The sequence below is a fragment of the Pseudomonas sp. 1121_17 genome (genome assembly GCF_052850745.1).
Window position 1 is genome coordinate 393,302 of sequence record NZ_VXCX01000003.1, and the last position, 56,901, is coordinate 450,202.

Below are 56,901 nucleotides of genomic sequence, written 5' to 3' on the forward strand. Positions count from 1 at the left end.
CGCTGAAGACCTGCTCCAGGAAACCTACCTGCGGGTAACCCGCGCCCTGGGCGAACGGCCGGTCGAACACCTTGAGCCGTTCGTGTTCCAGACTGCCCGCAACCTGGCCCTGGATCACCTGCGCGCCCGCCGCGTACAAGCGCGCACGCTGGTCGAGGATGTGCCCGAGCAGATCCTGCACAACGTCGCCGCCCCCACCAGCAGCAGCGAGGACGCCGCCCACGCCGAGCAGTTGCTCAAGCACCTGAGTGTCAGCCTTGGCCAACTGAGCACGCGCCAGCAGCGCATCTTCATCCTCAGCCGCCTGCACGGCGCCAGCTACCTGGAGATTGCCGAGCAGTTGCAGGTTTCGGCGAGCACCGTGCAGAAGGAACTGAAACTGATCATGGCCATCTGCATGGGTGTGGCCGAGCGGCTCAAGTAAGCCGACCGCTGGCCCGCCAGGATCGGTAAAGCGCTTGCCTTGGCCCGTTGCAGCCCCGATCATTCGGCAAAATCCCCCAAGCAAGGACCCTTCGTGACCGACAGCCCCAGCCCCCGCCCGACACCTGCCGGGCCCGATGCCCGCGCGCGTGCCATGGACGAGGCACTGGACTGGCTGCTGCGCCTGCAATCCGCCAGCGCAGCAGACACCGCAGCCTTCGAGGCCTGGCTGAGCGCTGCGCCGGAAAACGCCGAGGCCTATGTCGAGGCCGAAGCAGTCTGGAACGGCGCGCCCCTGCGCCAGGCCGCCGGGCAGATGCATCAGGCCCAGCGCAAAACCCCAGCGGCTCGCCTGCGCCGGCACTGGAAGCCGCTGGCCAGCGCAGCCGTGCTGCTGGTCGGCCTGTTGACCTTCGGCAACCTGCCGGTGCGGCTGCAGGCCGATCACCTGACCGTGGTCGGCGAGCGCCAGCGGCTGCAGCTGGACGACGGCACCAAGGTCCTGCTCAACACCGACTCGGCGTTTGCCAGCGATGTGCGCGACGGCCAGCCAGTGGCCCGCCTGCTACAAGGCGAGGCGTACTTTCAGGTACGCCGTGCCGGTGAGCAGGCGCTTGAGGTGCAGGCCGGGCCGATACGTGCGCAGGTCCGCGACACCGACTTTGCCGTGCGCTACCTGGATGGCCAGGCGCAGGTCCGCGTGCAGCGCGGCGATGTCGACCTGCACGCCGCCAGTGATCAGCACATTCGCCTGCGCGCCGGCGACAGCATCAGCGTTGGCCCGCAGGGTTTTGGCCAGCCCAGCCGCCCCGATATGCGCCAGGATCTGGCCTGGGTCGAGGGCCGCCTGGTGTTCGAGAACTGCCCGCTGAGCGAAGTATTGGCCGAGGTGCGCCGTTACTATCCGGGCTGGATCATCAGCCGCAACGGCGCGCTCGAGCAGGTTGCCGTGACCGGTAACTACCGCCTCGACCAACCGCTGGAAACCTTGCGCGCGCTGGCCCAGATCACCTCAGCCAGGCTGCATGAATACCCGGCGCTGGTGATCCTCAACTGAATCGCTGACTGCCGCCTTAATTATTTTTACGCGATCGCTACCCACAACACGTCTCGTTATAGCCAATGCAACTGATTCTTGTTTTTAAACAAGAACAAGCATCACCTATAATAGTCCGCGCGTCTGGGAGCGCTTTCGATGTCCACAGCTCAACTCCGCCCGTCACCCCGCCGCCTGGGGCAGCTGTCTCTGCTGACCTTGGCCCTGATCGCCAGTGGCGCCGTCAGCCTGCCGGCCCTGGCCGCAGAGCCGGCCCAGGCCAACAGCCCGCGCATGGGCGATTACCGCTTCAGCATTAGCCAACAGCCACTGGTTGCGGCCATCAACGCCTTCAGCCAGGTTACCGGCTGGCAGGTCGGCTTCAGCGCCGAGGTCGCCGAGGGTATCTCATCGCCCGGCGTCCAGGGCTCGCTGCCAGCCGAGCCTGCGCTGCAGCGTTTGCTGCAAGGAACCGGGCTGAGCTACCGCAAGATCGGTAACGGCAACGTGGTGCTTGAACGCCAGTCGGCCAGCAGTGTGATTGCCCTGCAGCAACTGACCGTCAGCGCCACCCGCAGCGCCCAGGATGTCAGCCAGGTGCCGAGCACCGTCACTGTGCAGACCCGCGAGCAGCTGGATCGACAGAACGTCAACGATACCCAGCAATTGGTGCGTTACGAGCCGGGTGTTTCGGTTGGCGGCACCGGCCAGCGCAGCGGCCTCAACGGATACAACATCCGCGGCATCGACGGTGAACGGATACTGACCCAGATCGACGGAGTGTCGATCCCCGACAGTTTCTTCTACGGCCCCTACGCGCAGACCCAACGCAACTATGTCGACCCGGAAATCGTCAAGCGCGTAGAGATACTGCGTGGCCCGGCTTCGGTGCTGTACGGCAGCAACGCCATCGGTGGCGCGGTCAGCTACTTCACCCTCGACGCGGACGACATCATCAAACCGGGCAAGGACATCGGCGCACGCTTGAAGACCGGTTACAGCTCGGCTGACGAAAGCTGGCTGACCTCGGCCACCATCGCCGGCCGCCAGGGCGATGTCGATGGCCTGCTGCACCTGAGCCAGCGTAACGGCCATGAGACCGAGTCCTATGGCGAGCACAACGGCACCGGGCTCGATCGCACCGCGGCCAACCCGGAAGACGTGCGCACCACCAACGTGCTGGCCAAGGCCGGCTGGAACTACGCCGACGATGCGCGGCTGGGCGTTACCTACGAAACCTACAAGGATGATCGCGATCAGAACATCCTCAGCGCCGTAGGCGGGCCGTTCATACCAGGCTTTGGCGCGATGAATTCATACCGCGCGCGCCAGGGCAATGACACGGTCACTCGCGAGCGGTTTGGCATCAACCATGAATTCGGCCTCGACAGCCTGTTCGCCGACCGCGCCAAGTGGAGCCTGAACTACCAGATCGCCAAGACCGATCAGCGTACCGAAGAGCTGTATGTCGCCTCGGGTCGCCAGGTAGCACGTGACCGCAAGACCACTTACAAGGACCGTCAATGGGTATTCGACGGGCAGTTGGACAAGTCCTTCAGCATCGGCCAGACCGACCATCTGCTGACCTACGGCACCACCCTCAAGCATGAAGAAGTCACCGGTACGCGCAGCGGCAGCGGCACCTGCCTGAACGTCGGCGGCAGCTGCACAGCGGTAGGCCAGGACAGCGCCCGCGATGGCCAGGCGCTGGTCAGCGACTTCCCGGACCCGACCGTCGACACTTACAGCCTGTTCGCCCAGGACGAGATTCGCTGGAACAGCTGGACCTTCCTGCCTGGCGCGCGCTACGACTACACGCGCATGCGACCGGAGATGACCGACGCCTTCCTGCGTGGCATTCAGGGCACCGGCGTTGCTCCGACTGCGGTCGACGACTCGGACAAGAAGTGGCATCGCCTGTCGCCCAAGCTTGGCGTAACCTACGCCTTTGACGACAACTACACCTGGTACGGCCAGTACGCCGAAGGCTTCCGCACGCCGACGGCCAAGTCGAGGTACGGGCGCTTCGACAACCCGATTGTGGGCTACCGGGTAGAGGGCAATCCGGGCCTGGAGCCGGAAAAAAGCAAGAGCTATGAAACCGGCCTGCGCGGCAACTTTGCCGCGGGTAACTTCGATGTCGCGGTGTTCTACAACAAGTACCGGGATTTCATCAACGAAGACGCCGTGCAGTCGGCCAACCTCGGCACCACCTTCCAGGCCAGCAACATCAAGCACGCCACCATCAAGGGCGCCGAGTTCAAAGGCCGCTTGAACCTCGATCACTTTGGCGCACCGCAGGGCCTGTATGGCCAGACCTCGATTGCCTATGCCAACGGTCGCAACGATGACAATGGCCAGCCGATCAACAGCGTCAACCCGCTGACCGGCGTGTTTGGTCTCGGTTATGACCAGGCCGACTATGGCGCCCTGCTCAGCTGGACTTTGGTCAAACGCAAGACCCGGGTCGACGACAGCGCCTTCTTCGCTCCGGACGGCGCCAGCACCCAGTTCCGCAGCCCGGGCTACGGCGTGCTCGACTTGAGCGGTTTCTACAAGGTCACCGACGACGTCACCGTCAACGCCGGCGTGTACAACCTGACCAACAAGAAGTACTGGCAGTGGGATTCGGTGCGTGGCTACGACGGCCAGGGCGAAGCGGCGGTGACCCAGCCAGCCAACCTCGACCGCCTGACCATGCCCGGGCGCAATTTCGCCGTGAACGTGATCTGGGATATCTGACCTGCGCATTACCTGCTTACGCGGTCCCCTGTAGCGGCTTTGCCGGGGCGCCGGACCGGTCGGAAAGGGCTGCGTAGCGGCCCCAGGATTTGTGCAGCACCGCAGAATTGCTGGGCCCGCTTTGCGGGCCTTTCGCGACACGAGGCCGCTCCTACATCGACCTGCGCTGCCAGGACTATTGAGCATGAATTTTTACTGTGTTCAGCCCGCTTGTTCGTCTCGTAACTAGACCGCCCATTTTCCAAGGACCCACCATGACCAACGCTGCCAACGCCGAGCGCCCGCAGCTGCGCTCGCAACGCCTGAATCAGGCGACCAACGCTCCACACACCGAGCTCGACGCACTGGTCAAAGCCCACGCGCCGTTTGCCAACCGTGACAACTTTGCCCGCTTCGTGGTTGCCCAGTACCTGTTTCAGTCCGAGCTGCAGGGGCTGTACAACGATCCGCAGCTGACCCTCATCGTGCCCGACCTGGCCGCCCGCTGCCGCGCCGATCAGGCTCGCATGGACCTCGTCGACCTCAATGCTGAAGTGCCGGCACCCGTGGCTGGCGCGTTGCAGGCGCCGAGCCTAGGCGAGGCACTAGGCTGGATCTTCGTCTCCGAAGGATCCAAACTGGGCGCCGCTTTTTTGATCAAGCGTGCAGTGGCACTGGAGCTGTCCGACAGCTTTGGCGCACGTCACCTGGGTGAGCCGGCCGGTGGCCGCGCCGAAGGCTGGAAACAGTTCACGCGCATCCTCGATGGCCTGGAGCTGTCCGCTGAAGAAGACGCAGCCGCCGAGCGTGCTGCAGTCGCCGCCTTCGAGCGCTTCACCGAGTTGCTCAAGCATGCCTACGCGGCACAAGTCGCGCCGGCCTGATACGCTTTAGCCGGTCACCGCGGTGGTGACCGGCCGTTTTTGCAGTGAGACCATGACCCAACTTGCCCGCTCGAAACTGACCCGCCTGCTGTACGCGATCCTGGCTTATGTGAGCCTGGGTATCGGCTTGGTGGCGATTGTCATTCCGGGCCTGCCGACCACCGAGTTCATTCTGCTTGCAGCCTGGGCCGCGACGCGCAGCTCGCCGCGCCTGAGCGCCTGGCTGGAGAACCATCGGCTGTTCGGGCCGATCCTGCACAACTGGCGCAACGGCCGGGTGATCCAGCGCCGGGCGAAAATCAGCGCCACCGTGAGCATGCTGATTTGCGCCTGCCTGATGCTGACCTTTCTCGAGCACCGTTGGCCGGTGTTTCTGGCCATCGCCGGCATGAGCCTGGGCAACCTGTGGATCTGGTCACGCCCGGAGCGCGTTCAGCCCGCAGCCTCCAACTGCAATGCCGGCTGAGCTAGAGCGTCAACAACCCCGCGTACAGCGCATACGCGGCCACGCCTGCACCTGCCAGCACCGCAGCGAAAATCAGCTTTTCCCAGCCGGTGAAGAGCGCCTGGCCCTGCTCGTGCTTGGCCCTTGCAAACAGAATCACCCCTGGCGCATATAGCAACGCCGACAGCAGCAGGTACTTGAGCCCGCCGGCGTACAACAGCCAGATCGCGTAGACCAGCGCCAGGCCGGCCACCATCAGGTCCTTGCGGCGCAGCCCGGCTTGCTCGGCATAGCCTTCACCGCGCAGCGCCAGCAGCACAGCATAGGCCGCCGACCACAGGTACGGCACCAGAATCATCGACGACGCCAGATAGATCAGGCTGGTGTAGGTACCTGCCGAAAACAGCGTGATCAGCAAAAAGCCCTGGATCATGCAGTTGGTCAGCCACAGCGCGTTGGCCGGCACGTGATTGGCGTTCTCGACGGTGAGAAAACGCGGCATGGTCTTGTCCTTGGCCGTGGCGTAGAGGATCTCTGCACACAACAGCGCCCACGACAGCAGCGCGCCCAGCAGTGACACCGCCAGGCCCAGGCTGATCAGCAGCGCGCCCCATGGGCCGACGATATGCTCCAGCACCGCTGCCAGCGAGGGGTTCTGCAACCCCGCCAGCTGCGGCTGGGTCATCACCCCAAGCGACAGCACGTTGACCAGCACCAGCAAGGCGAGCACGCCGAGAAAGCCGATCACAGTCGCCTTGCCCACGTCTGAACGGCGCTGGGCCCGCGCCGAGTACACGCTCGCGCCCTCGATGCCGATAAAGACGAACACGGTCACCAGCATCATGTTGCGGACCTGCTCCATTACGCTGCCGAACTGCGGGTTGCTCGCGCCCCAGAGGTCGCGGGTGAAGACTTCGGCACGAAACGCCACGGCGGCAATCACGATAAAAATCAGCAGTGGCACTACCTTGGCCACGGTAGTGATCAGGTTGATGAACGCGGCTTCCTTGATCCCACGCAGCACCACAAAGTGCACGCACCAGAGCAACACCGAGGCGCAGCCGATCGCCACCGGCGTATTGCCCTCGCCGAACATTGGAAAATAAAACCCCAGGGTGCTGAACAGCAGTACGAAGTAGCCGACGTTGCCTAGCCAGGCGCTGATCCAGTAGCCCCACGCCGAAGAGAAACCCATGTAGTCGCCAAAGCCGGCCTTGGCGTAGGCATACACCCCCGAGTCGAGTTCGGGTTTGCGGTTGGCCAGGGTCTGGAACACGAACGCCAGCGCCAGCATGCCTACGGCGGTGATGCCCCAGCCGATCAACACAGCGCCGGCGTCGGCGCGGGCGGCCATGTTCTGCGGCAGCGAAAAGATCCCGCCACCAATCATCGAACCCACTACCAGCGCAATCAATGCACCGAGTCGCAGTTTATTTCCAGGCTCGCTCATTGGGCGCCCACCGTTGGTTGATGTCATCTGCACGCAACAATTTTGAGTCCATATAAATAGCGCTGCATATGCGCTGTCGCCATTAAACGCTATAGCACTAATAGCAACACTGTCTATAGGCGATCCTGTGCGCCAATGGGAGGCTGCCGGGCAACTATAGCCTGCTGCAGTAATAATTTTTATTTACGCTGAAAATTTGCCTATCCGGTAAAAGCGGCTAGTTTGAAACATCGCAGGCAGAACAGAGTGTTTACTCTACATTGACATGGAGTTGCCGGTGCAAAGGCCTGCAGCAGAGCGGTCGGCACACTCCAGGAGACACGTTTGGCCTTGGCCTCACGTTGCCATGAACTGATCTACATCAGCGAATGCCGGCGGCGTCAGGTTTACCATGACGTCAACTTTCTCCTGGTACGGAGTCGTTAAATGTCTGATTCTCCCGAAAAACTTAAACTCGGCGCACTGGTCGCACTTGTGGTCGGCTCGATGATTGGTGGCGGGATCTTTTCGCTGCCGCAAAACATGGCCGCCAGTGCCGGTGTTGGCGCGGTATTGATTGGCTGGGCAATTACCGCAGTAGGCATGTTGACCCTGGCGTTCGTATTCCAGACCCTGGCCAATCGCAAGCCCGATCTGGACGGTGGGGTATATGCCTACGCCAAGGCTGGATTTGGTGACTACATGGGCTTTTCCTCAGCCTGGGGTTACTGGATCAGTGCCTGGCTGGGCAACGTCGGTTACTTCGTGCTGTTGTTCAGCACGCTCGGTTATTTCTTCCCGGTATTTGGCGAAGGCAACACGCCGGCGGCGGTGATCGGCGCCTCGATCCTGCTCTGGGCCGTGCATTTTCTGGTGCTGCGCGGGATCAAGGAAGCCGCCTTCATCAACCTGGTGACGACCATCGCCAAGGTGGTGCCGCTGGCCTTGTTCGCGCTGATCTGCCTGTTCGCGTTCAAGCTCGACGTGATCACCGCCGACATCTGGGCGGTCGGCTCGCCGGACCTGGGCAGCGTGATGAACCAGGTGCGCAACATGATGCTGGTCACCGTGTGGGTGTTCATCGGCATCGAGGGCGCGAGCATCTTCTCCTCGCGTGCAGAAAAACGCGCCGACGTCGGCAAGGCCACGGTAATCGGCTTTATCACCGTGCTGCTGTTCCTGGTGCTGATCAACGTGCTGTCGATGGGCGTGATGACCCAACCGGAACTGGCCAAGCTGCAGAACCCGTCGATGGCGGCAGTGCTTGAGCATGTGGTCGGCCACTGGGGCGCGGTGCTGATCAGCGTCGGCCTGATCATCTCGCTGCTCGGGGCGTTGCTGTCGTGGGTGCTGCTGTGCGCCGAGATCATGTTCGCGGCGGCCAAGGACCACACCATGCCGGAGTTTCTCCGCCGCGAAAACGCCAACCATGTCCCGACCAACGCCCTTTGGCTGACCAACGCGATGGTGCAGGTGTTCCTGATCATCACCCTGTTCTCGGCCAGCACCTACCTGTCGCTGATCTACCTCGCCACCTCGATGATCCTGGTGCCCTACCTATGGTCGGCGGCCTACGGCTTTCTCATGGCGCTGCGCGGCGAAACCTACGAACAAGCACCCGGTGAGCGGCGCAAGGACCTGTTGATCGGCGCTATCGCCCTGATCTACGCGATCTGGCTGCTGTATGCCGGTGGCATGAAGTACCTGCTGCTGTCGGCGCTGCTGTATGCGCCTGGGGCGATCCTGTTCGCCAAGGCCAAGCGTGAACTGGGGCAACCGATCTTCACCAGCATGGAGAAGCTGATCTTCGCGGCGGTAGTCGTCGGCGCGCTGGTGGCGGCCTACGGCCTGTATGACGGTTTCCTGACCCTTTAATCACCGAATCTGCATTATGGAGGCAATCACCATGTCCACCGAAAACCTCAAGTACGGCGTGCATTCCGAAGCCGGCAAACTGCGCAAAGTGATGGTCTGCTCCCCAGGCCTGGCGCACCAGCGGCTGACCCCAAGCAACTGCGACGACCTGCTGTTCGACGATGTGATCTGGGTCAATCAGGCCAAGCGCGACCACTTCGACTTCGTTACCAAGATGCGCGAGCGCGGCATCGAAGTGCTGGAAATGCACAACCTGCTGACCGAGACCGTGCAGGTCCCTGAAGCCCTGAAGTGGATCCTCGACCGCAAGATCACCGCCGATACCGTCGGCCTGGGTCTGACCAACGAAGTGCGCAGCTGGCTCGAAGGCATGGAGCCACGCCGTCTGGCTGAGTTTCTGATTGGCGGCGTGGCCGGCGAAGACCTGCCTGAAAGCGAAGGCGCCAGCGTGATCAAGATGTACCGCGACTACCTCGGTCACTCCAGCTTCCTCCTCGACCCGCTGCCCAACACCCAGTTCACCCGCGACACCACCTGCTGGATCTACGGCGGCGTCACGCTGAACCCGATGTATTGGCCAGCGCGCCGTCAGGAAACCCTGCTGACCACCGCCATCTACAAGTTCCACCCACAGTTCACCAGCGCCGACTTCGAAATCTGGTACGGCGACCCTGACCAGGACCATGGCAAGTCCACCCTGGAAGGCGGCGACGTCATGCCGATCGGCAACGGCGTGGTCTTGATCGGCATGGGTGAGCGCACTTCGCGCCAGGCCATCGGCCAACTGGCGCAGTCGCTGTTCGCCAAGGGCGCGGTAGAAAAAGTAGTGGTCGCCGGCCTGCCAAAATCTCGCGCGGCGATGCACCTGGACACCGTGTTCAGCTTCTGCGACCGCGACCTGGTCACGGTCTTCCCGGAAGTAGTCAAAGAGATTGTGCCGTTCGTGATCCGTCAGGACAGCAGCAAGCCGTATGGCCTGGACGTGCGCCGCGAGCACAAGAGCTTCATCGAAGTGGTCGCCGAGTCGCTCAACCTGAAAGAGCTGCGCGTGGTGGAAACCGGCGGCAACGCCTTTGCCGCCGAGCGCGAACAGTGGGATGACGGCAACAACGTGGTCGCGCTCGAGCCTGGTGTGGTCATCGGCTACGACCGCAATACCTATACCAATACCCTGCTGCGCAAGGCTGGAGTGGAGGTCATCACCATCAGTGCCGGCGAACTCGGCCGTGGCCGTGGCGGCGGCCACTGCATGACCTGCCCGATCATCCGCGACCCTATCGATTACTGAAATAGCCAGCACCCCGGCCGCGCTCACCAGGCGCCGGCCGGGTACCTCACCGAATCCAAGGAGAACTGTCATGGCGTTCAACATCCACAACCGCAACCTGCTCAGCCTGGAACATCACACCACGCGCGAGCTGCGCTACCTGCTCGACCTGTCCCGCGACCTCAAGCGCGCCAAGTACACCGGCACCGAGCAGCAGCACCTGAAGGGCAACAACATTGCCCTGATCTTCGAAAAGACCTCGACCCGCACCCGCTGCGCGTTCGAAGTGGCCGCCTACGACCAAGGCGCCAATGTCACCTACATCGACCCCAATTCGTCGCAGATCGGCCACAAGGAAAGCATGAAGGACACCGCACGGGTGCTCGGGCGCATGTACGACGCCATCGAGTACCGCGGTTTCAAGCAGGAGATCGTCGAAGAGCTGGCCAAGTTTGCCGGGGTACCGGTGTTCAACGGCCTGACCGATGAATACCACCCTACCCAGATGATCGCCGACGTGCTGACCATGCGCGAAAACAGCGACAAGCCGATCCACGACATCAGCTACGCCTACCTGGGCGACGCCCGCAACAACATGGGCAACTCGCTGCTGCTGATCGGCGCCAAGCTCGGCATGGACGTGCGCATTGCCGCGCCCAAGGCGCTGTGGCCGCACGATGATCTGGTCGAACGCTGCCACAAATACGCCGAAGAAAGCGGCGCGCGCATCACCCTCACCGAAGACCCGAAAGCGGCGGTAAAAGGCGTCGATTTCGTCCATACCGACGTTTGGGTATCGATGGGCGAGCCAGTCGAAGCCTGGGGCGAACGCATTCAGCAACTGCTGCCGTACCAGGTCAACGCCGAGCTGATGAAGGCCACCGGCAACCCGCGGGCCAAGTTCATGCACTGTCTGCCGGCGTTCCACAACTCCGACACAAAGGTCGGCAAGCAGATCGCCGAGCAGTACCCGCACCTGGCCAACGGTATCGAAGTGACCGACGACGTGTTCGAGTCGCCGGCCTGCATTGCCTTCGAGCAGGCGGAAAACCGCATGCACACGATCAAGGCGATCCTGGTCTCGACCCTGGCTGATCTCTGACCGACCCGCTGGGCTGGCGTGGCCGTTGCGAGGTGAATTGCTGCTTTTCCACGTTCACCCGCAGCGGCCACGCCGTCTGCTCCTCTCTGCCAAAGGACACTTGACCATGCGTATCGTTGTTGCACTGGGCGGCAACGCCCTGCTCCGCCGAGGCGAGCCTCTGACCGCTGACAATCAGCGAAGCAACATCCGCACCGCCACCGAACAGATCGCCAAGATCCACCCCGGCAATGAACTGGTCATCGCCCACGGCAACGGCCCACAGGTCGGTTTGCTGTCGCTGCAGGCCCAGGCCTACAAGCCGGACGAAGCCTACCCGCTGGACGTGCTTGGCGCTGAAACCGAAGGCATGATCGGCTACATGATCGAACAGGAGCTGGGCAACCTGCTCGACTTCGAAGTGCCGTTCGCCACCCTGCTCACCCAGGTCGAAGTCGACGCCAACGACCCGGCCTTCAAGGACCCGACCAAGTTCATCGGCCCGGTCTACAGCAAGGAGGACGCCGAGCGTCTGGCCAAGGACAAGGGATGGGTGGTCAAGCCTGACGGCGACAAATTCCGCCGGGTAGTCGCCAGCCCGAAACCCAAGCGCATCTTCGAAATCCGTCCGATCAAATGGTTGCTGGAAAAACGCAGCATCGTGATCTGCGCCGGTGGCGGCGGCATCCCCACCATGTACGATGACAACCGCAAGCTCAAAGGCATCGAAGCGGTGATAGACAAGGACCTGTGTTCGGCCCTGCTGGCTGAACAGCTGGACGCTGACCTGCTGGTCATCGCCACCGACGTCAACGCCGCGTATGTCGACTTCAACAAGCCCACGCAGAAGGCGATTGCCCAGGCTCACCCGGATGAACTGGAGCGGCTTGGCTTTGCCGCAGGCTCGATGGGACCCAAGGTGCAGGCTGCCTGCGACTTCGCCCGCAACACCGGCAAGGTCGCGGTGATTGGTTCGCTGGCCGACATCGAAGAGATCGTCAAAGGCAGTGCCGGCACCCGAGTGTCCACCGCCAAGCCTGGAATAAGCTACCGTTGATTGCAGTTGGCGGGTGCCGGTCGCCCGCCGTTTTCACACCTTTGCGAGGAGCTATCATGGCCAAGTTCGAGCCAGGTCACGTGCATATCGAGCGCATGGCGCTGCACAACCAGGATCACAGCTACGACCTCAACATCAACTACGAAGTGGCCACGGACCCCAAGGACGGCGCCGGCATCCAGTTTCATATGCACGGCAGCATCGAAGGCAAGCCGGTCGAGGAGACGTTCTTTCTGGCCAAGGATCAGGTCCTGCCGAGCTTTCTCAGCATCGCCACGCGCAAGGCCCAGAGCTACATGCCGCAGCCGAAAAAATTCGAGAGCATGGGCTCGTCGCACAAAATCTATGACCTGATGTTTGAAGACATCCGCCAGAAGCTTGCGGTCAAATCCGGCGACTGCGTCAAGCCTGAGCACCTGGAATAGCCTTTACGGCGACAGTACCGCCGGCAGTTTTGTTGATGCACAAGGCTTGAAGCCTGAGGCGGGCGCGGCATACTGAGCGCCTCTGCGGCCACAGCCTTGTACGCTCCCCATGCGCATTCACGTCAGCTTCATCGACCGCGTCGGCATCACCCAGGAAGTCCTGGCCCTGCTCGGTGCCCGCCATCTCAACCTGGACGCCGTGGAGATGGTCCCGCCCAACGTCTACATCGACGCCCCGACCCTCAGCCCGGCGGTGCTCGAAGAACTGCACGATGCCCTGCTGGAAGTGCGCGGCGTGCAATCGGTGGAAGTGGTCGACATCCTCCCCGGCCAGCGCCGCCACCTGCAGCTGGATGCCTTGCTGGCAGCCATGAGCGACCCGGTGCTGGCCGTCGACAGCGCCGGCAAGGTGTTGCTGGCCAACCCGGCGCTGATCGCCCTGTGCGGGCGCGAGTCGGCCGGGCGTTCGGTTGGCGAGCTGTTCAAGGACCCGGCCCTGCTGCAGGCGCTGCTGGACAACAACTTCCACCTGCCGATGCGCGAGATGCAGTTCGACGGCCACAGCCTGCTCCTGGATGCCACACCGATCACCCATGCCGGTGGCCTGCTGACGCTGTACCCGCCCAAGCGTATGGGTGAGCGCTTGTCGGCGCTGCACCATGATCACGCCGAAGGCTTCGATGCGTTGCTCGGCGACTCGCCGGCCATTCGCACCCTCAAGGCCCGTGCCCTGCGCGTGGCGGCGCTGGATGCGCCGTTACTGGTGCATGGCGAAACCGGCACCGGCAAAGAGCTGGTGGCCCGCGCAAGCCACGCCCTGAGTAGCCGTCAGGGCGCGCCCTTTCTGGCTCTCAACTGCGCCGCGCTGCCCGAGAGCCTGGCCGAGAGCGAACTGTTCGGCTATGCCCCGGGCGCGTTTACCGGCGCGCAGCGCGGTGGCAAGCCGGGGCTGATGGAGCTGGCCAACCAGGGTACGGTGTTTCTCGACGAGATCGGCGAAATGTCGCCGTACCTGCAGGCCAAGCTGCTGCGTTTTCTCAACGACGGCAGCTTTCGCCGGGTAGGGGGCGATCGCGAGGTCAAGGTCGATGTGCGCATCATCAGCGCCACCCACCGTGACCTCGAACGCATGGTCAGCGAGGGCAGCTTTCGCGAGGACCTGTTCTACCGCCTCAACGTGCTCAACCTGCAAGTGCCGCCGCTGCGCGAGCGCGGCCAGGATATTCTGCTGCTGGCGCACTATTTCATGCAGCAGGCCTGCACGCAGATCCAGCGCCCGACCTGCCAGCTCGCCCCAGGCACCCATGCAGCGTTGCTGGCCAACCCGTGGCCGGGCAACGTGCGCCAATTACAGAACGTGATCTTCCGCGCTGCGGCCATCTGCGACAGCGACCTGGTCGACATTGGCGACCTGGACATCGCCGGCACCGCGGTGCGCCGCGGCCAGGACACCGAGGTAGCCAGCCTTGAGCAGGCAGTCGGCGATTTCGAGCGTGAACTGCTGCAGCGCCTGTACCCCAGCTACCCCTCGACCAGGCAGCTCGCGGCACGCCTGAACACCTCGCACACCGCGATTGCCCAGCGCCTGCGCAAGTACGGGATTCCAGGCAAACCCTAGCGTTCGACCACTGGTCGCGTTGATCGCGCATGCACTCCAACTCCCGCGGATGGGCTCCTTCCAATATCAGGAGTCTTCAATCTCAACAGGAGTACTGACCATGCGCGATTACCCGACCCCGCCGTTCCCGACACAACCGCAGGCCGTCCCCGGCGAGCAACAGAAGATGCAACCGGCCCCTGATTGCGGTGAGCACAGCTACAAAGGCAGTGGCCGCCTGCAGGGCAAGATCGCCCTGATTACAGGCGGCGACAGCGGCATCGGCCGCGCCGTGGCGATTGCCTATGCCCGTGAAGGCGCCGACGTTGCCATCGCTTATCTGAATGAACACGAAGACGCCCAGGAAACTGCCCGCTGGGTCGAACAGGCTGGCCGCCAGTGCCTGCTGCTGCCAGGCGATCTGGCGCACAAGGCGGTGTGCTACGAAATTGTCGACAAGACGGTGGAGAAGTTTGGCCGCATCGACATCCTGATCAACAATGCCGCGTTCCAGATGTCCCACGAAAACCTTGAAGACATCACCGATGACGAGTGGGTGATGACCTTCGACGTGAACATCACGGCCATGTTCCGCATCTGCCAGCGCGCGCTGCCGTCGATGGCCAAGGGCAGTTCGATCATCAATACCAGTTCGATCAATTCCGACTCACCCAAGCCTACCCTGCTGCCCTACGCCACCACCAAAGGCGCGATCGCCAACTTCACCGCAGGCCTGGCGCAGATGCTGGGCAGCAAGGGCATTCGCGTAAACAGCGTCGCACCTGGCCCGATCTGGACCCCATTGATCCCGGCGACCATGCCGCTCGAACAGGTCAGCGAATTCGGTACGCAAACGCCGATGGGCCGCCCTGGCCAGCCGGTCGAAGTCGCCCCGATCTATGTGCTGCTTGGCTCGGATGAGGCCAGCTACATTTCCGGTTCGCGCTATGGCGTGACCGGCGGTAAGCCCATCCTGTAAACCCCGCAAAAAAAGCGGCGCGCATCCCGAGAGATGCGCGCCGCTTTTTCATTTTTACTTGCGCTGCTGGTCTTCCTGGCGTGCTGTTTTCTGCGCGGTCGAGTCATGCTCAGTGCCCGTCGAGCCGTCTGGCCGGCGTGCATCGTTGTCGCGCTCGGCCTCTCCTGCGGGCTTGCTCGGTGTTTGTTGCTGGTGTTGTTTATCGGCGGGGTTGCGCATACTTTTTTCTCCTAGCCTTTGCTGTGGTCGGGTGATGAGGGGCCCGTGCCACGCTTGATCCCACGTGGCCCGGCAATGCCCCAAATAGCCAGGCCAATTACCGGCAGGACGACCAGCAGCAACGCCCACATGATCTTGGTGGCGTCAGCCTTGTCGCTGCGAAACACACTGACGATGGCCCACAGGTCAAGCAGTAGGATGATTGCCGCTACGGCAATCCAGAAGTACGTGAGTAGGTCAGCGGACATAAGCTTCGACTCCCGTTGCAATGGATTGAGTGATTGCGCTCAGCGCGTAGTTCATCAGTGGACGGTTTGCCCTACCGCGACGTCTGCGGTTGGCAACGCCTGACTGCGCGGCAGGTCATTGGGTAGCAAGCTGCCCACGCCGAACACAGTCATGGCCGACCGCACGCGCATCGCCCGGCAGGCCATGCGTGACTCCATCTCGAACTCCGCCAGGGCACTCTCGAGAAACGGCTGTGCGCCTTTGCTGCGTTGCGTTTTAACTTTTCTGCTGATGCTGGACATCACTCCACCTCCTGTTATTTATCCGAACCCTGCACCAGCCCCGAACCAGGTCGGCACCGGTAATCGAATCGCTGGCAGGATCGGACGCTGTGCACAGCTTCATCGCCTCGACCACATCGAACTAGACTTCGGACAACGACACTGACGCACTGCCGTCACCACCGTCCCTCACTGCCCTCATTCCATGGGTTTGTTAGGAATGAACATAAAGTTCTCCTCAGGCTTAGGTCAGGCTTTGTCAGACGCGGGGCGATACCGCAGCACAGCGTCATCTACCTATTGGGAGAAAACCGGTTAAAGATCGTGCCCGTATTTTTATCAAAGCAAGACGAATGGTCAGGTAATGAAAGTTCAAAAATTGAACTCAATTAACACCGCACTAATCGTTAGCGCGCCGATTACCGGGAGCAATTACGGGCGTGCCAACCTAACCAAACTGTAATAGCCCACTCACCCTCGCGTTAACTTCGCCTGGTTAATCTATATGCGAGAGAAACCGCCATTCCCGGCAGGTTGACGATAGCGAGGTTAATTATGAAACTGCTGAAGTGCATGGCCATGGCCAGCCTGCTGATTGGAATGGCCGGTACCGCATATGCTGAAGGCGGGCATCAGCGCGTCAAGCAATTCAATCAGGATTTTCGTACTGAGCAGGCACGACTTTGGGATAGCAAGTCGTTGCGCCAGGATGAAAAACAGCAAGTTGCGCAACAGCCGAAACAGTCGCGCACTGAAAGTAAGTAGTGATATAAATAACGGGGCCGCTGCGCGGCCTTCGCGGGTGAACCCGCTCCCACAGGTACAGCGTAAGGTCTGAATCCAGCGCTGTATCTGTGGGAGCGGGTTCACCCGCGAAGGGCCGCGCAGCGGCCCCGCTCTATTCAATCTTCAATAAAAAACCCACAATATGCATTGTGGGTTTTTTTGTTGTGGGTAACTACCTCAAGTCTTCTCTGCCTCATCATCACGCCGATGCACCCAGTGATACAGCGCCGGCAACACCAGCAGCGTCAACGCCGTAGACGACAGAATCCCGCCAATCACCACGGTCGCCAACGGCCGTTGCACCTCAGCGCCGGTGCCGGTGGCCAAGGCCATCGGGATGAAGCCGAGCGACGCCACCAGCGCCGTCATCAACACCGGTCGCAACCGGGTCAGCGCACCTTCATCCACGGCCAGCCTGACACTGCGACCCTCTTCGCGCAGCCCACGGATGAACGCGATCATCACCAGCCCGTTGAGCACCGCGACCCCGGACAAGGCAATAAAGCCCACCCCAGCCGAGATCGACAGCGGGATATCACGCAGCCACAGTGCCACCACCCCGCCGGTCAGGGCAAAGGGAATCCCGGTGAACACCAGCAAGCCGTCCTTGAGGTTGTTGAACATCAAGAACAGCAAGGTCATGACCAACAGCAAAGCCACCGGCACCACGATCTGCAGCCGCTTGGCCGCCGACTGCAACTGCTCGAACTGGCCGCCCCAGCTGGTCCAGTAACCTGCCGGGATGGCGACCGTGCTGGCCAGGGTCTCGCTGGCCTGCGCAACGAACGAGCCAAGGTCACGCTCGCGCACGTTGGCGCTGACCACCACCAGGCGCTTGCCGTTCTCGCGGCTGATCTGGTTGGGCCCCAACTGCAGGTCCAGGCTGGCCACCTGCGACAAGGCGATGAAGCCAATCTGCTGGGCCCCGCTGGCGGCGCTTGCCGGCACCGGGATCAACAGGCTGGACAGCCCGGCAACGTCGGTGCGCAAGGTCTCCGAGAGGCGCACCACCATGTCGAAACGGCGGTCGCCTTCATACAAGGTGCCAGCCTCACGGCCACCTACCGCGATGGCGATGGCGTCCTGCACAGCGCCCATGCTCAGGCCATAACGTGCGGCCTTGTCACGGTCGATATTGATGGTCAGTACCGGCAAGCCGGTGGTCTGTTCGACCTTGACCTCGGACGCACCTGGCACGCCCTGCAACGCCGTGGCGATCTTGGCCGCAGTGCGGTTGAGCACATCCATGTCATCGCCGAAAATCTTGACCGCAACATCACTGCGAACACCGGAGATCAGCTCGTTGAAACGCAACTGAATCGGCTGCGATAGCTCATAGTTGCTGCCCGGCACGCTGGCGGCTGCCTTCTGCACCCGGGCGATCAATGCCTCCCGCGACAGGCTCGGGTCAGGCCACTGACTCTGCGGCTTGAGCATGATGTAGGCATCGGAGATGTTCGGTGGCATCGGGTCGGAGGCGATCTCGGCGGTGCCGGTACGGGCAAATATCCGTTCCACCTCTGGGACCTGCTCGATGATGGCTTTTTCCAGACGCTGCTGCATGTCGACCGACTGGGTCAGGCTGGTGCCCGGCACCCGCAACGCCTGCAAGGCCAGATCGCCCTCGCTCAGGCTGGGGATGAACTCGCTGCCCATGCGCGTCGCCAGCACGCCGCTGAGCAGTACCAAGATGAATGCCCCGGCGAAGGCAAACCGGCGATGCTCCAGCACCCAGCGCAGCACCGGCTGGTAGCCCTGGCGCGCGGTGCGCATGACCACGCCTTCCTCTTCCTTGACCTTGCCGGTGACGAACATGGCAATTGCGGCAGGCACGAACGTCACCGACAGGATCATCGCGCCGAGCAGCGCCAGCACCACGGTGAACGCCATCGGGTGGAACATCTTGCCCTCGACCCCGGTGAGGGCAAAGATCGGCAGGTACACCACCATGATGATCAACTGACCGAAGATCAACGGCCGGCGCGCCTCGCGGGCCGCCGCGAACACCTCATGGAAACGCTCGGTCTTGCTCAGCATGCGCCCGTGCTTGTGCTGGGCATGGGCCAGACGCCGGATGGCGTTTTCCACGATCACCACCGCGCCGTCGACAATGATGCCGAAGTCCAGTGCGCCCAGGCTCATCAGGTTGGCGCTGACCTTGTTGTTGAACATGCCGGTGAAGGTGAACAGCATCGACAGCGGGATCACCATCGCCGTGATCAACGCCGCGCGGATATTGCCGAGGAACAGGAACAGAATCACGATGACCAGAATCGCCCCTTCGATCAGGTTCTTCTTGACCGTGGCAATGGCTTTTTCGACCAGATTGGTGCGGTCATAGACGGTGACCGCCACCACGCCCTTGGGCAGCGTGCGGTCGATCTCGGCGAGCTTGCTGGCAACCGCTTGCGACACACTGCGGCTGTTCTCGTTGATCAGCATGAACACGGTGCCGAGCACCACCTCACGGCCGTTCTCGGTGGCAGCGCCGGAGCGCAGCTCCTTGCCGATGCTGACTTCGGCGACATTGCTGACGCGGATCGGTGCGCCGCCAACGCTGCTGATGACGATGTTGGCGATGTCATCGACAGTGCCCACCTGGCCAGGTGCGCGGATCAACAATTGCTCGCCACTGCGCTCGATGTAGCCGGCGCCAACGTTGCCGTTGTTGCTTTCCAGGGCAGTCAGCAAATCATTCAAGGTCAGCTTGTAGGCAGCCAGGCGCTTGGGATCGGGCGCAATCTGGTACTGCTTGGCGTAGCCGCCAATGGTGTTGATTTCGGCAACCCCGGGCACGTTGCGCAACTGCGGCTTGATGATCCAGTCCTGGATCACCCGCAGGTCGGTCGGGGTGTAGGGCGTACCGTCTTCCTTCAGCGCGCCAGGCTCGGTCTCGACGGTCCACAGGAAAATCTCGCCGAGCCCGGTCGATACCGGGCCCATGATCGCCTCGACGCCTTGCGGCAATTGCGCCTTGGCCACCTGCAGACGCTCGTTGACCAACTGCCTGGCGAAGAAGATGTCGGTGCCGTCCTTGAAAATCACCGTGACCTGCGACAGGCCCGAGCGCGACAGCGAGCGGGTCTGCAGCAGCCCCGGCAGGCCGGCCATGGCCGTTTCCACGGCAAAGGTGATGCGCTGCTCGGTTTCCAGCGGTGAATAACCTGGTGCGGCGGTGTTGATCTGGACCTGGACGTTGGTGATATCCGGGACCGCATCGATGGGCAGCTTCTGGTAGCTGTAGACCCCGACCGCAGCCATGATCAGCACTGCGATCATGACCACGATGCGCTGCTCGATGGCGAATCTGATAAGACGTTCAAACATGGGCAATCTTCCTTTCGCGGCGCATCAGTGGCTGTGCTCGGCAGTGGCCTTGCCCAGCTCCGACTTGAGCGTGAAACTGCCACTGGCAGCGACCTCGACACCGGCTTGCAGGCCCGTGGTTATCTCCACGTAACCGCCGTCACGCCGACCAAGGCTGACCGGGTGCGCCTCGAAGCCGTCGACGCTGCGCACGAATACCGCAGGCTGTGCTTCGAGGGTTTGTACAGCCGACTCGGGCACGGCCACGGCGACCTGGGCCGACTGCGCCGTCACCGCGATATTTACGAACAGGCCTGGGCGCCAGGCCCCCTCGGGATTGGTCAGGGTGACGCGCACGGTTGCCGCGCGGTTCTGCTCACCGAGCAGGCTGCCGACATAGCCGACCTTGCCGTCGACTTCGGCATTCATGTCTGGCGAGGACACCTTGACCGCGCGGCCGGTGGTGACCTTGTTCAAGTCACTGGGCGGCACCGCAAACGTCGCCCAGACCTGGCTGAGGTCCGACAGGATGAACGCGTTGGTGGCCTCGCTGACCACTTCGCCGACGCTCAGGTGCTTCTCCACCACCATTGCATCGAACGGTGCTCGCAGTTCGTAGCGGTTGCCGCCGGCGGCCCCGATGGCAGAGCCGATTGCGGCGATTTTCTGGCGGGCATTGGCCTGGGCAATCTCAGCCTCCTGCAGGGCCTGGCGGGCCTGCAGGTAGTCCAGCTCGGCAGAAATCTTGTCCTGCCACAACTGTTGTTCGCGGGTGAAGGTCAGCCGGGCCAGCTCGAGCCGGCGCTGGGCGGCCTGCTGTTCGCTGCGCAGGTCGGAGATCTGCTGGCTGGCGATCACCGCCAGCACCTGGCCCTTGCGCACCGCCTGGCCGAGATTGGCGTGCACGCTTTCGACCACGCCAGGCACCCGTGGCACCACGTGCGCGGTGCGGTCTTCGTCAAAGCGAATCTCCCCAGGGAAGCTCACCACGGTGCCGAGCTGGCGTGGCCCCGCAAGGGCGAGGACGATGCCCGCCGCCTTGATCTGCTCGGCACTGAGAGTCAGCTTGCCCTCCTCTTCTCCATGGCCTGCTTCGGCGTGCTCGTCTTCAGCGCCCTCTAGGTGGTCGTGATCATCCTCGCCTGAGTTTTTGGCTGGCGTCGCCTGCGTCTCGGCATGGCCATGATCGTCATCCTTGCCATGGGCATCGGCGTGCTGCTCGGCATTCGAGCTCCAGAGCAGGCTGCCCAGGCCGAGGGCGGCCACGGCGGCCACCGCGAGGGCGATCTTGCGTGTGTTGTTCATTGCTACTCCTGCTGATCGTGGGCAGTGACGGGCTCAGCCGCCAGGTACCGAATAAAGCGTCTGGCCGCTCAACGCGCGGCAACGGCACCATCAAGGTCGCCGTAGATCCGTTCCACTTGCGCCCGGGCAGCACTGGCGGCGCCCAGCGAGTCGAGATACTGGCCGCGTGCGGTGATCAAGGTGTGCTGGGCATCGAGCACTTCGATAAAGCCGAACTTGCCCATTTCGAAACCGCGAGTGGCGCTGTCGAGCGCCTGCTGGGCTGCCGGTAGAATGGTCTGCTCGTAGGTCTCGACCTCGTGCATTGCGCGGGTCCATTGCAGCAGCGCGGTCTGGGTTTCACTGCGCAGGCGCTGCTCGACCGCGTTGCGTTGGTCGCGCGCCTGATCGGCGCGGCGCGCCGCCGAGAGCACGTTGCCCTGGTTGCGATCGAACAGCGGCAACGGCATCGACAGGCCGACCACGTTGACCCGCTCGCGCACGGCGCGGTCGTATTGGCTGCCGACACTGACGGTGAGGTTAGGTACGCGCAGGGCCTTTTCCGAGCCAAGCGCGGCATCGCTCTGGTCGATCACGGCCAACGCGTGGCGCATCTCGGCGGTCTGCTCGAGCCGGGCCAGCAGGTCGACGGAGGATGGCGGCAAGCCAGGCGACAGGCTCGGCGCATCCAGCCGCTGAACATCGGCAGTGGCGCTGCCGCTGATCAGGGCCAGGTTCTGGTAAGCCATGGCCTGTTCGGTTTCAGCACGGCGCAACTGCAGGCGCGCTTCGGCCAGCTCGACCTGGGCGCGGGTCGCCTCGACCGGCGACGACTTGCCCGCCCGCACCCGGCCATCGACAACCTTCAGGCCGCGTTCGCCGAGCTGCTGCGACTGGCGCGCCAGATCGACCCCGACCTGCGCGCGCAGCGCGGCATGAAAGGCCTGCACAACATCGGCGCGCAGACTGTTGACCTGACGCGCCAGCTCCAGCTGGGCGACGCTCTGGCCGTAGCTGGCAGCTTCGATGCGCGCACCACGCTTGCCACCCAGCTCCAGCGCCTGGCTGAGCGTGATCGTGGTCGTGCTGCTGTTGCGGTCAGTGTCTTCAACCTCGTAAGACAGCTCAGGGTTGGGCATGACCCCAGCCTGGTCACGCGCACCTTGAGCGATCCCGATTTCCTGCCGGGCAGCTGCCAACTGCGGGTTGGCCGCCATGGCCTGGGCCAGGGCCTGGGTCAAACTCAGGCCCTGGGCCAGTGCCGGCGCGGCCAGGCCGGCGCCGAGCAGGGCGCAGACAGCCAGCAGCCGGCACGCCCAGGCTGGCCTGCTGATCAAGGTGGAACGGTTGAACCGGGGCACGGTAAGGGTCCTCTGCACACATTTCACTGAAACCTGGCAAGCACCCTGCGGCCGCCGCCAAGCCCTGTTGAATCAAGTGCAGGCACGCTAATGAATGGCAGCTATCAGCGCGGTGGCGGCAACATTACAATTTTGCAAGGAAGTGAATGCGGCGTGACTTTCCAGCGCGTCCCGTTGACGTGGTCGGGCAACAAGCAAAACTCACGTAGCGATTTCGATACATCGTATCGAATACATTCCAGCCTGCGAAAGCCCTCCCTATGCAAGGGTTTGATACACCTAAGCATTTTTACACCGCTTCACCCGTATCGAAATCATTACAATGTTTAACACTCGTTGTTCCGAAATAAACATAAGCCACTGAATTAAATAGTAATTTTATAACTGGCAACGTTATTGCTAACCAATCCTCAACCCAAGAGCGCGGACGACCGCGCCAACGCCCTGTTTCTTTGAGGAATCCCCATGAGCGAATTGCGTTTCACTGAAGATCACGAATGGCTGCGCAGCGAAGCCGACGGCAGCGTCACCGTAGGCATCACCGCCTTTGCCCAGAACGCCTTGGGTGACGTGGTGTACGTGCAACTGCCTGAGCTGCAGCACTACGAGCAAGGCGCAGAAGCCTCCACCGTGGAATCAGTGAAAGCCGCCAGTGGCGTGTACATGCCGCTGACCGGTGAAGTGCTCGAGGTCAATCAGCAACTGGCTGACAACCCTGAACTGGTCAACGAAGACCCGTTGGGCGCAGGCTGGTTTTTCCGCTTCCAGCCGGCCGATGCCGACGCCGTGGCTAAACTGCTTGACCAGGATGCCTACGACCGCCTGATCAAAGCCAACGCTGACGCTTGAGGACCGACCATGACCAGTAACCTCGGCACTGCCAACGAATTCATCGCCCGCCATATCGGCCCGCGCACCGCTGACGAGCAGAGCATGCTCGCCAAGTTGGGTTTTGACAGCCTCGACGCCATGAGCGCCGCGGTGATCCCCGACAGCATCAAGGGCACCAGCGTGCTCGGCAGCAGCGACGGCCAGAGTGAAGCCGAGGCGCTTGCCGCGCTGAAAGCCATCGCTGGCAAGAACCAGCTGTTCAAAAGCCTGATCGGCCAGGGCTACTACAACACCCACACGCCTGCCCCGATCCTGCGCAACCTGCTGGAAAACCCGGCCTGGTACACCGCCTACACGCCTTACCAGCCAGAGATCTCCCAAGGTCGCCTGGAAGCCCTGCTGAACTTCCAGACCATGATCAGTGACCTGACCGGACTGCCGATCGCCAACGCCTCGCTGCTCGACGAAGCCACCGCCGCCGCCGAAGCCATGACCTTCTGCAAGCGCCTGTCGAAAAACAAGGCCAGCCACAGCTTCTTCGCTTCGCAGCATTGCCACCCGCAGACCCTCGACGTACTGCGCACCCGTGCCGAGCCGTTGGGCATCGAAGTGGTGATCGGTGACGAGCGCACGCTGGATGACACCAGCCGCTTCTTCGGCGCGCTGCTGCAATACCCGGCCAGCAATGGCGATGTGTTCGACTACCGCGAACTGGTCCAGCGCCTGCACGCCGGCAACGCCCTGGTCGCGGTGGCTGCTGACCTGCTGGCGCTGACCTTGCTGACCCCACCCGGTGAGTTCGAAGCCGACGTGGCCATCGGCAGCGCGCAGCGCTTCGGCGTGCCGCTGGGCTTCGGCGGCCCGCATGCGGCCTACTTCGCCACCCGCGATGCATTCAAACGCGATATGCCAGGCCGCCTGGTCGGCGTGTCGATTGACCGCTTCGGCAAGACCGCCCTGCGCCTGGCCATGCAGACCCGCGAGCAACATATCCGCCGCGAGAAGGCCACCAGCAACATCTGCACCGCGCAAGTCCTGCTGGCCAACATCGCCGGCATGTACGCCGTTTACCACGGCCCGGCTGGCCTCAAGCGCATCGCCGAGCGTACTCACGCGCTCACCGCAATTCTCGCCGCTGGCCTGGAGCAACTGGGCGTCACCCTGCAGACCCAGGCGTATTTCGACACGCTGACCCTGGCCACAGGCGCAACCACCGCCGCCCTGCACCAAAAGGCCCGCGAGCAGCGCATCAACCTGCGCCAGATCGACGCCGAGCAGCTGGGCCTGTCGCTAGATGAAACCAGCACTCAGGCTGACGTCGAAGCGCTCTGGCAGCTATTTGCCGGCGAGCGGTCGCTGCCTGACTTCGCCGCCCTGGCTGCGGCTGATGAGTCTCGCCTGCCAGCAGCGCTGCGTCGGCAGTCGGCGATCCTCGAACACCCGGTGTTCAACCGCTACCACAGCGAAACCGAGCTGATGCGCTACCTGCGCAAGCTGGCGGACAAGGACCTGGCGCTGGACCGCAGCATGATCCCGCTGGGCTCCTGTACCATGAAGCTCAACGCCGCCAGCGAAATGATCCCGGTAACCTGGGCCGAGTTCGGCAACCTGCACCCGTTCGCCCCCGCCGAGCAAAGCCAGGGCTACCTGCAGATGACCAACGAGCTGGAGGCGATGCTCTGCGCTGCCACCGGCTATGACGCGGTGTCGCTGCAACCCAACGCCGGCTCCCAGGGCGAGTACGCCGGCTTGCTGGCGATCCGTGCCTACCACCGCAGCCGTGGTGACGCGCACCGCAATATCTGCCTGATCCCGTCGTCGGCACACGGCACCAACCCGGCTACCGCGCACATGGCAGGTATGCGTGTGGTAGTGACCGCCTGCGATGCGCGCGGCAACGTCGACATCGCCGACCTGCGCGCCAAGGCCGTCGAGCACCGCGAGCAGCTGGCAGCGATCATGATCACCTACCCGTCCACCCATGGCGTGTTCGAGGAAGCCATCGGCGAAATCTGCGCGATCATCCATGACAACGGCGGCCAGGTTTACATCGACGGCGCCAACATGAACGCCATGGTCGGCCTGTGCGCGCCGGGCAAGTTCGGTGGCGACGTCTCGCACCTGAACCTGCACAAGACCTTCTGCATCCCCCACGGCGGTGGCGGCCCGGGTGTCGGCCCGATTGGCGTCAAATCACACCTGGCGCCGTTCCTGCCCGGCCACGCGGCGCTGGAAAACACCACCGGTGCGGTCTGCGCCGCGCCGTTCGGCAGCGCCAGCATCCTGCCGATCACCTGGATGTACATCCGCATGATGGGTGGCGCTGGCCTGACCCGCGCCTCGCAGATGGCCATCCTCAACGCCAACTACATCGCCCGCCGCCTGGAAGAGCACTATCCTGTGTTGTACACCGGCAGCAATGGCCTGGTGGCGCACGAGTGCATTCTTGACCTGCGCCCGCTCAAGGACAGCAGCGGCATCAGCGTCGATGACGTGGCCAAGCGCCTGATCGACTACGGCTTCCACGCCCCGACCATGTCGTTCCCGGTGGCCGGCACGTTGATGATCGAGCCGACCGAGAGTGAATCGCGGGAAGAACTGGACCGCTTCTGCGATGCCATGATCAAGATTCGCGAAGAGATCCGCGCCGTCGAAAACGGCTATCTGGACAAGGATGACAACCCGCTGAAGAACGCCCCGCACACCGCTGCCGAGCTGGTCGGGGAATGGGCCCACGGCTACAGCCGCGAGCAGGCGGTGTATCCGCTGCCAAGCCTGGTTGAAGCCAAGTACTGGCCACCAGTGGGTCGGGTCGACAACGTGTTTGGTGATCGCAACCTGATCTGCGCCTGCCCGTCGATCGAGAGCTATCAGGACGTCTGATAGCCGCCTCGCCCGCCTCCACTGGAGGCGGGCGCACCCGACAGCCAGGCCTGTTCCGAGGAGCAATCCATGTCCCTGAGCGTGTTCGACCTGTTCAAAATTGGCATCGGCCCCTCCAGCTCACACACGGTTGGGCCGATGCGCGCGGCCGCGCGCTTCGCCGAAGGCCTGCGCCGCGACGGCCTGCTGAGCCAGACGGCCAGCGTCAAGGCCGAGCTGTATGGCTCGCTCGGTGCCACCGGCAAGGGCCACGGCAGCGACAAGGCGGTGCTGCTCGGCCTTGAAGGCGCCCAGCCCGACAGCGTCGATACCGACAGCATCGCCCCGCGCCTGCAGGCTATTCGCAGCAGTGGCCGGCTGTGCCTGCTCGGTGAGCACGAAATCGCCTTCAACGAAAAGCAGCACCTGGCGATGATCCGCAAGCCGCTCGACTATCACCCCAACGGCATGATCTTTCGCGCCTTCGACGAGGCCGGTTTGCAGTTGCGCAGCCGCGAGTATTACTCGGTTGGCGGCGGCTTCGTGGTCGATGAAGAAGCGGCCGGACACGATCGCATCGTCGAAGACCGCACCGTCCTGGCCTACCCGTTCACCACCGGCAAACAGTTGCTCGGCCATTGCAGCGCGCAGCAGCTTTCGTTCAGCCAGGTGATGCTGGCCAACGAAGCGGCCTGGCGACCAGAACAGGAAACCCGGGACGGCCTGCTGCGGATCTGGCAGGTCATGCAGGACTGCGTCAGTGCCGGCTGCCAGCACGAAGGCATCTTGCCTGGAGGACTCAAGGTCAAACGCCGTGCGCCGGCGCTGTACCGACAGCTCAGCCAGCACCCGGAAGCCAGCCTGCGCGATGCCTTGTCGGTGCTCGACTGGGTCAACCTGTATGCACTGGCGGTCAACGAAGAAAACGCCAACGGCGGGCGCGTGGTCACAGCGCCCACCAACGGTGCCGCCGGGATCATCCCGGCCGTGCTGCACTACTACATGCGCTTTGTGCCCGGTGCCAACGAGGACGGCGTGGTGCGATTCCTGCTGACCGCCGCAGCGATCGGCATTCTGTACAAGGAAAACGCGTCGATTTCCGGCGCCGAAGTCGGCTGTCAGGGCGAGGTCGGCGTAGCCTGTTCGATGGCTGCCGGGGCGCTGTGCGAGGTCATGGGCGGCACTGCCCAGCAAGTCGAGAACGCCGCCGAAATCGGCATGGAGCACAACCTCGGGCTGACCTGCGACCCGATTGGGGGGCTGGTCCAGGTGCCGTGCATCGAGCGCAACGCGATGGGCTCGGTCAAGGCGATCAATGCCGTGCGCATGGCCTTGCGCGGCGATGGCCAGCACTTCGTCTCGCTCGACAAGGTGATCCGCACCATGCGCCAGACCGGCGCCGACATGAAAAGCAAATACAAGGAGACCGCCCGCGGCGGTCTGGCCGTCAACATCATCGAATGTTGATCTGAACCACTCTCAAGGAGTCACCGATGTCCGAAGTACAGCTGCACAAGACCCCGCTGCACGCGCTGCACCTGGAACTGGGCGCGCGCATGGTGCCGTTCGCCGGTTATGACATGCCGGTGCAGTACCCGCTCGGCGTGCTCAAGGAACACCAGCACACCCGCGCCCAGGCCGGTTTGTTCGACGTCTCGCACATGGGCCAGATCCGCCTCAGCGGCAGCGCTGCGGCGCAGGCGCTGGAAACCCTGGTACCGGTCGACATCATCGACCTACCAGTCGGCATGCAGCGTTATGCGATGTTCACCAACGACGCTGGCGGCATTCTGGATGACTTGATGGTGGCCAACCTGGGCAACGATGAGTTGCTGCTGGTGGTCAATGCTGCCTGCAAGGAGCAGGACCTGGCGCACCTGCGCCAACACCTCGAAGGCCAGTGCGAGATCCAGCCGCTGTTTACCGAGCGTGCGCTCCTAGCCCTGCAAGGCCCGGCCGCGGTAACGGTGCTGGCGCGCCTGGCGCCAGAGGTAGCGAGCATGACCTTCATGCAGTTCCGTGCAGTCAAGTTGCTCGGTCTGGACTGCTACGTCAGCCGCTCGGGTTACACCGGCGAAGATGGTTACGAGATTTCGGTACCGGCCGAAGGTGCAGAGCTGCTGGCCCGGCGCCTGCTGCAAGAGCCTGAAGTGCAGGCCATCGGCCTTGGCGCGCGGGACTCGCTGCGCCTGGAAGCCGGCCTGTGCCTGTATGGGCATGACATGGACAGCACGACCACACCGATCGAGGCCAGCCTGCTCTGGGCCATATCCAAGGTACGCCGCGCCGACGGCGAACGTGCCGGTGGCTTCCCCGGTGCCGAGCAGATCTTCGCCCAACAGCACCAGGGCGTGGCGCGTAAACGGGTCGGTTTGCTGCCGCAGGAACGGACTCCGGTGCGTGAGGGCGCCGAGATTGTCGATGCCTCCGGCAGGGTAGTCGGCAAGGTCTGCAGCGGCGGCTTCGGTCCGACCCTGGGAGCACCGCTTGCGATGGGCTACGTGGACCTCGCCCACACCGCACTCGACACTCCCCTGAATGCGGTAGTGCGGGGTAAGAACGTGCCGTTGAAAGTCAGCAAGATGCCTTTTGTTGCGCCACGTTACTACCGCGGCTAAGCCGGCCTGCTTATTCGATTTCGAACCTGTTCGATAACTTTTTGAAAATGGCGCCAGCCCAGGCGCCATGGTATCTGGAGCACTATTAAACAGTGCGCCTGAGATCCTGTTATTGGGTGTTATGCGAGGGCTTGTCATGGTCGCAAAAGTTGGCGTACATTCAGCCCACTGTGTTTGCATGGGTCGCAATTGATCGTGACTTGGGCCAGTAGCCGCGGTCCGCTACAACCCGTTCGACGACGCTTGGTTTCCTGCACTACAGCGTAATTTTGCCGACTGCCTGCAACAGCAGTGCGCGGTTATCACCCTCTAGAAGATTCATGGGAAACAAGACAATGGCTCAGCGTCAGAACGGTACCGTCAAATGGTTCAACGATGAAAAAGGCTACGGCTTCATCACCCCGGAAAGCGGCGCGGACTTGTTCGTGCACTTTCGCGCAATCCAGGGCGACGGCTTCAAGACCTTGAAAGAAGGCCAGAAGGTCAGCTTCGTGGCAACTCAGGGTCAAAAAGGCCTGCAGGCTGATGAAGTGCAAGTAATCGCCTGACAACTGATATAAAAAAGCCCCCGCATTGACATGCGGGGGCTTTTTTGCGCCTGCAATTTCATAGAATGCGCTTTTGGCCTGACGAGTTGCCTGCATGCCCAAGCACACCCTGCACCCCCAAGGCGAGTTCCCACCCGCCGGCCTCGGGCGCCGACTGGCGGCGATGTTCTACGACTTTCTGCTGTGCACGGCACTGCTGATCGTCACCGCCGGGGCGTACAAGCTGATCCAGATGTCGATCATTGGCCAGGAGCGCATGCGCACCCTCACCGACGCCGGCGCGCTGGATGGCGACCCGCTGCTGTCGACGGTACTGCTGTTCGCGCTGTTCGGTTTCTTCGCCAAATTCTGGACCCACGGCGGCCAGACCCTGGGCATGCAGGTATGGGGCGTACGAGTACAGAACCCCGACGGCAGCGCCATCAGCCTGTGGCAGGCGCTGTTGCGTTTTGTCGTGTCGATTGCGTCATGGCTATGCCTGGGCCTGGGCTTTGTCTGGGCATTGTTCGACAAACGCAAACGCGGCTGGCACGACATCTATTCGCAGACGGAGTTGGTGCGGGTGCCAAAGCAGAAGAAGTGATTCTGAGCCGTTGAGAACATAGCAGCCACGCCACTCACGCTCTGCGCCGGCGTAGCGAGGCGTGCCCTTGATCTTGATCTGCTTTTGATCTTGATCTACCGGCGACTCAGTAGGCCGAGCGCAGGTCTTGCGGAGGGAGGTGCCGGCCATGGATGGCCGGCAAGCGCTGCGGCCCAGGATGGGCCGTACAGCGCGGTCCTCCCGGGAGCAAGACCGGAGCGAGGGAACCCCGCAGCGCAGCGAAGGGGCCGGATGTGGAGCCAAGCCCTTTTTTGGTTACGTTTTTGGGGCGTTTGCCAAAAAAGTAACTCGCCGTAAAGGCGAAAGGGGCCCGATCAGCCACCAAAAACTCCGGATAAGCTCCCATTGAGCGCGAACAGCCCAAATATAGCCCGGACCGCCCCGGTCACCCCGCCCGACGCAGCAACCAAACCCCAGCCAACGCACAAATCCCCGCCGGCAACAGCACCGCCAACAACGGCGGGAAGCCAAACACCTGACTAGAAGGCCCCAGCAAATCCTGAGCAATCTTGAAGGTAAACCCAACCAGCACACCGGTAAACACCCGCTGCCCCAAGGTCACCGACCGCAACGGCCCAAAGATAAACGAGATCGCCATCAACACCAGCGCCGCCGTCACCACCGGTTGCAGCACCTTGCCCCAGAACGCCAACCAGTAACGCGCATTGTTCAGCCCCTGATCAGCCAGGTAATGGATGTAATCCCACAACCCGGTAATCGACAGCGACTCAGGCGCCAACACCACGGTATTGAGCAGCTCAGGCGTAACCGACACATCCCAACGCTCTTCCGGCGCCTTGATCACCTCAGTGTGATCCCCGCGAAAGTGCGTAGTAGTGACGTCATTCAGCTGCCAATGATCAGTGCTGTAGGTAGCACGACGAGCAAAGCTCGAGGTGATGATCTTGCGCTCGGCATCAAAGCGATAACGGGTCACACCCAACAACAAGCCATTGGGCTGCACCGAGTTGATGTGCACATACTCATCACCCTGCCGGTGCCACATACCGCGCTTGGAGCTCTGCGCCTCACCGCCACCCTGAGCAAGCGACCGCTCGGCCTGCCCCTTGTTCTCCGTCACCGGCGCGATGTATTCGCCGATCAACAGACCAACCAGCATCAGTACCAGCATCGGTTTCATCACTGCCCAGACGATGCGCCCGATGGACACGCCCGCCGCACGCATGATGGTCAGCTCGCTGCTGCTGGCCAGGCTGCCAAGACCAATCAGACAGCCGATCAAGGCCGCCATCGGCAGCATCTCGTATAGCCGCCGCGGCGCGGTCAGTAACACGAAGTAACTGGCGTCGAGCACGCTGTAGGTGTCGCTCAGGTCACCCATCTCATCGATGAAGGCAAACAGCGAAGCCAGCCCGAGAATGATGCCGAGGACCGCCAGAATGGCCACCAGCACGCTCATGCCGATATAACGATCAAGCTTGGCCACGGGTCACCTCCGCGCGCCGTGCAGCCTGTTTCAGGCGCATCGGTTCCCAGTACATCAGGCCCAGGCCGATGAGCAGGAACAACCCATGCACCCACCACATGCCCAGGGCGATTGGCAGCTTGCCCTTCTCGAGGGCGCCGCGTACGGAAATCAGCATTGTCAGGTAAGCCATGTAGAGAAGAATCGCCGGCAACAGCTTGAGGAAGCGCCCTTGGCGTGGGTTGACCCGCGACAGCGGCACCGCCATCAAGGTCACGATGAATACCAGCAGCGGCAGCGACAAGCGCCATTGCAGCTCGGCGCGCTCACGCAGGCCCGTCTGGCCGAACAGCTCGGAAGTCGGGATGGCTTCACGCTCGGTGACTTCTTCGCTGACTTCAGGCTTGGGCAGCAAGACGCCATAAGTGTCGTACTTGATCGCACGGTAATCGGCCTGGCCGGGGTTACCGTCGTAGCGGTAGCCGTTTTCCAGCACCAGATAGCGGTTGCCGTCGGCCTGTACTTCCTGGTGGCCCTTTTCAGCCACCAGTACCGAAGGCGCGCGGTCCTTGGTCTTGTCCTGGTTGAAGCGCTTCTCGGAGATGAACACGCCACTGAGGTTGACGCGGTCGTCCGACAGTTGCTCGGTGTAGGTCACCCGCGAGCCGTCACGCAAGGTCTGGAAACGCCCAGGCACCAAGGTATCGAACTCGGTCAGCGCATCCTGCTGAGAGATGATCTGCTGGACCTGCGCGACGCCCTGCGGGGCCAGGCTCAGGCTCAGCCAGGCCACCAGCAGTGCCACCAGCGCAGCCGGTGCCAAGGTCATGGCGAGCAGACGCTGCTGGCTCATGCCGGTGGCAGACAGCACGGTCATTTCGCTTTCCAGGTACAGCCGGCCATAAGCCAGCAAGATACCCAGGAACAGCCCCAATGGCAGGATCAACTGCAGGAAACCCGGCAGCCGGAAGCCCATGATCAGGAACAGCACGCTCGGGTCAAGAACCCCCTGTGCGGCCTGCGCCAGGTATTTGATGAAACGCCCGCTCATGATGATCACCAGCAGCACAGCGCTGACGGCGCTCAAGGTCAGCAGGACCTCGCGGGACAAATAACGAAAGACGATCAAACCAGACACTCCTGGGTTGTCAGGGGCGGACGCCAAACAATGGCTTCAGACAGCCAAGACCAATGCCGGTTCGCCAGGGGCGAACCTCCATGTAAAGTGCGCGCATTATCCTGTGATTGCCCTCGCCTGTCACTTGGCTACGCATCAGCGCAGACATCGGGGTTGTCAGCACGCTTGCGCGAGGCTCAAACTGGCAGCTTTCCTGCTGGCACGCGAGTATGCGGCCAGGCTCGCATCGAGCGTATCCAGGGCTGACGAAAGCCCATGCGCTATCTGACTGACCATTCGGGGACCCGTACATGGAACTGGTTGTAAAGAGCGTAGCTGCTGCATCGGTGAAAACCGCAACTTTGGTACTGGCCGTTGGCGAAGGGCGCAAGCTCGGTGAAATCGCCAAGGCTGTCGACGAAGCCAGCAACGGCGCCATCAGCGCCGTGCTCAAGCGCGGCGACCTGGCCGGCAAGCCGGGCCAGACCCTGCTCCTGCACGGTGTAGCCGGCTTGAAGGCCGAGCGCGTGCTGCTGGTCGGCAGCGGCAAGGATGACCTTGGCGACCGCAGCTGGCGCAAGGTGGCCAACGCTGTCGCCGCCGTGCTGAAAAACCTCGGTGGCAGCGATGCCGTGCTGGCGCTGGACGATATCGCCATCACCGGTCGCGAAGGTCATTACGGCAAATACCGCCTGCTGGCTGAAAGCCTGCTCGATGGCGAGTACGTGTTCGACCGCTTCAAGAGCCAGAAAGCCGAGCCGCGCGCCCTGAAGAAAATCACCCTGCTGGCCGACAAGGCTGGCTTGGCCGAAGTCGAACGCGCCGTGCAGCACGCTACCGCGATTGCCAGCGGCATGGCCTTCACTCGCGACCTCGGCAACCTGCCGCCTAACCTGTGCCACCCGGTGTTCCTGGCTGAACAGGCCAAGGAGCTGGGCAAGACGCATAAGGGCCTCAAGGTCGAAGTGTTCGACGAGAAAAAAATCAAAGAACTGGGCATGGGTGCCTTCTATGCGGTCGGCCAGGGCAGCGAGCAGCCGCCACGCTTGATCGTCATGCAGTACCAGGGCGGCAAAAAAAACGAAAAACCCTATGTCCTGGTCGGTAAAGGCATCACCTTCGACACCGGCGGCATCAGCCTCAAGCCGGGCGCCGGCATGGATGAAATGAAGTACGACATGTGCGGCGCCGCCAGCGTGTTCGGCACCCTGCGCGCCGTGCTTGAACTGAAGCTGCCGATCAACCTGGTGTGCATCCTCGCCTGTGCCGAGAACATGCCGAGCGGCAATGCCACTCGCCCGGGCGACATCGTCACCACCATGAGCGGGCAAACCGTCGAAATCCTCAACACCGACGCCGAAGGCCGTCTGGTGCTGTGTGACGCCCTGACCTACGCCGAGCGCTTCAAGCCGCAGGCGGTGATCGACATCGCCACCCTCACCGGCGCCTGCATCGTCGCTCTAGGCAGCCACACCACCGGCATGCTCGGCAACAACGACGAACTGCTCGGGCAACTGCTCGACGCCGGCAAGCGCGCCGACGACCGCGCCTGGCAGCTGCCACTGTTCGATGAGTATCAGGAGCAGCTCGACAGCCCGTTCGCCGACATCGCCAACATCGGCGGGCCAAAGGCCGGCACCATCACCGCCGCCTGCTTCCTGTCGCGCTTTGCCAAGGCCTACAACTGGGCCCACCTGGACATCGCCGGCACCGCCTGGATCAGCGGCGGCAAGGACAAGGGCGCCACTGGCCGCCCGGTGCCGATGCTGACCCAGTATCTGCTCGACCGCGCCAACGCCTGACCGGGCACGGCGGCAGTCCGCAGGGGCTGCCGCCAACGGACTGAATCATGAGCCAAGTAGACTTCTATGTGCTGCCCACCGACGCCCTCGACGCACGGTTGGATTTTGCCTGCAAGCTGTGCGAGAAAGCCTGGCGGCTGGGCCATCAGGTGTACCTGCATTGCGAGGATGCCGACCAGCGCGCTCAGCTCGACCAACGCCTGTGGCAGTTCAAGGGCGAAGCCTTCGTGCCCCACGATCTGGCCGAGGTCGATGCCAACGCCGTGGTGGTGCTGGGCCTGGGCAACGATGCCGGCAGCCATGCCGACCTGCTGATCAACCTTGGCGGCGAAGTGCCAGGCTTTGTCGGCAACTTCCAGCGTGTAGCGGAAATCGTCGTCGAGGCGCCAGCGATTCGCGAGGCGGCCCGAGAACGGTTCCGTTTCTACCGGGAACAGGGCTATGCTCTGCACAATCACCGCCTACAGCGACTTTAACGACGATGGACAAGCCTTCTTCTCTGCCTACCTCCGCCCACCTGCTGGATGATCTCGAGTCGATTCGGGTGCTGCTGGGCGACGACAACCTGCAACCGCCGCTGCTGACCGATACCGTCGAGCAAATCCCGCTGGTGCTCGACGAGCCGCAAGGCAACCGTGCGCCGACGCCCGTGGCCGAAATCGAAGCCGAGGACGACAACGCTGCCCAGGCGCGCCGCCAGGACACCTTGCTGCGGCTGGACGCCGAGCTGCGCGCTGCTGCGCAGTTGATCATGCAGGACGTCATCAACGACTACACCCCGCACATCGAGACCGAAATCAAACGCCGTCTCGATGCCCGAATGGAGCGCCTGCTCAAGCGCCCCGAGTAACCGCACAGCCCGCAGTGCCGCGTAGCGGCGGCTGGCGAAGTCTGCACGCAGCACTCGCCGCGATCGACTCAGGCGCCTGTCGCGTGCAACCAGCCGCTCCGTTATACTGCTCGGCTTTCCCGAATTAATGCCTAAGGGTCCCGCCGCGCATGGATAAGACCTACCAGCCGCACGCCATTGAAACTTCCTGGTACAACACCTGGGAGTCCGAGAACTACTTCGCCCCACAAGGTGCAGGCGAGTCCTACACCATCATGATCCCGCCGCCAAACGTGACCGGCAGCCTGCACATGGGCCATGGTTTCAACAACGCGATCATGGATGCCCTGATCCGCTTCCGCCGCATGCAGGGTCGCGACACCCTGTGGCAGCCGGGCACCGACCACGCCGGTATCGCCACGCAGATGCTGGTAGAGCGTCAGCTCGAGGCCAAAGGCCAGAGCCGCCACGATCTGGGCCGCGAACAGTTCCTCGACAAGGTCTGGGAATGGAAGGAACAGTCCGGCGGCAACATCAGCCGGCAGATCCGCCGTCTGGGCTCGTCGGTCGACTGGAGCCGCGAGCGCTTCACCATGGATGACGGCTTGTCCGATGCGGTCAAGGAAGCCTTCGTGCGTCTGCATGAAGACGGCCTGATCTACCGCGGCAAGCGCCTGGTCAACTGGGACACCAAGCTGCACACGGCGATCTCCGACCTTGAAGTGGAAAACCACGACGAGAAGGGCCACCTGTGGAACCTGCGCTACCCGCTGGCCGATGGCGCCACCACCGCTGATGGCAAGGACTACCTGGTAGTTGCCACCACTCGCCCGGAAACCCTGCTGGGTGACGCGGCGGTTGCGGTCAACCCGAGCGACGAGCGCTATCAGGCGCTGATCGGCAAGTTCGTTAAACTGCCGCTGGTCGGGCGCCTTATCCCGATCATCGCCGACGACTACTGCGATCCCGAGTTCGGCACCGGCTGCGTGAAGATCACCCCGGCCCACGACTTCAACGACTATGAAGTCGGCAAGCGTCACAACCTGCCGCTGCTGAACATCTTCGACAAGAATGCGCTGGTGCTGGCCAACGCCCAGGCGTTCAACCTCGACGGCAGCCTCAACGATCAGCTCGACGCCAGCCTGCCTGCGCAATACGCCGGCCTCGACCGCTTTGTCGCGCGCAAGCAGATCGTTGCCGACCTGGATGCCCAGGGCTTGCTGGTCAGCGTCGATGACCACGCCCTGAAGGTGCCCAAGGGCGACCGCTCCGGGACCATCATCGAGCCGTGGCTGACCGACCAGTGGTACGTGTCGACCAAGCCGCTGGCCGAGCCTGCGATTGCGGCCGTTGAAGACGGCCGTATCCAGTTCGTGCCCAAGCAGTACGAAAACATGTACTTCTCGTGGATGCGCGACATCCAGGACTGGTGCATCAGCCGTCAGCTGTGGTGGGGCCACCGCATCCCGGCCTGGTACGACGAAGCCGGCCAGGTCTACGTTGGCCGCAACGAAGCCGAAGTCCGCGCCAAGCATCAACTGGGCAGCGACATAGTGCTGCGTCAGGACGACGACGTGCTGGATACCTGGTTCAGCTCGGGGCTGTGGACCTTCTCCACTCTCGGCTGGCCCGAGCAAACCGAGTTCCTGAAGAAATTCCACTCCACCGACGTGCTGGTCACCGGTTTCGACATCATCTTCTTCTGGGTTGCCCGGATGATCATGCTGACCATGCACCTGGTGAAGAACGAGGACGGCACCCCGCAGGTACCGTTCAAGACTGTCTATGTGCACGGCCTGGTGCGTGATGGCCAAGGCCAGAAGATGTCCAAGTCCAAGGGCAACGTGCTTGACCCGCTGGACATCGTCGACGGTATCACTCTCGATGCCCTGCTGGAAAAACGCACCAGCGGCATGATGCAGCCAAAACTTGCCGAGAAGATCGCCAAGCAGACCAAGGCCGAGTTCCCGGAAGGCATCGCCAGCTACGGCACCGATGCCTTGCGCTTCACCTTCTGCTCGCTGGCCTCGACCGGTCGCGACATCAAGTTCGACATGGGCCGCGTCGAAGGCTATCGCAACTTCTGCAACAAGATCTGGAACGCCGCGCGCTACGTGCTGGACAAGGGCGAAGACTGCGGCCAGAACGGCGAAGCCTACGAGCTGTCGCTGGCTGATCGCTGGATTATCTCGCAGCTGCAGCGCACCGAAGCCGAAGTGACCCGTCAGTTGGAGCAGTTCCGCTTCGACCTGGCCAGCCAGGCGCTCTACGAGTTCATCTGGAACCAGTATTGCGACTGGTACCTGGAGCTGTCCAAGCCGGTCCTGTGGGACGAAAACGCCCCGATCGAGCGCGCCCGTGGCACGCGTCGCACGCTGGTGCGGGTACTTGAAGTGGCACTGCGCCTGGCGCATCCGTTCATGCCCTTCATCACCGAAGAGATCTGGCAGCGCATCGCGCCGCTGGCCGGCGTCAGCGGCAAGACGATCATGCTGCAACCGTGGCCGGTGGCCAACGAGAGCCGTATCGATACCGTTGCCGAAGGCGATATCGAATGGCTGCAACAGCTGATGAACGGCCTGCGCAACATCCGCGCCGAGATGAACATCGGCCCGGGCAAACCGCTGCCGCTGTTCCTCAAGAACGCCGGTGGCGAAGACCAGCGCCGCCTGCGGGAAAACGAACCATTGCTGAAAAAGCTGGCCAAGGTCGAGTCGTTCACCGTGCTCGGTGAAGCCGACGAAGCGCCGTTGTCGGCGACCGCACTGGTGGGTGATCTGCAGGTGCTCGTGCCGATGGCTGGGCTGATCGACAAGGATGCCGAGTTGGCGCGCCTGAACAAGGAAATCCAGCGTCTGCAGGGCGAAGTCCAGCGCGTCGGCGGCAAACTGTCGAATGCTGCCTTTGTCGACAAGGCACCGCCTGCGGTGATCGACAAGGAACGCGCCAAGCTGGCCGAAGCCGAACAGGCACTGGCCAACTTTACCGAGCAGCATGCGCGGATTGCAGCGCTGTAACTCGACATTGCTGACCTGAGCGGCGAGGGCTTTGCCCTCGTTTCGCGACACAAGGCCGCTCCTACACCGACCGCGCTCACCTAGACTGACGCGGTTACTGTAGGAGCGGCCTTGTGTCGCGAAAGGGCCGCAAAGCGGCCCCAAGGCTTGCAACACCGGATCCGACCATGACCGCAAAACCCAACCTGCACCCAAGAAACCGCCACCAGGGCCGTTACGACTTCCCCGCCCTGATCAAGGCCCACCCTGACCTTGGCCGTTTCACCATCACCAACCCCTACGGCAACCCCAGCATCGACTTCGCCAACCCCGAAGCCGTGCGCGTGTTCAACCGCGCACTGCTCAAGGCTCAGTACGGTATCCAGCACTGGGATATCCCGGCCGACTACCTGTGCCCGCCGATCCCTGGCCGCGCCGATTACCTGCACGTCCTCGCCGATCTGCTGGCTGCCGATAACGGCGGTGAAATCCCCCGCGGCCCTCAGGTACGCGCGCTGGACGTCGGCGTCGGCGCCAATTGCATCTATCCCCTGCTCGGCCACAGCGACTACCGCTGGAGCTTCCTCGGCTCGGATATCGACCCGGTGGCGCTGGCTTCGGCCAAAGCCATCGTACAGGCCAATGGCCTCAACAAGGCCGTTGCCCTGCGCCAGCAAAGCAACAGCAAGCACATCCTCAGCGGCCTGCTACAGCCCGACGAGCGATTCGATGTGACGCTGAGCAACCCCCCCTTCCACAGCTCGCGCGACGAGGCTACCCGTGGCAGCCAGCGCAAATGGAAAAACCTCGGCAAGCAAGACCCCAAGCGCAAGCTGCCGGTGTTGAACTTCGGCGGGCAAAACAATGAGCTGTGGTGTGAAGGCGGCGAAATCCGCTTCGTCAGCCAGCTGATCAGCGAGAGCGTCGCCTGCGCGCCGCAGGTGCTGTGGTTCACCAGCCTGGTATCCAAGGCGAGTAACCTGCCGGTGATCGAAGCCGCACTGAAAAAGGCTGGCGCCGTAGCAGTACAGACGCTGGCAATGGGCCAAGGGCAGAAACAGAGCCGCGTGGTTGCCTGGAGCTTCCACGACGCAGCTGCGCGCAAAGCCTGGCATGCGCAGCGCCAGGGCAAATCGCAGGCGTAAAAAAACCGCGCCCGGCAAGCCGGGCGCGGTTTATCGAAGCGTCGACAATTACTTGTTGACGGCGTCGGTCAGCACTTTCGCAGGTACGAACTTGACGACTTTCTTGGCAGCGATTTCGATGGCAGCGCCAGTCGAAGGGTTGCGGCCGGTACGGGCAGGACGCTCCGAGACTTTCAGCTTGCCGATGCCTGGCAGAGTGATTTCGGCGCCGTTTTCCAGTTGGTCGGCAACGATCTGGCCAAGTTGCTCCAGGGCGTTACGAGCGGTGGTTTTTGGCGCGTCGATTGCTTCGGCGATGTCGGCAATCAGTTGGTCTTTGGTCAATGCCATGGTGGTGTTCCTTCCCTAAAAAATTCAGAGGTTATGCAGCATGCTACGTCGGTATCGGGCCAGCCCGGTAATTCCGGCGGGCCGCGCCAATTGCGTATGTAGATACACAAATCGGCGTTTGGTTCGACATAACGCAAGTGATCTGCCAGCGATGCGCCATTGATGCAGCGCAAGACCGCGAAAAGTATCACAGGACCGGATAAATATCCGCTGTCGGGGCCGATTTAATGCAGGTAATTCGGGGCTTTTCACATAAATTGGCAAAAATTGAACAAAAAACCAGCAACCGCTATTTGTGCCAACTTCTGGCCAGTGCATCTCTGGTGGTCTGGGTTAAACTTAGCCACTTTGCCCAGCGCCCCGCGAGTACTCGCAAACCGCGCTCCAGCTACTGCCGAGATTTTCCATGCCTATCCGTCATTGCATCGTCCACCTGATCGACAAGAAGCCCGATGGCAGCCCCGCCGTGCTCCACGCACGGGACAACGAGCTGGCCGCATCGGATGCCATCGAAAACCTCCTGGCCGACCTCAACGACAACTACAACGCCAAGCAGGGCAAGGCCTGGGGGTACTTCCATGGTGAGTCCGGTGCCTACCCGTTCAGTGGCTGGCTCAAGCAGTACCTGAACGACGAGCAAGGCTTCACCGCCTTCAGTCGCACCGCCGTCGAGCACCTGCAAAAGCTGATGGAAGAGTCAAACCTCTCCACCGGCGGCCACGTGCTGTTCGCCCATTACCAGCAAGGCATGACCGAGTACATGGCGATTGCCCTGCTGCACCACAGTGACGGCGTGGCCGTGAACGCCGAGCTCGACGTAACGCCCTCGCGCCACCTAGACCTGGGGCAGTTGCACCTGGCCGCACGGATCAACCTGTCGGAGTGGAAGAACAACCTCAACTCCAAACAGTACATCTCGTTCATCAAGGGCAAGAACGGCAAGAAGGTCTCGGAGTATTTCCGCGACTTCATCGGCTGCCAGGAAGGCGTCGACGGCCCCGGCGAAACACGCACCCTGCTCAAGGCGTTCAGTGATTTCGTCGAGAGCGAAGACCTGCCGGAAGAGTCCGCGCGCGAGAAGACCCAGACGCTTGTCGACTACGCCACCAGCCAGACCAAGATGGGCGAGCCGGTCGGCCTTGAAGAGCTCTCCAGCCTGATCGACGAAGAGCGGCCCAAGGCGTTCTACGATCACATCCGCAACAAGGACTACGGCCTGTCGCCAGAGATCCCGGCGGACAAACGCACGCTGAACCAGTTCCGCCGCTTCACCGGCCGTGCCGAAGGCTTGTCGATCAGCTTCGAGGCGCACTTGCTCGGGTCAAAAGTGGAGTATGACGAAGAAGCCGGCACCTTGATCATCAAGGGCCTGCCAACCCAGCTGATCGATCAGCTCAAGCGTCGGGCTGAGTAAAACCAGACCAGGAAGCGACCAAGGCTTCCTTGGCCGACTTGCGCAGCTTCTTCACCAGCCGCTCCTGACGCAACGCCTCGGAGCGGTCTGGCCAGGCTTCGACATAGACCAGCGCCTGCGCCGGGCTGGTCTTGAAATAGCGCGCACCACGCCCCTGCTGGTGCACTTTGAAGCGGCGCTGCGGATCATCACTGATACCGCAGTACAGCGAGCCATTCAGCGCGCGCACCAGGTATACGTACCAGGGTTTTTCCGCCCGAGGCGGAACTTGTTCACTCACGACTTTGCTCCTGCCCGGCATTAGCTTGATGAGCCCCACATAAACAGGGCTTCATCATGTCCAAGAAAATCTTCGCCGCAGCGCTGCTCGCTACCTTCGGCGTGGGCGCCAAGGTAGCTCACGCTGATATCGGCCCGCAGACCGCACAACGCCTCCAGGACAACTACGACAATGTCGTCAGCAACTGCGGTGGCAGCGCCGAGCCTGCGCACGCCTGCTCCGGCGTGCTGCTGCGCTCGACCCGGCCTTCGCCGGATTATCACACCTGGGATCATAGCCAGAACAGCAAGGCCAAGGGAGGCGTTTCGTTCTCGTACCTGCGCGCCGACATTACCACCTCAAACCTCGCCGAAGATGCCCGCAGCGGGCTGATCCTGTACCCATTGATGCAGCGCCCGGGCCTGTCACTGCGCTATCAGGTGCTCTGCGCCTGGCCAACCGATGGCGATTCCTGGGAGCGTAACGAGCAAGGTTGCGGCGATAACGCGCAGACTGCGCAGACCGAGATGGCCTGCCACAAACAAGGCATCCTCACCGCCGCCGACTGGATCGAGAACTACCGCAGCAGTAGCGATTACAAACGTCAGTGCGCCTTCGATGTGCGCGACCAGCGCATTCCCGAGCGCGCCGATGCTTTCTACCAGGCCATCGTCACCCAACGCGACTACGCCGCCGAGCTGCCGTTTCCTTGGAACGAGGTGATCATCGCAGCGTGGGATGAGGCCGAGTCGCACCGACTGCCGATCAAGGCTTTTTTCTACATCGACGGCAAGTACAACGCACTGCAGCAGGCGCAAGCAGACCAGAGCGACTGGCAACGTACCAATGGCTCGGTGATTCCAATCATTCGCCTGGACCTCGCCAGCGCGGCCACTGCTCGATTCAGCTACCACCCGGAGGAACAGGCGGTTGGTGCAGACTAGACCAGCTCAACGGGCTCCGGTAAACGCCTGCAAGCCCTTGCGCGCTTGCTGACGCACCTTGTTCTGCAGCAGCGGCGTCCAACCCAGCAGCACGCCAGGCATGCCCAATGCCTGGCGCGACCAGCGCCACAGGTCGAAGTTGTCATGGTGTTCGGTGATCAGACCGTCCTCGATCACGAACCGTGCGCGGATATCGTTGATCACGGTACGCCCGGTCTGGCTGAACAGATAGGTTGCCACCCAACGCGCGCTGGCGCCGCCTGGCTCGGCACGCACTTGATCGAAGGTCAGGCTGAAGTTTTGCGCGCGCGAGGTGAGCATGCGCCACATGTCGCCCGCCTCCTGATCGCGCAAGGTACCGAAGACCGGGTCAGTGAAGACGATGTCCGCGCTGTAACAGGCGATCATGGCCTCGGCATCCAGACGCTGGAACGCCTGGTAGAAGCGGGTAATCAGGGCGTGTGAGGTGTCGCTCATGCGTGGCATCCATGGTCTGGGTCAACAGCGGCACGATAAAGCCAGACGCCAGGGATTGCCACGCTCATTTGCCAGGTGAATGCCAGGCCCTGCTCAGCCTTGGATACGCTCACAGGTCACCTGTACATGCAGCGCCCGGCCGGCCTTGAGGCCAAACAGGATGGCACCGCCACCGATCACGGCAAAGATCCACCCCAAGGCAGCCCAGCCGCCCGTCAGATCATGCACCACGCCAACGGCAAAGGGTCCCATCGACGCCAGGGTGTAACCGACGCCTTGAGCCATGCTCGACAGATTGGCGGCCACGTGGGCATCTTTGGAGCGCAGCACGATCAGGGTCAGCGCCAGGGCGAAAGTGCCGCCCTGCCCCAGCCCAAGCAATACCGCCCAGCCCCACAGCCCACCCAACGGCGCGTACAAGCAGCCAAACAAACCCACCAGTGTTACCAGCATGACCAGCACAATCGCCAGCCGCTGATCCTTGCCGCGGGTCGCCAGCCACGGCGCACTCAGCGCGCTGATCAGCTGCACGATGACCGAACCGGACAACACCAGCCCTGCTTCGGTGGGGCTCAGGCCACGGCCAATCAGAATCGACGGCAGCCAGCCAAACACGATATACGCCAGCGACGACTGCAAGCCCATGTACAGCGTCACTTGCCACGCCAGCGGGTCACGCCACAGGCCACGCACGCGATAAGCGACCTTGTGCCCGGCATGCCGCTGCTTCGCCTGCGGCAACCACACCAGCATCGCCAGCAGCGCCGGCAGCATCCAGAAGCCCAGACCGAGCGCCCAGCTGTCGCCCAAGGCGTGGCTCAGCGGCACGGTGGCGCCAGCGGCCAGCGCTGCACCCAGGCACAAGGCCATGGTGTAGACACCGGTCAAAGTCCCGGCATGCTTGGGAAAGTCGCGCTTGACGATACCGGGCAAGAGCACGCCAATGACGCCGATACTCGCCCCCGCCAGCAGGCTGCCGAGAAATACGCCGGTCGCGCCGAACGTACTGCGCAGGACAATCCCCAGGGCCAACGTGAAGAGAATGCCCAATACCACCCGCTCACTGCCGAAGCGGCGTGCCAGCAACGGCGCCAGTGGCGCAAACAAACCCAGGCACAGCACCGGCAAGGTCGTCAGCAGGCCCGACTGCGCAGCACTCAGGCCCAGGCTCTCGGCAACCTGGCCGAGTACTGGCGCCATGCTCGACAAGGCCGGCCGCAGATTCAGCGCAACCAGCACCAGCCCCAACAGCAACAGCCAGGGCCGGTGAATGGCTGGCGGCTGCTGCACCTGTTCGTCATCGGCCTCGGCATCGATCAGCAGTTCATCCAGTTCGGTCTCACGCACAGGCGCAGAGCGGGTCAGTTGGTCAGCCATGATGGTCTCGCAGTCAGGATTCGATAAGGGCCCGGCACAGACGCTTTGCCCGTTCCGGATCGCGTTGTTCAACCGCATCGAGAATCTCTCCGTGCAGATCGAACACCGCCTGGCAGCGCGGCAGCGCGCTCATGTTGCGTTCCAGGGCAGCGGCCACCACACCGGAGAAGTATCGGTACAGCTCGCTCAAGGCAGGATTGTGCGCGGCATCGACCAGGCGCTGGTGGAACAGCAGATCGCAGTGCACATAGGTATCGAGGTCGGCGTGATAGTGCTCGGCGCTGCCGGCAAGGGCTGCGCGTAGCTCCAGCAGGTCCTGCTCGGTGCGCCGCAGGGCTGCCAGACCAATAGCTTCAGCCTCGAGAATGTGGCGGGTCTCGCGCGCCTGTTCGGGCGTGCAGCGGGCCATGGCCTGGATCGCGTGGAGCGGATCCTGCGCGGTACGCAGGTAGCTGCCATCACCCTGGCGGACTTCGACCAGGCCGCTGAAAGCAAGCACGCGCATGGCCTCGCGTACGGTATTGCGGCTGATGCCCAGCTCGGCGGCCAGCTCTGGCTCGGTCGGCAGGCGCTCACCTACTTTCCAACTGCCCTCGACGATACGCCGGCGCAATTGCTCGACCGCCAGCTCAACCAGCGAACGCTTGATCAGTTCGTTTCCCATGTCACAGCCAACTCAACCAATCATCCTATGAATTATCGGATTGTAACTGAAAGCTGGCCTGCCGCCACTTGGCATTTTTGTCAGTTGCGGCTGCGGTGCGGCTTTGGGAGGCTGTAGCGCTTTTTTACAGGGCTGGACGTGAATGCGTAATCACATAGCCATGGGTATCGTCATCGGGCTGGTGGTACTGACGCTGTTGCTGTTGGCGATCGTCATCAAGTCCGATGAGCAAAGCCGGCCCTCGCAAGTGAGGGCCGGGCCGCCTGGCTTACTCAGCCCAGGGCATCGACCAGCGCCTGGTTCATCTGCGGCGTACCGATGGTGATGCGCAGGAACTGGGCAACTCGCGCTTGTTTGAAGTGACGCACGATCACCCCTTGCTCGCGCAGGCGCGCCGCAAGCTCGGCAGCATCGTGCTGCGGGTGGCGGGCAAAGATGAAGTTGGCCGCTGACGGCAGCACCTCGAAACCCTTGGCCTGCAGCTGCGCGACCAAGGCCTCGCGGCTGTCGATGACCTGGCGACAGGTCTCGTCGAAGTACTCGCGGTCCTCGAACGCTACAGCGGCGCCGACGATCGCCATGCGGTCGAGCGGATACGAGTTGAAGCTGTTCTTGATCCGCTCCAGCGCATCGATCAGGTCCGGGTGGCCGACCGCCAAGCCTACCCGCAGGCCGGCCAGCGAGCGCGACTTGGACAAGGTCTGGGTGACCAGCAGGTTGTCGTAACGGTCGACCAGGCTGATCGCCGTCTGGCCGCCGAAGTCGATGTAGGCTTCGTCTACCACCACCACCGAGTCAGGGTTGGCCTGCAGCAACTGCTCGATCGCCTCCAGCGCCAACAGGCAACCCGTAGGCGCGTTCGGGTTGGGGAAGATGATGCCGCCGTTGGGCTTGGCATAATCTTCGACGCGGATCTGGAACTGCTCGTCCAGGGCGATCTGCTCGAACGGAATGCCGTACAGGCCGCAGTACACAGGATAGAAGCTGTAGCTCACATCAGGGAACAGCAGCGGCGCGCCGTGCTGGAACAGGCCATGGAAAATGTGCGCAAGTACCTCGTCCGAGCCATTGCCGACAAACACCTGGCCGCTGCTCACCCCGTAATACTCGGCAACAGCCTGCTTGAGCCGGTCACTGTTAGGGTCCGGGTACAGCCGCAGGTTGTCGTTCAGCTCCCCACGCATGGCCTCCAGCGCCTTGGGCGACGGGCCATAGGGGTTTTCATTGGTGTTGAGCTTGATCAGGCGGGTCAGCTTGGGCTGCTCGCCGGGTACGTAAGGCACCAGGTTCTTGACGAATGGGCTCCAGAATCGACTCATGTTTAGTTGCCCTCGGCAGTGGTGCGGATACGGTATTCGGCGCTGCGGGCGTGGGCCGTCAGCGATTCGCCACGGGCCAGCACCGATGCGGTGTGGCCGAGCTCGGAAGCGCCCTGCTCGGAACAGAAGATGATCGACGAGCGTTTCTGGAAGTCATACACACCCAGCGGCGACGAGAAGCGCGCAGTGCCGGAGGTCGGCAGGACGTGGTTGGGGCCTGCGCAGTAATCGCCCAGCGCCTCGCTGGTGTGACGGCCCATGAAGATCGCACCGGCGTGGCGGATCTGCGGCAGCCAGGCCTGCGGGTCGGCAACCGACAGTTCAAGGTGCTCCGGAGCGATCCGGTTGGCCACTTCGATGGCCTGCTGCATGTCGCGCACGTGGATCAGTGCACCACGGCCATTGATCGACTTCTCGATGATCTCGGCGCGCTCCAAGGTCGGCATCAGCTTGTCGATGCTGGCCGCCACCCGATCCAGAAACTCCGCATCCGGGCTGACCAGAATGGCTTGGGCATCTTCATCGTGCTCGGCCTGGGAGAACAGGTCCATGGCGATCCAGTCCGGATCGGTCTGGCCGTCGCAGACCACCAGGATTTCCGACGGGCCGGCGATCATGTCGATGCCGACCTGACCGAACACATGGCGCTTGGCGGTGGCCACATAGATATTGCCCGGGCCGACGATCTTGTCGACCTGCGGCACGCTCTCGGTGCCGTAGGCAAGCGCAGCCACGGCCTGAGCGCCGCCGACCGTGAACACCCGGTCAACCCCGGCGATGCAGGCCGCCGCGAGCACCAACTCGTTGAGCTCGCCACGCGGCGTCGGCACCACCATGACTACTTCGCCAACCCCGGCAACCTTGGCCGGAATCGCGTTCATCAACACCGACGACGGATAGGATGCTTTGCCGCCGGGAACGTACAAGCCAGCGCGGTCCAGTGGCGTGACCTTCTGGCCAAGCACGGTGCCGTCTGCTTCAGTGTACTGCCAGGAGTCCTGCTTCTGCCGCTCGTGGTAGCTGCGCACGCGCTCGGCGGCTTTTTCCAGGGCTTCACGCTGGCTCGCGGTAATCCGCGTAAGCGCAAGCTCCAGCCGGTCACGGTCAAGAATCAGATCGTTGATGGAGGTCGCCTGCACGCCATCGAAACGCTGGGTGAACTCGACCAAGGCGGCATCTCCGCGCTCACGGACGGCTTTGATGATGTCGAGCACGCGCTGGTTGACCGCGTCATCGGACACACTCTCCCAGCTCAGCAGATGATCCAGATGTCGGGCGAAATCCGGATCAGCGGCGTTGAGACGGGCAATTGCAGTGGACACGGTCATGGCGAGGGCCTCGAATAGTAGCGAATGCTCAGGCGCCCTAGGCTACCAGTCGATCCGCGCGGGCACCTGAGAAAATTGGCTATGGCGCGGATAGACGGGCACGACAGCGAAGGTCGTGCGCAGGAGTCAACCGCGGTGTCGCGACTCGACCGCTTGGCGCAGGGTGTCGATCAGGCTCTGGATGCGCGCATGCTGCATCTTCATCGAAGCCTTGTTCACTACCAGACGCGAGCTGACCATGGCGATCAGCTCTTGCGGCTCGAGGCCGTTGGCACGCAGGGTATTGCCGGTGTCGACCACGTCGATGATCTTGTCGGCGAGGTTGATCAGCGGTGCCAGTTCCATCGAGCCGTACAGCTTGATGATGTCGACCTGACGGCCCTGTTCGGCATAGTAACGCTTGGCAACATTGACGAACTTGGTGGCCACACGCAGACGGCCCTTAGGCTCGGGTGCGCCGACAACACCGGCGGTCATCAGCTTGCAGCAGGCGATCTGCAGGTCCAGCGGCTCATACAGGCCCTGGCCGCCGTACTCCATGAGCACGTCCTTGCCAGCCACACCGAGGTCGGCCGCCCCATGCTCGACATAGGTCGGCACGTCGGTGGCGCGCACGATCAGCAGGCGCACGTCATCCTGAGTCGTGGGGATGATCAGCTTGCGGCTCTTGTCCGGGTTCTCGGTGGGCACGATACCGGCTTCGGCCAGCAACGGCAGGGTATCGTCGAGAATGCGGCCTTTGGATAGCGCGATGGTCAACATGGCAAACGTCGGTCCTTAAGCGGCTACAGCAGCCGGGAGCAAAGCCCGGCTGCATTGAATTCGTTGGCGCGTCCTTGCGCCTGGGCAGGTTAGCCCGGTACGCGGCGGATCTTCGCGCCGAGCATTTGCAGCTTCTCTTCGATGCACTCGTAACCACGGTCTATGTGGTAGATGCGGTCGATCAGGGTGTCGCCCTCGGCAACCAGAGCCGACAACACCAGGCTGGCCGAGGCACGCAGGTCGGTGGCCATCACTGGCGCGCCCTTGAGGGTCTTGACCCCGGTAACGATGGCAGTGTTGCCTTCGACCTGGATGTGCGCGCCCATGCGGTGCATTTCATAAACATGCATGAAGCGGTTTTCGAAGATCGTCTCGATCACTGCACCAGTGCCTTCGGCAATGGCGTTGAGCGAGATGAACTGGGCCTGCATGTCGGTCGGGAACGCCGGATACGGAGCGGTGCGCAGGTTGACGGCTTTGGGCCGCTTGCCATGCATGTTCAGCTCGATCCAGTCTTCGCCGGTCGTGATATCGGCGCCGGCTTCCTTGAGCTTCTCGAGTACTGCTTCAAGGATGGTCGGATCGGTGTCCTTGACCTTGACCCGACCGCCAGTGACAGCAGCTGCCACCAGGTAAGTGCCGGTTTCGATACGGTCAGGCATGACCCGGTAGTGAGCCGAGTGCAGACGCTCGACGCCATCGATGGTGATGGTGTCGGTGCCTGCGCCCTGGACGTTGGCGCCCATGGCGATCAGGAAGTTGGCCAGGTCGACTACTTCCGGTTCGCGCGCGGCGTTCTGCAGAACGCTGCGGCCGCGGGCCAGAGCAGCAGCCATCATGATGTTTTCGGTGCCGGTCACGCTCACCGTGTCGAAGAAGAAGTGCGCACCGCGCAGGCCGCCTTCAGGCGCCTTGGCCTTGATGTAGCCGCCTTCGACTTCGATTGTTGCACCCATGGCTTCCAGGCCGCGGATGTGCAGGTCAACCGGACGCGAACCGATCGCGCAACCGCCAGGCAGGGCAACTTCAGCCTCGCCGAAGCGGGCAACCATCGGCCCCAGTACCAGAATCGAGGCGCGCATGGTCTTGACCAGCTCGTACGGCGCAACCAGTGTCTTGATTGCACGCGGATCGATTTCGACTGCCAGCTTCTCGTCGATTACAGGCTCGATGCCCATGCGCCCGAACAGCTCGATCATGGTGGTGATGTCGTGCAGATGCGGCAGGTTGCCGACGGTCACTGGACCATCGCACAGCAGCGTTGCTGCAAGGATCGGCAGGGCAGCGTTCTTTGCCCCGGAAATGCGGATCTCGCCATCGAGACGAGGGCCGCCAGTAATAATCAGTTTGTCCATTAGGATCTCGCCGCCAAGTTGGCTCAGGTGCGCTCAGCCCAGGCTGCGCTGCTGAAAAATTTCATGGTTACCGCGTGGATACTGCCATCGGCAATCCACGGATTCAGGTGAGCATAGATCGCCTGTTGACGCTTTACCGGGCTCTGCCCCGCCAGCTCGTCGCTGATCACGTTCAACTGGAAGTTGCAGCCTTCGCCTTCAACTTCGACCCGGGTTCCGGGCAATTTCGCTTCAAGGAAGCTCTTAACTTCTACGGCCTGCATGCTCAACCTCAATCGGCGCCCTGTGCGCGCGGGTCGGCCATCATACAAAAAAGCCCCTCGCCTGCGAAGCCCATGAATGGACACGCTGACCGAGGGGCCTTTTCACCTTGCCGGGCAATCAGCCCGCCAACACTTCGTCGAGGTCATAGACCTCGGCGATTTCACGCATGTCGTCAGGCATGCCACGCAGTGCCCAGGACTTGCCCGCGGCCTGCGCATCACGCATGAACGCCAGCAGCAGCGACAAGCCGACACTGCTCGACTTGACTACCGCCGAGCAGTCCAGCATTACCTGCTGCTTACCACAGGCGGCAATCAGTGCCTTGCCCTGCTTGCGCAGGGCTGGGCCCGTGCGAAAGTCCAGCACGCCGGCCAGACGCAGCACGCCCGGCTCGGCCATGCTTACGCTGGTTTCACTCATTTGACTGCCTTCTCCGGCGAGCTGTCGGCGGTTTGCTTGGCCTTGGCCACTTCACCTGCCCAGCCGTCGATGGTCTTGTCCAGGTTATTGCCATTGCGCGACATGGCGTCGGCGAACTGGTCACGGAACAGCTTGCCGATGTTGATGCCGTTGACGATGACGTTACGCACCTTCCACTCGCCGTCCAGTTTGACCATGGTGTATTGCACCGGGTAAACCGAACCATTGGTACCGGTGACCTTCATGCCCACGCTGGTGCGATCACCTTCATCGCCCTTGGCAGGGTCGAGGGTGATGCCCTGGTTGTTGTACTCGAGCAAGGCATTGCCATAGAACTGCATCAAGCTGCGCTTGAAGTTCTCCTGGAAGCGCTGCATCTGCGCAGGCGTAGCCTTGCGCGAATACTTGACGGTCATGATGCTCTTGGAGATGCCATCAGCGTCGACCACCGGGCCGAGGTTGCTGTTGAGAGCATCGTAGAACGCCTGCGGGTCAGCCTTGTATTGCTGCTTGTTGGCCTTGAGGTCGCTGAGCAACTGATTGGTAGTGGTCTGAATCACTTCCCGGGCGGTTTGCCCAGGTGCAGCGGTGGTCAGCAGGGGGAAAGCCGCCAGCAGGACCAGCAAACCGCGTCGCAGGATCGAGATCATGGAAACTCCTTAATTAGCTGGGTTGGCTTCTTTCGGTTCTTTGCCAACAGTATTGAGCAGGAACTTGCCAATCAGATCTTCCAGTACCAGGGCAGACTGGGTGTCATGGATGGTGCTGTCATCTTTGAGCACCTGATCCTCACCACCCACGCTGATACCGATGTACTTCTCGCCGAGCAACCCGGCGGTCAAGATCGATGCAGTGGAGTCGACCGGCAGATTATCGACGTTCTTGTCCAGTTGCAGCGTGACCCGACCGGTGTAGGAATCGCGATCCAGATCGATGGCCGTGACCTTGCCGATGGTCACACCGGCCATGGTCACTTTAGCTCTGACCGTCAAACCGGCGATATTGTCGAAGTACGCGTAAACTTTATAGGTATCGCTGGTCGGGCTGGCCGATAGCCCGCTGACACGCAGGGCCAGCAGCAGCAACGCCAGGATCCCGGCCAGGAGGAACAGGCCGACACCGATTTCCAGGGTGCGGTTTTGCATCAGAAATCTCCAAACATCAAGGCGGTCAGAATAAAGTCCAGACCCAGCACTGCCAACGAGGCATAGACCACGGTCTTGGTGGTGGCACGGCTGATCCCCTCTGAAGTGGGCTCACAGTCATACCCCTGGAAAACGGCAATCCAGGTCACGACGAAGGCAAACACCAGGCTTTTGACCAGGCCGTTGAGCACGTCATCGGTGAATGAAACACTGTTCTGCATGTTGGCCCAGAACGAGCCTTCGTAGACACCCAGCCAGTCGACTGCCACCCACGAGCCACCCCAGATCCCCACCACGCTGAACATCAGCGCCAGCAGCGGCAGCGAAATGAAGCCGGCCCACAGCCGCGGTGCAACGATGTACTTGAGTGGGTCGACGCCGATCATTTCCAGGCTCGACAACTGCTCGGTGGACTTCATGTTGCCGATTTCGGCAGTCAACGCAGAGCCCGCGCGACCGGCAAACAGCAGCGCGGTGACGACCGGGCCGAGTTCGCGCAACAGCGTCAGAGCAACCATCTGCCCGACCGCTTGCTCGGAGCCGTATTTGGTGAGGATGCTGTAGCCCTGCAGGGCCAGCACCATGCCGATGAACATGCCGGAGACGACAATGATCGCCAGCGACAGTACGCCGACCGAATAAAGCTGCTTGACCAGCAACTGGAAGCCACCGCCAAGCCCGCCGCGGCCGACCAGGGCGTGGCCCAGGAACAGGCACGAACGACCCAGTACTGCCACTACATCGATGGCCGAGCGACCGAGCAGGCGTACGCGTTCAAGTAAGGATCTTCGGCGCATCAACGCGTCCCCAGCAGATCGGCGCGGTAGTCAGGCGCAGGAAAATGGAAAGGTACCGGTCCGTCCGGATCGCCCTTCATGAATTGGCGGATGCGCGGATTGTCCGAGCCCATCAGCTCGTCCGGAGAGCCCTGACCCAGCACCTGGCCATCACCCACTACATAGATGTAGTCGGCGATGCTCGCGGTTTCCGCCAGGTCGTGCGACACGACGATACTGGTAATGCCCAAGGCATCGTTGAGCAGACGGATCAAACGCACCAGAACACCCATCGCGATAGGGTCCTGGCCGACGAATGGCTCGTCGTACATGAGAATCTGCGGGTCCAGGGCAATCGCCCGCGCCAACGCCACCCGCCGTTTCATGCCGCCGGAGAGTTCGTCGGGCATCAGATCGATGGCGCCGCGCAGGCCAACGGCCTGCAGTTTCATCAGGACGATGTCGCGGATCATCTCTTCCGACAGCTCGGTGTGCACCCGCAGCGGGAAGGCAACGTTCTCGAACACGTCGAGGTCGGTGAACAATGCACCGCTCTGAAACAGCACGCCCATCTGCTTGCGTGCATCGAACAGATCACTGCGCGACAGCGTCGGCAAATTCTGCCCGGCCACCCACACTTCGCCGCTGGCGGGGCGCAGCTGGGCGCCCATCAGGCGCAACAGGGTGGTCTTGCCGCACCCCGATGGCCCCATGATGCCAGTGACCTTTCCGCGCGGGATGCGGATGTCGACATTACTGAAAATGCTGCGCGAACCGCGCTTGAAGGTAACCCCCTTCAACTCGACCGCGTAGGCGCTATCCACACTCATCTAGACTCCTTGCAATACAGCCTCGTCCAATGGACGCCTGCCCTCATCGTGAAGGCACACACGCCCCACCCGGGCCGGATCAGCGGCGAACTATAGCACCGCAGGCGGGCCCGCCCCAAGGCTATCGCAGCGTCATTCAGGCGAATGACAGGCGGCCGCGGCAGGCTTAAGACAATCCAGTGATGAGCCTTTCGCACATTGCGGCTATAATCGGCGCCTTTTCATCAGGCATTGCTTTTCGACATGAGCCAATCCAGCGAGCTGATCCAATCTGCCCAGCGCACTTTGCGCCTGGAACTCGAGGCTGTTGAGGGCCTGTTGCCGCGTATCGACGACAATTTCGTCAAGGCCTGCGAACTGATTCTGGCCAGCAAAGGCCGTGTGGTCGTGGTTGGCATGGGCAAGTCCGGGCATATCGGCAACAAGATCGCGGCGACCTTGGCCAGTACCGGTACGCCGTCATTTTTTGTCCATCCGGCCGAAGCCAGCCACGGTGACATGGGCATGATCACCCGTGATGACGTGATCCTGGCGCTGTCCAACTCCGGCAGCACTGCCGAGATCGTTACCCTGCTGCCATTGATCAAGCGCCTTGGCATTCAGCTGATCAGCCTCACCGGCAATCCCGATTCACAACTGGCGCAAGCGGCCGAGGCCAACCTCGATGCGCGCGTGGCGCAGGAAGCCTGCCCGCTGAACCTGGCACCAACTTCCTCGACCACCGCAGCGTTGGTGCTCGGCGATGCCCTGGCGATCGCCCTGCTTGAGGCCCGCGGCTTCTCGGCCGAGGATTTCGCCTTCTCGCACCCCGGCGGCGCCCTTGGCCGACGTTTGCTGCTCAAGGTCGAAAACGTCATGCACTCGGGCGACGAGCTGCCGCAGGTGCAACGTGGCACCCTGCTCAAGGAAGCGCTGCTGGAAATGTCCCGTAAAGGTTTGGGCATGACCGTCGTGCTGGAAAACGACGGTACCCTGGCTGGCGTGTTCACTGACGGCGACCTGCGCCGCAGCCTGGACCGCAATATCGATGTACACACCACCCTGATCGATGAGGTGATGACCGTGCACGGCAAGACTGCCCGCGCCGAGATGCTCGCCGCTGAAGCCTTGAAGATCATGGAAGACCACAAGATCGGCGCCCTCGTCGTGGTCGATCAGCACGATCGCCCGACCGGCGCGCTGAACATGCACGACCTGCTCCGCGCCGGAGTCATGTGATGAACGGAGATGCCATGAGCGAAGACATCCTGCAACGCGGCAAAGCCATCAAGCTGGCCGTTTTCGACGTCGACGGTGTGCTCACCGACGGCCGCCTGTACTTCCTTGAAGACGGCAGCGAATTCAAGACCTTCAACACCCTCGACGGCCAGGGCATCAAGATGCTCATGGCCTCGGGTGTGACCACGGCAATCATCAGCGGGCGCAAGACCCCGGTGGTCGAGCGTCGGGCGGAGAACCTCGGCATCCCGCACCTGTTTCAGGGCCGCGAGGATAAACTGGTGGTTCTGGACGGCCTGCTCGCTGAACTGGGCCTAAGCTATGAGCAGGTCGCCTACCTGGGCGACGACCTGCCCGACCTGCCGGTGATTCGCCGGGTCGGCCTGGGCATGGCCGTAGCCAACGCTGCCGTGTTCGTCCGCCAGAACGCCCACGGGGTAACCCAGGCCCGCGGCGGCGAAGGTGCTGCCCGCGAGTTCTGTGAACTGATCATGCAGGCCCAGGGTACCCTGGACGCTGCCAACGCCAACTACCTGTAAGGCCGCACATGTTCAGCAAAAAAGCTAAAAACATCGCGCTGCTGGGGCTGATCGCTGCCCTGCTGGTAGCGGTCGGCTACTGGAACGTCAGCCCCGAGAGCTTCCTCGACAAGCCACAGGCGCAGGTCGACGAAAGCGCCATCGACTACTATGCGATCAATGCCCACAGCGTGCAGTTCTTGCCTGACGGCAAGATGCAATATGAAATGACCGCCGACAAGGTCGAGCACCTCAAGGCCAGCGAAGTCACACTGCTGACCACGCCAGACCTGCACATGTATCGCGGCACCGCGTATCCCTGGCATGTCCAGAGCGTGCGTGCGGAGGTCAACCCGGATGGCACCGAGGTCGAGCTGATCGACAAGGTACGGGTTGCTCGCACCGACGAAAAACAACGCGAAACCATCATTACCAGCACGCGCATGACGGTGTTCCCGCAGAAGCAATATGCGCAGACCGAGCAAGCCGTTAGAATCGACGGCGCCGGCGGCACCACCACCGGCGTTGGCATGAAAGCGTATTTGAAAGACGGCAGGATGGACCTGCTGTCCAACGTAAGAGGACAGTATGAGGCTCGTTAAAACCCTCCCTTTTTTGCTCAGCCTGAGCGCAGCACTGGGAAGCGCGAGCGCCTTGGCCCTGCCGAACGATCGTGACCAGCCAATTCGTATCCAGGCCGACGACGCTCACCTGGATGACAAACAAGGCGTAGCTACCTACCGCGGCGACGTGATCATCACCCAAGGTTCGATGATGATCAAAGGCAACACCGTGACCATGACCCGTGCCGCCAATGGCGACATCGACGTGGTGACTTCGGTGGGCAACCTGGCCTACTTCGAGCAACAGCAGGACGCCGCCAAGCCCGACAAGATGAAAGGCTGGGCCGTGACGATTCAATACCAGGCGCAAAAAGACACGGTGATTCTGACCGACCGCGCCAAGGTCGAGAATGAAAGCAACACCACCGAAGGCGAGAAGATCGTCTACAACACCAAGTCCCAGGTGGCAACCGCAGGCAATGCCGGTGGCGCCGCCACGACCAAGCGTCCGCGCATCGACATGGTGATCCAGCCGAAGAAGAAGGCCGAGTAAATGGCGACTCTCAAAGCCCAGCATCTGGCCAAGAGCTACAAGGGCCGCCAGGTGGTTCGCGACGTCAGCCTGTCGATCGACAGCGGCCAGATCGTCGGCTTGCTCGGCCCCAACGGTGCCGGCAAGACCACCTGCTTCTACATGATCGTAGGCCTGGTTCAGGCCGATCAGGGCCGCGTGCTGATCGACAACAATGACGTCAGCCACCAACCCATGCACGGCCGCGCCCGTGCCGGGATTGGCTACCTGCCGCAGGAAGCGTCGATCTTCCGCAAGCTGTCGGTTGCCGACAACATCATGGCGATCCTCGAAACGCGCAAGGAACTCGACCGTGACGGCCGTCGCAAGGAGCTGGAAAGCCTGCTGCAGGAATTCCATATCAGCCACATCCGCGACAACCTCGGCATGAGCCTTTCCGGTGGCGAACGCCGCCGTGTCGAGATTGCCCGCGCCCTGGCCACCGCACCCAAGTTCATCCTGCTGGATGAACCGTTCGCTGGCGTCGACCCGATCTCGGTAGGTGACATCAAGCAGATCATTCATCACCTCAAGGCCAAGGGCATCGGTGTGTTGATCACCGACCACAACGTCCGCGAGACGCTGGATATCTGTGAGACAGCCTACATCGTCAACGATGGTCAACTGATCGCCGAAGGCGATGCCGAGACCATTCTGGCTAACGATCTGGTCAAGGAAGTCTACCTGGGCCACGAGTTCCGGCTCTGAGGCCCTTGCCTGGGCACTGGCAGCAGCAAGCTAAAACAGCTTAAGTGTTACAGTGCTCTAGGCAAACGCTACAAATTAAGGCATATAACTTGCTTGAAATTGGCGCCGCGGCGCCCTTCGTGTAGTGGATGGCGCAGATGCGCCGGCGGACAAGGTATTAAGCCCAAGCTATGAAACCATCGCTCGTCCTAAAAATG

Annotated in this window: 56 protein-coding genes (2 of these 56 only partly in view); 32 read left to right on the forward strand and 24 right to left on the reverse strand. The window is 62.3% G+C overall.

The window, feature by feature from the left end; genetic code table 11:
- The 5 genes from FW789_RS09380 to FW789_RS09400 form a co-directional block, all read left to right on the forward strand.
- Positions 1-424: the 3' portion of an RNA polymerase sigma factor gene (locus FW789_RS09380; protein ID WP_103436221.1), read on the forward strand. Its footprint begins 89 nt before the window's first position; the window shows 424 of its 513 coding nt (coding positions 90-513); its start codon lies off the left edge, out of view; the stop codon is at positions 422-424.
- 93 nt (positions 425-517) lie between these two features.
- Entirely contained in the window at positions 518-1,480 is a 963-nt protein-coding gene (locus FW789_RS09385; protein WP_446431364.1) for a FecR family protein, read from the forward strand.
- 138 nt (positions 1,481-1,618) lie between these two features.
- Positions 1,619-4,201: a TonB-dependent receptor gene (locus tag FW789_RS09390; protein ID WP_446431365.1), complete on the forward strand. Its 2,583-nt coding sequence runs from the start codon at positions 1,619-1,621 to the stop codon at positions 4,199-4,201.
- A gap of 254 nt (positions 4,202-4,455) precedes the next feature.
- Positions 4,456-5,064, forward strand: a complete 609-nt coding sequence (locus FW789_RS09395) for a biliverdin-producing heme oxygenase (RefSeq protein ID WP_446431366.1) — start codon at positions 4,456-4,458, stop codon at positions 5,062-5,064.
- A 52-nt stretch (positions 5,065-5,116) separates the two neighbouring features.
- Positions 5,117-5,530 carry a YbaN family protein gene (locus tag FW789_RS09400; RefSeq protein WP_103436217.1) on the forward strand — a complete coding sequence of 138 codons (414 nt, stop codon included), beginning with the start codon at positions 5,117-5,119 and terminating at the stop codon, positions 5,528-5,530.
- A gap of 1 nt (position 5,531) precedes the next feature.
- Here the strand turns inward: FW789_RS09400 and arcD (FW789_RS09405) are convergent, their stop codons facing one another.
- Positions 5,532-6,959, reverse strand: coding sequence for an arginine-ornithine antiporter (arcD, locus tag FW789_RS09405; protein ID WP_186697537.1), 1,428 nt, complete (start codon positions 6,957-6,959; stop codon positions 5,532-5,534).
- Between the two features lie 426 nt (positions 6,960-7,385).
- On the opposite strand from arcD (FW789_RS09405), the gene arcD (FW789_RS09410) reads away from it, so the two are divergent.
- The 7 genes from arcD (FW789_RS09410) (at position 7,386) to FW789_RS09440 (ending at position 15,219) form a co-directional block, all read left to right on the forward strand.
- A complete protein-coding gene (arcD, locus tag FW789_RS09410) occupies positions 7,386-8,813 on the forward strand; it encodes an arginine-ornithine antiporter (RefSeq protein WP_103436215.1) in 1,428 nt (475 codons plus the stop codon).
- 31 nt (positions 8,814-8,844) lie between these two features.
- Positions 8,845-10,101: an arginine deiminase gene (arcA, locus tag FW789_RS09415; RefSeq protein ID WP_103436214.1), complete on the forward strand. Its 1,257-nt coding sequence runs from the start codon at positions 8,845-8,847 to the stop codon at positions 10,099-10,101.
- Positions 10,102-10,171: 70 nt separating this feature from the next.
- Positions 10,172-11,182 carry an ornithine carbamoyltransferase gene (locus tag FW789_RS09420; protein ID WP_101316942.1) on the forward strand — a complete coding sequence of 337 codons (1,011 nt, stop codon included), beginning with the start codon at positions 10,172-10,174 and terminating at the stop codon, positions 11,180-11,182.
- A 106-nt stretch (positions 11,183-11,288) separates the two neighbouring features.
- On the forward strand, positions 11,289-12,218 hold the full coding sequence (gene arcC / locus FW789_RS09425; protein WP_103436213.1) for a carbamate kinase: 930 nt from the start codon (positions 11,289-11,291) through the stop codon (positions 12,216-12,218).
- A gap of 56 nt (positions 12,219-12,274) precedes the next feature.
- On the forward strand, positions 12,275-12,643 hold the full coding sequence (locus FW789_RS09430) for a DUF5064 family protein (RefSeq protein WP_186697533.1): 369 nt from the start codon (positions 12,275-12,277) through the stop codon (positions 12,641-12,643).
- 109 nt (positions 12,644-12,752) lie between these two features.
- On the forward strand, positions 12,753-14,261 hold the full coding sequence (locus FW789_RS09435) for a sigma-54-dependent transcriptional regulator (protein WP_103436211.1): 1,509 nt from the start codon (positions 12,753-12,755) through the stop codon (positions 14,259-14,261).
- 100 nt (positions 14,262-14,361) lie between these two features.
- A complete protein-coding gene (locus tag FW789_RS09440) occupies positions 14,362-15,219 on the forward strand; it encodes an SDR family oxidoreductase (protein ID WP_411563732.1) in 858 nt (285 codons plus the stop codon).
- 54 nt (positions 15,220-15,273) lie between these two features.
- Here the strand turns inward: FW789_RS09440 and FW789_RS09445 are convergent, their stop codons facing one another.
- The 3 genes from FW789_RS09445 to FW789_RS09455 are packed head-to-tail and all read right to left on the reverse strand — an operon-like array spanning position 15,274 to position 15,968.
- Positions 15,274-15,438 carry a hypothetical protein gene (locus FW789_RS09445; RefSeq protein ID WP_181003773.1) on the reverse strand — a complete coding sequence of 55 codons (165 nt, stop codon included), beginning with the start codon at positions 15,436-15,438 and terminating at the stop codon, positions 15,274-15,276.
- Between the two features lie 11 nt (positions 15,439-15,449).
- Positions 15,450-15,686 (reverse strand): PLD nuclease N-terminal domain-containing protein, encoded by a 237-nt coding sequence (locus tag FW789_RS09450; protein WP_103436209.1) that lies wholly within the window; start codon positions 15,684-15,686, stop codon positions 15,450-15,452.
- A gap of 54 nt (positions 15,687-15,740) precedes the next feature.
- Complete coding sequence (locus tag FW789_RS09455; RefSeq protein WP_103436208.1) at positions 15,741-15,968, reverse strand: hypothetical protein; 228 nt, start codon at positions 15,966-15,968, stop codon at positions 15,741-15,743.
- 534 nt (positions 15,969-16,502) lie between these two features.
- Between FW789_RS09455 and FW789_RS09460 the strand changes: the two genes are divergently transcribed.
- Positions 16,503-16,712 carry a hypothetical protein gene (locus tag FW789_RS09460; RefSeq protein ID WP_103436207.1) on the forward strand — a complete coding sequence of 70 codons (210 nt, stop codon included), beginning with the start codon at positions 16,503-16,505 and terminating at the stop codon, positions 16,710-16,712.
- Positions 16,713-16,910: 198 nt separating this feature from the next.
- Here FW789_RS09460 and FW789_RS09465 read toward each other — a convergent pair whose 3' ends face one another.
- The 3 genes from FW789_RS09465 to FW789_RS09475 form a co-directional block, all read right to left on the reverse strand.
- Positions 16,911-20,060: an efflux RND transporter permease subunit gene (locus FW789_RS09465; RefSeq protein WP_446431367.1), complete on the reverse strand. Its 3,150-nt coding sequence runs from the start codon at positions 20,058-20,060 to the stop codon at positions 16,911-16,913.
- Between the two features lie 24 nt (positions 20,061-20,084).
- Positions 20,085-21,344 (reverse strand): efflux RND transporter periplasmic adaptor subunit, encoded by a 1,260-nt coding sequence (locus FW789_RS09470; protein ID WP_446431368.1) that lies wholly within the window; start codon positions 21,342-21,344, stop codon positions 20,085-20,087.
- A 68-nt stretch (positions 21,345-21,412) separates the two neighbouring features.
- Positions 21,413-22,630, reverse strand: a complete 1,218-nt coding sequence (locus FW789_RS09475; protein ID WP_446431404.1) for a TolC family protein — start codon at positions 22,628-22,630, stop codon at positions 21,413-21,415.
- Between the two features lie 519 nt (positions 22,631-23,149).
- On the opposite strand from FW789_RS09475, the gene gcvH reads away from it, so the two are divergent.
- From gcvH to FW789_RS09505, 6 genes are all read left to right on the forward strand, one after another.
- Positions 23,150-23,533: a glycine cleavage system protein GcvH gene (gene gcvH / locus FW789_RS09480; protein WP_101316925.1), complete on the forward strand. Its 384-nt coding sequence runs from the start codon at positions 23,150-23,152 to the stop codon at positions 23,531-23,533.
- A gap of 9 nt (positions 23,534-23,542) precedes the next feature.
- Positions 23,543-26,398, forward strand: a complete 2,856-nt coding sequence (gene gcvP, locus FW789_RS09485) for an aminomethyl-transferring glycine dehydrogenase (RefSeq protein ID WP_411562127.1) — start codon at positions 23,543-23,545, stop codon at positions 26,396-26,398.
- A gap of 69 nt (positions 26,399-26,467) precedes the next feature.
- Complete coding sequence (locus tag FW789_RS09490) at positions 26,468-27,844, forward strand: L-serine ammonia-lyase (RefSeq protein ID WP_186697515.1); 1,377 nt, start codon at positions 26,468-26,470, stop codon at positions 27,842-27,844.
- A gap of 26 nt (positions 27,845-27,870) precedes the next feature.
- On the forward strand, positions 27,871-28,995 hold the full coding sequence (gene gcvT, locus FW789_RS09495) for a glycine cleavage system aminomethyltransferase GcvT (protein ID WP_446431369.1): 1,125 nt from the start codon (positions 27,871-27,873) through the stop codon (positions 28,993-28,995).
- Positions 28,996-29,330: 335 nt separating this feature from the next.
- Positions 29,331-29,543: a cold-shock protein gene (locus FW789_RS09500; protein ID WP_101316916.1), complete on the forward strand. Its 213-nt coding sequence runs from the start codon at positions 29,331-29,333 to the stop codon at positions 29,541-29,543.
- A 94-nt stretch (positions 29,544-29,637) separates the two neighbouring features.
- Positions 29,638-30,126: an RDD family protein gene (locus FW789_RS09505; protein WP_103436199.1), complete on the forward strand. Its 489-nt coding sequence runs from the start codon at positions 29,638-29,640 to the stop codon at positions 30,124-30,126.
- Between the two features lie 406 nt (positions 30,127-30,532).
- Here FW789_RS09505 and lptG read toward each other — a convergent pair whose 3' ends face one another.
- Together lptG and lptF are read right to left on the reverse strand one after the other, a co-directional pair.
- Positions 30,533-31,594 carry an LPS export ABC transporter permease LptG gene (gene lptG, locus FW789_RS09510; protein WP_101316912.1) on the reverse strand — a complete coding sequence of 354 codons (1,062 nt, stop codon included), beginning with the start codon at positions 31,592-31,594 and terminating at the stop codon, positions 30,533-30,535.
- On the reverse strand, positions 31,581-32,702 hold the full coding sequence (lptF, locus tag FW789_RS09515; protein ID WP_103436198.1) for an LPS export ABC transporter permease LptF: 1,122 nt from the start codon (positions 32,700-32,702) through the stop codon (positions 31,581-31,583). The genes lptG and lptF overlap by 14 nt, the downstream gene beginning before the upstream one ends.
- A gap of 299 nt (positions 32,703-33,001) precedes the next feature.
- On the opposite strand from lptF, the gene FW789_RS09520 reads away from it, so the two are divergent.
- The 5 genes from FW789_RS09520 (at position 33,002) to rlmF (ending at position 39,462) form a co-directional block, all read left to right on the forward strand.
- On the forward strand, positions 33,002-34,492 hold the full coding sequence (locus FW789_RS09520) for a leucyl aminopeptidase (RefSeq protein ID WP_446431370.1): 1,491 nt from the start codon (positions 33,002-33,004) through the stop codon (positions 34,490-34,492).
- A 47-nt stretch (positions 34,493-34,539) separates the two neighbouring features.
- The gene (locus tag FW789_RS09525; protein WP_103436196.1) at positions 34,540-34,968 is read left to right on the forward strand and encodes a DNA polymerase III subunit chi; all 429 of its coding nucleotides are present in this window, start codon (positions 34,540-34,542) and stop codon (positions 34,966-34,968) included.
- Between the two features lie 5 nt (positions 34,969-34,973).
- A complete protein-coding gene (locus FW789_RS09530; RefSeq protein ID WP_103436195.1) occupies positions 34,974-35,342 on the forward strand; it encodes a DNA polymerase III subunit chi in 369 nt (122 codons plus the stop codon).
- Positions 35,343-35,491: 149 nt separating this feature from the next.
- Positions 35,492-38,338, forward strand: a complete 2,847-nt coding sequence (locus tag FW789_RS09535) for a valine--tRNA ligase (RefSeq protein WP_207072462.1) — start codon at positions 35,492-35,494, stop codon at positions 38,336-38,338.
- Between the two features lie 167 nt (positions 38,339-38,505).
- Positions 38,506-39,462 (forward strand): 23S rRNA (adenine(1618)-N(6))-methyltransferase RlmF, encoded by a 957-nt coding sequence (rlmF, locus tag FW789_RS09540; RefSeq protein ID WP_103436193.1) that lies wholly within the window; start codon positions 38,506-38,508, stop codon positions 39,460-39,462.
- Positions 39,463-39,510: 48 nt separating this feature from the next.
- On the opposite strand, the gene FW789_RS09545 is transcribed toward rlmF, so the two are convergent.
- A complete protein-coding gene (locus FW789_RS09545) occupies positions 39,511-39,792 on the reverse strand; it encodes an HU family DNA-binding protein (protein WP_029613585.1) in 282 nt (93 codons plus the stop codon).
- A gap of 406 nt (positions 39,793-40,198) precedes the next feature.
- Between FW789_RS09545 and yejK the strand changes: the two genes are divergently transcribed.
- Positions 40,199-41,206 carry a nucleoid-associated protein YejK gene (gene yejK / locus FW789_RS09550; protein ID WP_446431371.1) on the forward strand — a complete coding sequence of 336 codons (1,008 nt, stop codon included), beginning with the start codon at positions 40,199-40,201 and terminating at the stop codon, positions 41,204-41,206.
- On the opposite strand, the gene FW789_RS09555 is transcribed toward yejK, so the two are convergent.
- Complete coding sequence (locus tag FW789_RS09555; protein WP_103436191.1) at positions 41,187-41,486, reverse strand: GIY-YIG nuclease family protein; 300 nt, start codon at positions 41,484-41,486, stop codon at positions 41,187-41,189. The two genes, yejK and FW789_RS09555, sit on opposite strands and share 20 nt — an antisense overlap.
- A 56-nt stretch (positions 41,487-41,542) precedes the next feature.
- On the opposite strand from FW789_RS09555, the gene FW789_RS09560 reads away from it, so the two are divergent.
- Complete coding sequence (locus FW789_RS09560) at positions 41,543-42,409, forward strand: hypothetical protein (protein ID WP_446431372.1); 867 nt, start codon at positions 41,543-41,545, stop codon at positions 42,407-42,409.
- A gap of 6 nt (positions 42,410-42,415) precedes the next feature.
- On the opposite strand, the gene FW789_RS09565 is transcribed toward FW789_RS09560, so the two are convergent.
- The 13 genes from FW789_RS09565 to FW789_RS09625 form a co-directional block, all read right to left on the reverse strand.
- On the reverse strand, positions 42,416-42,886 hold the full coding sequence (locus FW789_RS09565) for a nuclear transport factor 2 family protein (RefSeq protein ID WP_186697502.1): 471 nt from the start codon (positions 42,884-42,886) through the stop codon (positions 42,416-42,418).
- 93 nt (positions 42,887-42,979) lie between these two features.
- Positions 42,980-44,263: a CynX/NimT family MFS transporter gene (locus tag FW789_RS09570; RefSeq protein ID WP_446431373.1), complete on the reverse strand. Its 1,284-nt coding sequence runs from the start codon at positions 44,261-44,263 to the stop codon at positions 42,980-42,982.
- Positions 44,264-44,276: 13 nt separating this feature from the next.
- Entirely contained in the window at positions 44,277-44,927 is a 651-nt protein-coding gene (locus FW789_RS09575; protein WP_101316890.1) for a FadR/GntR family transcriptional regulator, read from the reverse strand.
- Between the two features lie 272 nt (positions 44,928-45,199).
- Positions 45,200-46,246, reverse strand: a complete 1,047-nt coding sequence (gene hisC, locus FW789_RS09580; protein WP_446431374.1) for a histidinol-phosphate transaminase — start codon at positions 46,244-46,246, stop codon at positions 45,200-45,202.
- Between the two features lie 2 nt (positions 46,247-46,248).
- The gene (gene hisD / locus FW789_RS09585; protein WP_103436186.1) at positions 46,249-47,574 is read right to left on the reverse strand and encodes a histidinol dehydrogenase; all 1,326 of its coding nucleotides are present in this window, start codon (positions 47,572-47,574) and stop codon (positions 46,249-46,251) included.
- A 126-nt stretch (positions 47,575-47,700) separates the two neighbouring features.
- Positions 47,701-48,336: an ATP phosphoribosyltransferase gene (gene hisG / locus FW789_RS09590; RefSeq protein WP_101316884.1), complete on the reverse strand. Its 636-nt coding sequence runs from the start codon at positions 48,334-48,336 to the stop codon at positions 47,701-47,703.
- A gap of 89 nt (positions 48,337-48,425) precedes the next feature.
- Complete coding sequence (murA, locus tag FW789_RS09595; protein WP_103436185.1) at positions 48,426-49,691, reverse strand: UDP-N-acetylglucosamine 1-carboxyvinyltransferase; 1,266 nt, start codon at positions 49,689-49,691, stop codon at positions 48,426-48,428.
- Between the two features lie 23 nt (positions 49,692-49,714).
- Positions 49,715-49,954: a BolA family protein gene (locus FW789_RS09600; RefSeq protein ID WP_101316880.1), complete on the reverse strand. Its 240-nt coding sequence runs from the start codon at positions 49,952-49,954 to the stop codon at positions 49,715-49,717.
- A 118-nt stretch (positions 49,955-50,072) separates the two neighbouring features.
- Complete coding sequence (locus FW789_RS09605; protein WP_103436184.1) at positions 50,073-50,375, reverse strand: STAS domain-containing protein; 303 nt, start codon at positions 50,373-50,375, stop codon at positions 50,073-50,075.
- On the reverse strand, positions 50,372-51,025 hold the full coding sequence (locus FW789_RS09610; protein WP_207072457.1) for an MlaC/ttg2D family ABC transporter substrate-binding protein: 654 nt from the start codon (positions 51,023-51,025) through the stop codon (positions 50,372-50,374). Before FW789_RS09610 ends, FW789_RS09605 begins: the two co-directional genes overlap by 4 nt.
- Positions 51,026-51,034: 9 nt before the next feature.
- Entirely contained in the window at positions 51,035-51,520 is a 486-nt protein-coding gene (mlaD, locus tag FW789_RS09615; RefSeq protein WP_101316874.1) for an outer membrane lipid asymmetry maintenance protein MlaD, read from the reverse strand.
- Positions 51,520-52,317 (reverse strand): lipid asymmetry maintenance ABC transporter permease subunit MlaE, encoded by a 798-nt coding sequence (mlaE, locus tag FW789_RS09620; protein WP_101316871.1) that lies wholly within the window; start codon positions 52,315-52,317, stop codon positions 51,520-51,522. The genes mlaD and mlaE overlap by 1 nt, the downstream gene beginning before the upstream one ends.
- On the reverse strand, positions 52,317-53,126 hold the full coding sequence (locus tag FW789_RS09625) for an ATP-binding cassette domain-containing protein (protein WP_207072456.1): 810 nt from the start codon (positions 53,124-53,126) through the stop codon (positions 52,317-52,319). The genes mlaE and FW789_RS09625 overlap by 1 nt, the downstream gene beginning before the upstream one ends.
- 243 nt (positions 53,127-53,369) lie before the next feature.
- Here FW789_RS09625 and FW789_RS09630 point away from each other — a divergent pair, with 243 nt between their 5' ends.
- The 6 genes from FW789_RS09630 to FW789_RS09655 form a co-directional block, all read left to right on the forward strand.
- Positions 53,370-54,344 carry a KpsF/GutQ family sugar-phosphate isomerase gene (locus FW789_RS09630; protein ID WP_340612962.1) on the forward strand — a complete coding sequence of 325 codons (975 nt, stop codon included), beginning with the start codon at positions 53,370-53,372 and terminating at the stop codon, positions 54,342-54,344.
- Positions 54,345-54,358: 14 nt separating this feature from the next.
- Entirely contained in the window at positions 54,359-54,883 is a 525-nt protein-coding gene (locus FW789_RS09635; RefSeq protein WP_446431375.1) for a KdsC family phosphatase, read from the forward strand.
- Between the two features lie 8 nt (positions 54,884-54,891).
- Entirely contained in the window at positions 54,892-55,464 is a 573-nt protein-coding gene (lptC, locus tag FW789_RS09640; protein ID WP_103436181.1) for an LPS export ABC transporter periplasmic protein LptC, read from the forward strand.
- Complete coding sequence (lptA, locus tag FW789_RS09645) at positions 55,451-55,978, forward strand: lipopolysaccharide transport periplasmic protein LptA (RefSeq protein WP_101316862.1); 528 nt, start codon at positions 55,451-55,453, stop codon at positions 55,976-55,978. Before lptC ends, lptA begins: the two co-directional genes overlap by 14 nt.
- On the forward strand, positions 55,979-56,704 hold the full coding sequence (gene lptB / locus FW789_RS09650) for an LPS export ABC transporter ATP-binding protein (RefSeq protein WP_101316860.1): 726 nt from the start codon (positions 55,979-55,981) through the stop codon (positions 56,702-56,704). It begins immediately after the preceding gene.
- A 170-nt stretch (positions 56,705-56,874) separates the two neighbouring features.
- Positions 56,875-56,901 carry the beginning of an RNA polymerase factor sigma-54 gene (locus FW789_RS09655; protein ID WP_411562134.1) on the forward strand. Its footprint extends 1,497 nt past the window's final position, so 27 of the gene's 1,524 nt are visible here — the first part of the coding sequence; its start codon is at positions 56,875-56,877; the stop codon falls past the right edge of the window.

Coding starts and splice junctions, on each gene's coding strand:
- arcD (WP_103436215.1), top strand. CDS start 7,386: ATGTCTGATTCTCCCGAAAAACTTAAACTCGGCGCACTGGTCGCACTT.
- hisG (WP_101316884.1), bottom strand. CDS start 48,336: ATGTTGACCATCGCGCTATCCAAAGGCCGCATTCTCGACGATACCCTG.
- arcA (WP_103436214.1), top strand. CDS start 8,845: ATGTCCACCGAAAACCTCAAGTACGGCGTGCATTCCGAAGCCGGCAAA.
- FW789_RS09430 (WP_186697533.1), top strand. CDS start 12,275: ATGGCCAAGTTCGAGCCAGGTCACGTGCATATCGAGCGCATGGCGCTG.
- lptA (WP_101316862.1), top strand. CDS start 55,451: ATGAGGCTCGTTAAAACCCTCCCTTTTTTGCTCAGCCTGAGCGCAGCA.
- FW789_RS09565 (WP_186697502.1), bottom strand. CDS start 42,886: ATGAGCGACACCTCACACGCCCTGATTACCCGCTTCTACCAGGCGTTC.
- FW789_RS09525 (WP_103436196.1), top strand. CDS start 34,540: ATGAGCCAAGTAGACTTCTATGTGCTGCCCACCGACGCCCTCGACGCA.
- yejK (WP_446431371.1), top strand. CDS start 40,199: ATGCCTATCCGTCATTGCATCGTCCACCTGATCGACAAGAAGCCCGAT.
- FW789_RS09505 (WP_103436199.1), top strand. CDS start 29,638: ATGCCCAAGCACACCCTGCACCCCCAAGGCGAGTTCCCACCCGCCGGC.
- arcD (WP_186697537.1), bottom strand. CDS start 6,959: ATGAGCGAGCCTGGAAATAAACTGCGACTCGGTGCATTGATTGCGCTG.
- FW789_RS09440 (WP_411563732.1), top strand. CDS start 14,362: ATGCGCGATTACCCGACCCCGCCGTTCCCGACACAACCGCAGGCCGTC.
- lptC (WP_103436181.1), top strand. CDS start 54,892: ATGTTCAGCAAAAAAGCTAAAAACATCGCGCTGCTGGGGCTGATCGCT.
- FW789_RS09575 (WP_101316890.1), bottom strand. CDS start 44,927: ATGGGAAACGAACTGATCAAGCGTTCGCTGGTTGAGCTGGCGGTCGAG.
- FW789_RS09420 (WP_101316942.1), top strand. CDS start 10,172: ATGGCGTTCAACATCCACAACCGCAACCTGCTCAGCCTGGAACATCAC.
- FW789_RS09500 (WP_101316916.1), top strand. CDS start 29,331: ATGGCTCAGCGTCAGAACGGTACCGTCAAATGGTTCAACGATGAAAAA.
- lptB (WP_101316860.1), top strand. CDS start 55,979: ATGGCGACTCTCAAAGCCCAGCATCTGGCCAAGAGCTACAAGGGCCGC.
- FW789_RS09470 (WP_446431368.1), bottom strand. CDS start 21,344: ATGAACAACACACGCAAGATCGCCCTCGCGGTGGCCGCCGTGGCCGCC.
- gcvP (WP_411562127.1), top strand. CDS start 23,543: ATGACCAGTAACCTCGGCACTGCCAACGAATTCATCGCCCGCCATATC.
- rlmF (WP_103436193.1), top strand. CDS start 38,506: ATGACCGCAAAACCCAACCTGCACCCAAGAAACCGCCACCAGGGCCGT.
- FW789_RS09535 (WP_207072462.1), top strand. CDS start 35,492: ATGGATAAGACCTACCAGCCGCACGCCATTGAAACTTCCTGGTACAAC.
- arcC (WP_103436213.1), top strand. CDS start 11,289: ATGCGTATCGTTGTTGCACTGGGCGGCAACGCCCTGCTCCGCCGAGGC.
- FW789_RS09435 (WP_103436211.1), top strand. CDS start 12,753: ATGCGCATTCACGTCAGCTTCATCGACCGCGTCGGCATCACCCAGGAA.
- FW789_RS09635 (WP_446431375.1), top strand. CDS start 54,359: ATGAGCGAAGACATCCTGCAACGCGGCAAAGCCATCAAGCTGGCCGTT.
- FW789_RS09490 (WP_186697515.1), top strand. CDS start 26,468: ATGTCCCTGAGCGTGTTCGACCTGTTCAAAATTGGCATCGGCCCCTCC.
- hisC (WP_446431374.1), bottom strand. CDS start 46,246: ATGAGTCGATTCTGGAGCCCATTCGTCAAGAACCTGGTGCCTTACGTA.
- FW789_RS09400 (WP_103436217.1), top strand. CDS start 5,117: ATGACCCAACTTGCCCGCTCGAAACTGACCCGCCTGCTGTACGCGATC.
- FW789_RS09545 (WP_029613585.1), bottom strand. CDS start 39,792: ATGGCATTGACCAAAGACCAACTGATTGCCGACATCGCCGAAGCAATC.
- FW789_RS09395 (WP_446431366.1), top strand. CDS start 4,456: ATGACCAACGCTGCCAACGCCGAGCGCCCGCAGCTGCGCTCGCAACGC.
- FW789_RS09390 (WP_446431365.1), top strand. CDS start 1,619: ATGTCCACAGCTCAACTCCGCCCGTCACCCCGCCGCCTGGGGCAGCTG.
- FW789_RS09605 (WP_103436184.1), bottom strand. CDS start 50,375: ATGAGTGAAACCAGCGTAAGCATGGCCGAGCCGGGCGTGCTGCGTCTG.
- murA (WP_103436185.1), bottom strand. CDS start 49,691: ATGGACAAACTGATTATTACTGGCGGCCCTCGTCTCGATGGCGAGATC.
- mlaE (WP_101316871.1), bottom strand. CDS start 52,317: ATGCGCCGAAGATCCTTACTTGAACGCGTACGCCTGCTCGGTCGCTCG.
- FW789_RS09455 (WP_103436208.1), bottom strand. CDS start 15,968: ATGTCCAGCATCAGCAGAAAAGTTAAAACGCAACGCAGCAAAGGCGCA.
- FW789_RS09625 (WP_207072456.1), bottom strand. CDS start 53,126: ATGAGTGTGGATAGCGCCTACGCGGTCGAGTTGAAGGGGGTTACCTTC.
- FW789_RS09450 (WP_103436209.1), bottom strand. CDS start 15,686: ATGTCCGCTGACCTACTCACGTACTTCTGGATTGCCGTAGCGGCAATC.
- FW789_RS09630 (WP_340612962.1), top strand. CDS start 53,370: ATGAGCCAATCCAGCGAGCTGATCCAATCTGCCCAGCGCACTTTGCGC.
- gcvH (WP_101316925.1), top strand. CDS start 23,150: ATGAGCGAATTGCGTTTCACTGAAGATCACGAATGGCTGCGCAGCGAA.
- FW789_RS09600 (WP_101316880.1), bottom strand. CDS start 49,954: ATGCAGGCCGTAGAAGTTAAGAGCTTCCTTGAAGCGAAATTGCCCGGA.
- FW789_RS09560 (WP_446431372.1), top strand. CDS start 41,543: ATGTCCAAGAAAATCTTCGCCGCAGCGCTGCTCGCTACCTTCGGCGTG.
- hisD (WP_103436186.1), bottom strand. CDS start 47,574: ATGACCGTGTCCACTGCAATTGCCCGTCTCAACGCCGCTGATCCGGAT.
- gcvT (WP_446431369.1), top strand. CDS start 27,871: ATGTCCGAAGTACAGCTGCACAAGACCCCGCTGCACGCGCTGCACCTG.
- FW789_RS09520 (WP_446431370.1), top strand. CDS start 33,002: ATGGAACTGGTTGTAAAGAGCGTAGCTGCTGCATCGGTGAAAACCGCA.
- FW789_RS09460 (WP_103436207.1), top strand. CDS start 16,503: ATGAAACTGCTGAAGTGCATGGCCATGGCCAGCCTGCTGATTGGAATG.
- mlaD (WP_101316874.1), bottom strand. CDS start 51,520: ATGCAAAACCGCACCCTGGAAATCGGTGTCGGCCTGTTCCTCCTGGCC.
- FW789_RS09445 (WP_181003773.1), bottom strand. CDS start 15,438: ATGCGCAACCCCGCCGATAAACAACACCAGCAACAAACACCGAGCAAG.
- FW789_RS09530 (WP_103436195.1), top strand. CDS start 34,974: ATGGACAAGCCTTCTTCTCTGCCTACCTCCGCCCACCTGCTGGATGAT.
- FW789_RS09570 (WP_446431373.1), bottom strand. CDS start 44,263: ATGGCTGACCAACTGACCCGCTCTGCGCCTGTGCGTGAGACCGAACTG.
- FW789_RS09465 (WP_446431367.1), bottom strand. CDS start 20,060: ATGTTTGAACGTCTTATCAGATTCGCCATCGAGCAGCGCATCGTGGTC.
- FW789_RS09610 (WP_207072457.1), bottom strand. CDS start 51,025: ATGATCTCGATCCTGCGACGCGGTTTGCTGGTCCTGCTGGCGGCTTTC.